Source organism: Nocardioides pinisoli, assembly GCF_024199985.1.
GTDB lineage: Bacteria > Actinomycetota > Actinomycetes > Propionibacteriales > Nocardioidaceae > Nocardioides > Nocardioides pinisoli.
Genome location: NZ_JANARS010000003.1, coordinates 450052 through 490470, shown reverse-complemented (window position 1 = coordinate 490470; position 40419 = coordinate 450052). Strand labels below are relative to the sequence as shown.

Sequence of the window (40419 nt, the reverse complement as noted above, 5' to 3'; positions counted from 1 at the left end):
GGCCTCCTATGCCTGTGGATAGGTCGAGCAGGCCACTCCTGCCCGACAACCCACGTACATGCATGTGAGAGGCCCCGGCCTGCAACCCCCTCAGTCCGAGGCGGTCACGTCATACCGTCTGAGGCTCCGACCCGCCGGGTCGACGAGAACGGCGGCCGACCCGGCGGGATGCACCCGCGGGTCGACCGCCGTCCTCCGGTCCGTGTGGACTCAGTCCTCCGAGGGAGCCGAGCCCTCCTTGCCCTTGATCAGGTCCATGACGGTCGAGTCGGCGAGGGTGGTCACGTCACCGACCTCACGGTGCTCGGCGACGTCCTTGAGCAGGCGGCGCATGATCTTGCCGGAGCGGGTCTTGGGCAGCTCGGGCACGACCATGATCTGGCGCGGCTTGGCGATCGCGCCGATCTCCTTCGCGACGTGCCTGCGCAGCTCCTCGACGATGTCCTCGCCGCCGTCGCCGGCGGCGTCGCGCAGGATGACGAAGGCGCACACGGCCTGGCCGGTGGTCTCGTCCGCCGCACCGACGACCGCCGCCTCGGCGACCTTCGGGTGCGACACGAGCGCCGACTCGATCTCGGTCGTCGACAGCCGGTGGCCCGACACGTTCATCACGTCGTCGACGCGGCCGAGCAACCAGATGTCACCGTCCTCGTCGAGCTTCGCGCCGTCGCCGGCGAAGTAGAGGCCCGGCCAGCGCGACCAGTAGGTGTCCTTGAAGCGCTCGTCGTCGCCCCAGAGCGTGCGGAGCATGGCGGGCCACGGCTCCTTCAGCACGAGGTAGCCGCCGTTGCCGTTGCCGACGGGCTTCGCGTCGTCGTCGACCACGTCGGCGGCGATGCCGGGGAGCGCCTTCATCGCGGAGCCGGGCTTGCCGGCGGTGACGCCGGGCAGCGGGCTGATCATGATCTGGCCGGTCTCGGTCTGCCACCAGGTGTCGACGACCGGGCAGCGGTCGCCGCCGATGACCTCGCGGTACCAGACGTAGGCCTCCGGGTTGATCGGCTCACCGACCGACCCGAGCAGCCGCAGCGACGACATGTCGTAGCCGTCGGGGATCTCGCGGCCCTGCTTCATGAAGGTCCGGATGGCCGTGGGCGCGGTGTAGAAGATCGTCACCTTGTAGTCCTGGACGATCTGCCACCAGCGGCCCTTCTCGGGCGTGCCCTCGTACATCACCTGCGTCGCGCCGTTGGCGAGCGGGCCGTAGACCATGTAGGAGTGCCCGGTCACCCAGCCGACATCGGCGGTGCACCAGTAGACGTCGGTCTCCGGCTTGAGGTCGAAGACCTCCCAGTGCGTGAACGACGTCCCGGTGAGGTAGCCGCCCGTGGTGTGCAGGATGCCCTTCGGCTTGCCTGTGGTGCCGGAGGTGTACATGACGTAGAGCGGGTGCTCGGAGTCGTGCATCTCCGGCTCGTGCTCGGTGGACGCGGCGTCGACGACGTCGTGCCACCACACGTCGCGGCCACCCTCTTCCCGGCCGTGCCAGTCGACGTCCTGGCCCGTGCGGCGTACGACGAGCACGTTGCGGACCAGGTCTCCGGTCTTCTCCACGGCCTCGTCGACGGCCGGCTTGAGCGCGGACGGCGCACCACGTCGGTAGCCGCCGTCGGAGGTGATCACGACGTGGGCCTCGCAGTCGGTGATGCGCGAGGCGAGGGCGTCGGCTGAGAAGCCGCCGAACACGACCGTGTGGGGTGCGCCGAGGCGGGCGCAGGCGAGCATCGCGACGACGACCTCGGGGATCATCGGCATGTAGATGGCGACGCGGTCGCCCTTCTTCACGCCGAGCTCGGTCAGCGCGTTGGCGGCGCGGGACACCTCGTCCTTGAGCTGGGCGTAGGTGATGTCGCGGGTGTCGTCGGCGGGCTCGCCGACCCAGTGCAGCGCGACCTTGTCGCCGTTGCCGGCCGCGACGTGGCGGTCGACGCAGTTGACCGACGCGTTGAGCGTGCCGCCGACGAACCACTTCGCGAAGGGCGGGTTGGTCCAGTCGAGGACCTGGTCCCACTTCCGGCCCCAGTCGAGCCGCTCGGCCGCCTCGGCCCAGAAGGCCTCTCGGTCGGCGTCGGCACGGGCGTAGGCCTCCTCCTTCACGTTGGCGTTCGCGGCGAGGTCGGCCGGGGGCTCGAAGCGGCGCTCCTCGCGGGACAGGTTCGACAGGGTCTGCTCGGACAAGGCTCTCTCCTCGTGCGGGACACGTGCGGGACACGGCGGGGTGGCGTGCTCGGGATCTCGTGGTGTGGATCACGGGGTGGCCCCCTCGCCGAACCTACTCCGGCTCGGCGAGGGGGTCACGGGTGCTGCGGTCGGCCTCAGTGCTGGACGGCCTGCTCGGCGCCGGCGCCGGTGAGGGCGCGGACCTCGAGCTCGGTGAAGCGGTCCTCGGCTGCGGGGTCCCTCGACGTGATCGTGCCGAGGTAGCCCAGCAGGAACCCGAGCGGGATCGAGATGATGCCGGGGTTGTTGAGCGGGAAGATCGCCCAGTCCGAGTCGGGGAAGAGCGACGTCGGCAGACTCGACACGACCGGCGAGAAGAACACCAGCCCGACGGCGGCGATGAGGCCGCCGTAGATGCTCCACGTGGCGCCGCGAGTGTTGAAGCGCCGCCAGAACATGTTGTAGATGATCGCCGGCAGGTTGGCCGACGCGGCGACCGCGAAGGCCAGCGCCACGAGGAACGCGATGTTGAGGCGCTGGGCCGGGATCGACAGGGCGATGGCGACCGCGCCGATGACGAACGCGGCGATCCGGGCGACCTTCACCTCGTCCTTCTCGGTGATGGTCCCCTCCTTCTTGATCACGCCCTTGTAGAGGTCGTGGGCCACCGAGGAGGAGCTCGCCAGGGTGAGCCCGGCGACCACGGCGAGGATGGTGGCGAAGGCCACCGCCGCGATCAGCGCGAGCAGGACGGCGCCGCCCGTGGATCCCTCACCACCACCGACGGCCTCGGCGAGGAGCGGGGAGGCCAGGTTCTGGTTGCCGCCCACCGCCGGGTCGACCTGGTCGCGGTCGAGCAGGGCCGCGGCGCCGAAGCCGAGGACCAGCGTCATCAGGTAGAACGCGCCGATGAGGCCGATGGCCCAGAGCACCGACTTCCGCGCGTCCTGCGCGGTCGGCACCGTGTAGAAGCGGATCAGGATGTGCGGCAGGCCGGCCGTGCCGAGCACCAGGGCCAGGCCGAGCGACAGGAAGTCGATCTTCGACGTCAGGCTGGCGCCGTACTGCAGGCCGGGCGCGAGGAACTCCTCGCCCTTGCCGGAGTTCTCCGCGGCCGCGCCGAGGAGGGAGGAGAGGTTGAAGTTGAACTCGGCGAGCACGAGCACCACGATCAGCGCCGAGCCGATCATCAGCAGCACGGCCTTGACGATCTGCACGTAGGTCGTGCCCTTCATGCCGCCGACGACGACGTAGAAGATCATCAGGGCGCCGACGCCGACGATGGTGAGGTTCTTCAACGCCTCGCTGTTCACGCCGAGGAGCAGCGCGACGAGCGAGCCCGCGCCGACCATCTGGGCGAGCAGGTAGAAGATCGAGACGACCACGGTCGAGATCGACGCAGCCGTGCGCACCGGGCGCTGCGACATCCGGAAGGCGAGCTGGTCGGCCATCGTGTAGCGCCCGGCGTTGCGGAGCATCTCCGCCACCAGCAGCAGCGCGACGAGCCACGCCACGAGGAAGCCGATCGAGTAGAGGAAGCCGTCGTAGCCGTAGAGCGCGATCGCTCCGGAGATGCCGAGGAACGACGCGGCGGACATGTAGTCGCCGCCGATGGCGAGACCGTTCTGGAAGCCCGAGAACGAGCGTCCGCCGGAGTAGAAGTCGGCGGCGGTCTTGGTCTGGCGGCTCGCCCAGAAGGTGATGCCGACCGTCGCGGCGACGACGAGCAGGAACAGGCTGGTGGTGAGGACCTGGGTGTCCATCAGACGTCGTCTCCCTTGCGGTACTCCGCGTCGAGCTGGCGGGCCAGCGGGTCGAGCTTGGCGGCGGAGAAGCGGGCATACATCCAGGCGAGGCCGAACGTCGTCACGAACTGGAGCAGGCCGAAGATCAGGGCCACGTTGATGTTGCCCACGACCTGCGTCGACATGAAGTCGCCGGCCCAGTTGGAGAGGATGACGTACAGCAGGTACCAGGCGAGGAACGCGACGGTCGCCGGGAACACGAAGCCGCGGTAGCGGCGCCGCAGCTCGGCGAACTCGGGTGTCGCGTGCAACCGGTCGTAGATGGGGTCGTGGCGCGCGGCCTGCTCTTGCTCTGTCACGGATCCGTCCTTCCGAGCATGGGGCTGTCACAGGGTGTGACCGCCGTCACCGTGACACCGCTCGCTCGGCTCGCGGGAGTGGTGCGCGTCACCCGGTCGTCCGATGGGCGCCGTGGGTCGCCCAGCGGTCGGTGTCGTACGACGAACGGTCCGGGGTCGTGACGACCCCCGGCCGAACGGCCGGCCTGGGCGAGCCCGACCCGCCCGCTGAAGCCTCCTGGGAGCTGCGTGGCGGCACCGTGATCCACGGCGAGTCGTCGTTGGGGCGGCGATGCCGTAGGCTCTGTGGTGTTGAAGGGACGCACCCGTGCGTCCTGGCCGCGCACGTGGTGCGGCTCGTATCTTGTTTCTCCTGGTTTTCGGTTCGCTGGACATCAGCACGAATGGATGTCTTCAGCGGCCCGGTGGCACGTCGTCGCCGGAGCGAACAAAGGAAAAGAACATGGCTCAGGGCACCGTCAAGTGGTTCAACGCTGACAAGGGCTTCGGCTTCATCGCGCAGGACGGCGGCGGCGAGGACGTCTTCGTCCACTTCTCCGCGATCCAGACCAACGGCTACAAGTCGCTCGACGAGAACCAGAAGGTCGAGTTCGACGTGACCGCCGGCCCCAAGGGCCCGCAGGCCGAGAACGTCCGCGCCGTCTGACGCAGGCACTTCCCGAGGAACCCCGACCGCCCAGCGGTCGGGGCTCCTCGCGCGTCCGGGCCCGGCGGCCGGGATCCGGGCGGTCGTGAGGCCGTGAGGAGAAGTTGACGACTCTGCCACCGCACCGGCAGGTCGGGCGTCACACCGGAGGCCGACGCTCGTCGTCATGAGCACCCCCGCCATCAACACCCGCCGCACGCGTCGCTGGATCGAGGACTGGCGCCCGGAGGACGCCGACTTCTGGGAGGGAGGAGGTCGCTCGGTCGCCCGCCGCAACCTGGTCTGGTCGATCTTCGCCGAGCACGTCGGCTTCTCGGTCTGGCTGATCTGGAGCGTCTCGTCGGCGTTCCTGCTGGCGCAGGGCTTCGCCTTCTCGCCCCAGCAGCTGTTCCTCCTGGTCGCCCTGCCCAACCTGGTCGGCTCCCTGCTGCGGCTGCCCTACACGTTCGCCGTGCCGCGGTTCGGTGGGCGCAACTGGACGATCGTCAGCGGCGCGATGCTGCTCGTGCCGACGCTGCTGTTCGCCCGGGCCGTGCAGGACCCGACGACGCCCTACTGGGTCTTCTGCCTGATCGCCGCGACCGCGGGCGTCGGTGGCGGCAACTTCGCCTCGTCGATGGCCAACATCAACTTCTTCTACCCCTCCGACAAGAAGGGCGCGGCGCTCGGGCTCAACGCGGCCGGCGGCAACCTCGGCGTCTCGCTGATCCAGCTGCTGCTGCCCGTCATGGTGGGCGGCGCCGGCATCTTCGGCCTCGTGCAGGCCTCGGACAGCGGCATCCACCTCGAGCGGGCGGCGTACGCCTATGCCGGGCTCGCGCTGCTGGCGACCGCCGCCGCGTGGCTCTGGATGGACAACCTGGCCACCGTGACCTCCTCGCCGCGCGAGCAGCTGCAGGTGGTGCGGCAGCGCCAGACGTGGCTGCTGTCGCTGCTCTACATCGGCACCTTCGGCTCCTTCATCGGCTACTCCGCCGCGATGCCGCTGCTGATCCGGCTCAACTTCTGGGTGCCGGAGCCGGCGCCGCTCGGCACCGGGATCTACTTCGCCTTCTACGCCTTCCTCGGTGCGGGTGTCGGCTCCCTCACCCGGCCGTTCGGCGGCTGGATGGCCGACCGCTGGGGCGGCGCCCGGGTCACCCTCGCCTCGTTCGTCGCCATGGTCGTCTTCACCCTCGGCGTGCTCTGGACGGTCAACCAGCTGACGCCCAACCCGGGTGCCGACCCGGCCGTCGCGACCGCGAACGCCGCGTGGTTCCCGCTGTTCCTCGGCTTCTTCCTCTGCATCTTCGCCGCCACCGGCATCGGCAACGGGTCGGTCTACAAGATGATCCCCGCGCTCTGGAAGGCGTCGGCGGAGCGCGCGACCGCGCCGGGCACGCCCGAGCGCGCCGCCGCGCTGACCACCGCCACCCGGCAGTCGTCGTCCGCGCTCGGCGTGATCGGTGCGGTCGGCGCGGTGGGCGGCTTCCTGGTGCCGCTCGCCTTCGCGGCCCCGTGGGTCGACGACCCGCTGGCCGCGACGCGTGCGGCCTTCACGGTCTTCACCGCCTACTACGTCGGCTGCGCGGCACTCACCTGGGCGCTCTACCTGCGCCGCCCGGTGCGGGCGCACGGGCTCGCCGCCGCGGAGATCTGAGGAGCGCCGTGGCGACCGAGACCCACTGCCCCTACTGCTCGCTGCAGTGCGGGATGCGCCTGGCGGGACGGCGTACGCCCGAGGTGTCGGCGTGGGAGGAGTTCCCCGTCAACCAGGGCGCGCTCTGTCGCAAGGGGTGGGCCGCGGCCGGGTTGTACGGCGGCCGCGAGCGGCTCACGTCGCCCCTCGTCCGCGACCGGGGGACCGGCGAGTGGTCGGCGGTCTCGTGGGACGACGCGCTCGACCGGGTCGCCGACGGCATCCGTGCCGCCCAGGCGTCCGGCGGGCCGGACCGGGTCGCGGTCTTCGGCGGCGGCGGGCTCACCAACGAGAAGGCCTACGCCCTCGGCAAGCTCGCCCGCGTCGCGCTCGGCACCTCGCAGATCGACTACAACGGCCGGTGGTGCATGAGCTCGGCAGCCTCGGCCGGCATCCGCGCCTTCGGCCTCGACCGCGGGCTGCCCTTCCCGCTGGTCGACGTCGAGGAGACCGACGTGCTGGTGCTGGTCGGCTCCAACCTGGCCGAGACGATGCCGCCGGCCGCCCGCCACCTCGACCGGCTGCGCGAGCGCGGCGGGAAGGTGGTCGTCATCGATCCGCGACGTACGCCGACCGCGGACCGCGCCGACCTCCACCTCCAACCCGTGCCGGGCACCGACCTCGCGCTCGCGCTGGGGCTGCTGCACCTGCTCGCCGCCGCCGGCGCGGTCGACCCGGCCTACCTCGCCGAGCGCACCACCGGCTGGGAGGACGTGCGGGACTCGGTCGCCTCCTGGTGGCCCGAGCGGGTCGAACGAGTGACGGGGATCGAGGCCCACGAGCTGCGGGCCCTCGCGGCGATGCTGGGGCGGTCGCCGAGGGTCATGGTGCTCACCGCACGGGGGGCCGAGCAGCACTCCACCGGCTCCGACACCGTGCTGGCCTGGATCAACGTCGCGCTGGCGCTCGGCATGGTGGGCAGGCGCGGCGCGGGCTACGGCTGCCTGACCGGGCAGGGCAACGGTCAGGGCGGGCGCGAGCACGGCCAGAAGGCCGACCAGCTGCCCGGCTACCGGCGCATCGACGACCCCGCCGCCCGCGCGCACGTCGCCGGCGTGTGGGGGGTCGAGCCCGACTCGCTGCCCGGCCCCGGCAGGTCGGCGTACGAGCTCCTCGACGCGCTCGGCACGCCGGACGGACCGTCGGCGCTGCTGGTGCTCGGGTCCAACATCGTCGTCAGCGCACCCCGGGCGACCCACGTGACGTCACGGCTGGAGGCGCTCGACCTCCTCGTGGTGTGCGACATCGTCATGTCGGAGACCGCGGCGCTCGCCGACGTCGTGCTGCCGGTGACGCAGTGGGCCGAGGAGACCGGGACGATGACCAACCTCGAGGGCCGCGTCGTCCTGCGCCAGCGTGCCGTCACCCCGCCGTCGGGCGTGCGGTCGGACCTCGAGGTGATCGCCGGGCTCGCCGAGCGCCTCGGGTCGGCGGCGTCGTTCCCGACCGACCCGGAGGAGGTCTTCGCCGAGCTCGGCCGCGCCTCCGCGGGCGGGCCGGCCGACTACTCCGCGATCACCTACGACCGGATCCGCGACGAGAAGGGCGTCTTCTGGGGCGGTGAGCGGCTCTTCGCCGACGCCTTCGCCCACCCCGACGGCCGGGCTCGGATGCACGCGGTGGAGCACCGCGGCGCCGCGGAGCAGCCGTGCGCCGACTACCCGGTGCACCTCACGACCGGACGGGTGCTCGCGCAGTACCAGTCCGGCGCCCAGACCCGCCGGGTCCGCTCCCTGCCGGACGACGGCCCCTTCGTCGAGCTGCACCCGCTCCTCGCCGGGCGCATCGGGGTCGGGCAGGGAGACGTCGTGCGGGTGGCGACGCGACGCGGCGAGATGACCGCACCGGCGAAGGTGGTGCCGACGATCCGGCCCGACACGGTCTTCGTGCCGTTCCACTGGGTCGGCGCCAACCGGCTCACCAACGACGCCCTCGACCCCGCCTCCCGGATGCCGGAGTTCAAGGTGTGCGCGGCCTCGGTGGTCGCCCATGCCTGAGCGCCCCCAGCGGATCGTCGTCGTGGGCGGCGGGATGGCGGCGATCCGCCTCGCCGAGCACCTCGCCGGTGACGACCGGCTCGCCGTCACGGTCCTCGCCGACGAGCCGCACGCCCCCTACAACCGGATCCTGCTCTCGGCGGTGCTCGAGGGCACCCACTCGGCGGACGCGCTCACGCTGCGCTCGGAGGAGTGGTGCGCATCGAACGGGATCGACCTGCGCCTGGGGGCGCGGGTCCTCGAGATCGACCGGGACACCCGGGAGGTCGTGCTGGTCGACGGGCAACGGGTCGCGTTCGACCGCCTGGTCCTGGCCTGCGGCTCGATCCCCACCCTGCCGCCGATCCGCGGACTGGTCCGCCGCGACGGCTCGCTGCACCCGAAGGTCCATGCCTTCCGGTCCCTGGCCGACTGCCGGCGCCTCGAGGCGGCCGTGCGTCCGGGGCAACGTGCCGTCGTCGTCGGCGGCGGCCTGCTCGGCCTGCAGGTCGCCCGAGCCCTCGGGGTGCGCGGGTTGCTGACCGAGGTCGTCGAGGGCGCTGACCACCTGCTCGCCAGCCAGGTCGGTCCCGGCGCCGGAGGCGTCCTCGCCCGCGACCTCCGCCGGCTGGGCACCGAGGTCTACACCGGGGCGCGTGCGGTCCGGCTCACCGACGACGGGCTGCAGCTCGACAACGGCTACGTCCTGCCCACCGACCTCGTCGTCCTGACCGCCGGCGGCCGCCCGTCGACCGCGCTCGCCCGCCGCGCCGGGCTGATGGTCCGCCGCGGGGTGGTGGTCGACCACACGCTCACGAGCGTCACCGACGACCGGGTGCACGCCATCGGCGACTGCGCCGAGCACCGGCGCCGCACGACCGGGTTCGTCGCGCCCGCGTGGGAGCAGGCGGAGGTGCTCGCCCGGGTGCTGCGCGGGGAGGAGGCGTCGTACGACGGCAGCCGCAGCGTCGCGCGCCTGCGGGCGACCGGCCTCGAGGTCGCCGTGCTCGGCGACCCCGAGCGCGCGGCGGGGGAGGTCGTGGAGGTGACCAACCCCCTGACCGGGTCGCACCGCCGCCTCGTCGTCCACGGTGGCCGGATCGTGGCGGCGGCCCTCGTCGGCGACCTGTCGCGCGTCGGCCTGATCACCCAGCTCTACGACCGCGGCACCCTGCTCGGCCCCGACGAGCCCGGCCAGCTGCTCCTGCCCGAGGCGCCGGACGCGCCGGCGCCGCTGCCGGACGAGGCGGAGGTCTGCGCGTGCGCGGGCGTGACCGCGGGCGAGGTCCGGGCCTGCGGGTCGGTGGGGGAGTGCGTCGACCGGACCCGGGCGACCACGGGCTGCGGCGGGTGCGCGGACGTCGTACGCCGCCTCGTCGAGGGCAGCCCCACGCCGGTCGCGGTCGGCTGACAACTTCTCCGGCGGTCGCCTCGTCCTACTTCGACGTACCGGAGGAGGACGGATGCTCGTGCGCGTGGCGCTGGGGGCCGCGACGGTGGTCGTCGGCTTCCTCGGTGGCGTCCAGCTGCACCAGGTCGTCGCCGCGTCCGACCCGCCGCCGGCCATGGTCGCCGTCGACCCGAGGGCCCACGAGGACGAGGTCGTGTTCGAGGACTGCCCGCCGCAGGCGACGGCGCCGCCCTATCCCGAGAACGCCCGCGGCATGACCTACGGGTCCGGCGCTGCCGTCGACGAGGACGACCCGGGCCCCGACCTGGTCGCTGCCTACGGGACCAACGGCCGGTGCGGCTTCGTCCGCGCGGCCGACCGGGACGGAGACCGCCCGCGCGACCCGCAGGAGGCGGCTGACCACATGGCCGACCTCGATCCCGACGGCTACGACATCCCCCTCTACGCGCAGGACGGCGTGACCGTGATCGGCCGGTTCCACATCGGCGGCGGCCCGGCCTTGACCTCACCTGCACCTGAGCCGTCACGATCGATCCCATGACCGAGGTGCAGGAATTCAGGATCACGCTCACCGTCGACGACTTCGACGCCGCCGTACGCCTCTACCGCGACGCCCTCGGGCTGCCCGAGGTCGCCGACTGGAGCAGCGAGCAGGGGCGCGTGCTGCTGCTCGACGCGGGCCGCGCGACGCTCGAGCTCTTCGACGAGGCGCAGGCCGCGACGGTCGACGCCCTCGAGGTGGGGGAGCGGGTGTCGGGCAAGGTGCGGTTCGCGCTGCGGGTGCCGGACGCCGACGCGGCGGCGGAGTCGCTGGTGGCCGCGGGTGCCACGGCGGTCGCGCCGGGCGTCGACACCCCGTGGGGCGACCGCAACGCGCGCGTCGCCGCGCCCGACGGGATGCAGCTGACCCTGTTCACGCCGGGGGAGTCCTGACCATCCACATGGTCGGGTCGGGCAGCGGACCGAAGCCGAAGCCCGCGTAGACCTCGTGTGCGTCCTGGGTCGCGAGCAGGGTGCGCCGGATGCCCATCTCGTCGACGCGCTCGGCCACCGTGGCGACCAGCCGCCTGCCGATGCCGCGACCCCGGTGGTCGCGGTCGACGTAGACGTCGCAGAGCCAGGCGAAGTTGGCGTGGTCGGTGACGACCCGGGCGTACGCCACCTGCCGCCCCTCACCGTCGAAGGCGCCGACGTTGAGGGAGTGCTCCGCGGCCGTCCCGACCGCCTCGCGGGTGCGCCCGAGGGCCCAGTAGGCGTCCGTGCTGAGCCACTCGTGGACGAGGTCGAGGTCCATGTCGGTGAGGTCGGTGCGGATCTCGTAGGTCACGTGAGCATCCTCCTCGATCGGGCGGGACCGGCCCCGGGCGGCTGACCTCCCGAGCCCCCGCCGGGGTAGTCCACCGGGATTCGGTCGCGAAACGATCGGAACGACGACCGTTTCCCGGTGGACTACCCCGGCGGATCGGGCGCGGACGGCGCCGTCCTCGCCGCCCACCGGCGAAATTGCGGGAGAACTATGGGTCCCGATCCCGCGACCCCGTCCTAGATTGGGCGAATGATTCTCGGGTCGCACCGCGCGGCCGCCGACCTCTGCTCGCTCGAGCCGGGGACACACCTGTGCGCTCTCGAGCCCGACGGAGCGCAGCTCGACCGGGTCGCGGCCACCTTCGTCGGACAGGGGCTGGCAGCCGGCGACCAGCTCCTCTACGTCGCCTCCGCCGAGCAGGTCGACGGGCTCGTGCGGCGGCTGTCGGAGTCCCTCGACGCGCGGCTCGCGGTGAGCACCGGACAGCTGGTGACCAGCTCGTTCGAGCTGGCCTACGGGTCGTCGAGCCCTGACGGCGTGGACACGATGGCCGACGGGTTCCGGCTCGCCGCGCACCAGGCGCAGAAGCGGGGCTTCCCCGGACTCCGCGTGGCCGCCCGGATGGACGAGATCGCCGAGCTGCTCGGCTCGATCGACGAGGTGACGTCCTGGGAGCGGACCGCCACCGACCTCCAGCGTGAGCTGCGGGTCAGCTCGGCGTGCCTCTACGACACGAGTCGGATGGCGCCCGGCGACGCTGCCGTGGTCGCCCGCGAGCACGACGGACTCGCGCCCGCGATCGACGTCGCCCCGATCGCGACCTTCCTCGCGGTCGACGAGCCCTGGGGCGTGCGGGTGCGGGGCGAGGTCGACCTGTCCAACCGCCACCTGCTGCACCGGCTCGTGCTCTCGCGCGCCACCGTGACGCCCCGGCTGCGCGTCGACCTCGACCGGGTGACGTTCGCCGACGTGGCCACGGTCGCCGGCCTCCGCTCGATCGCCGCCGCCCTGCCCGAGGGCGGCCACCTCGTGCTGGCGCGCGTGCCCTGCGTCGTACGCCGGATCCTGGAGGCGACGGGGCTCCGCGACGACCGGCTGGAGCTCGAACCGTGACAGCCGCCGCGACGCACACGACGCTGCTCTACGACGGCGACCGTCACTACGCCTCGGCGACCGGCCGCTTCCTGCGCGAGGGCCTCGAGGCAGGTCACCGCACCCTCGTCATGGCTCCCCCCTCGCGGGTGGAGGCGATCCGGCGCGAGCTCGGCCGGGACGCCGACGAGGTCGCCGTGGTCGACGACGCCGTGGCCTACGGGCCGCAGTGGAACGCCTACCGTGTGGTGCTCGACTTCGTGGCCGCGGCTCCCGGTGTGCGGTCGCGGGTGGTCGCGGAGCAGCCCCTGGCGACGCGGACGCCCGTCGAGCTCGTCGACTACCGCAGGCTCGAGTCGGCCGCCAACCTCGTCTTCGCCGACCACCCGGTCGACCTGCTCTGCCCCTACGACGCGGGCCTGCCCGACCACCTGGTCGACATCGCCCTCGACGCCCACGACGGTGTGCTCGGCGACGGGTGCGTCGCGCCCAACGCCCGCTTCCGCGACCCGCTCGCGGTCCTCGCCGACCTGTCGGCCGTGGTGCCGCCGCCGGCCGGTGCCGCCACGCTCGACTGCTCCCACCACTCCGACCTGAGCCTGGTCCGGGGCCTGGTGCGCTCGCGTTCGGCGGGTCGGGGCCTCGATCCCGGCGTGGTCGCCGACCTGGAGCTGGCGGTCACCGAGGCGCTGACCAACGCCCTCGTGCACGGCTCGGCCCCCGTCCTGGTGCACGTCTACGACGAGGACCGGACGTGGGTGTGGCACGTCCAGGACGGCGGCGGGTTGCCCGTCAGCCCGCTCGCGGGGCTGCTGCCGCCTGCCGAGCCCACCGACCACGGCTACGGGCTGTGGCTGGCGCGCCAGCTCGTCGCGGCCGTCGACGTCGGCTCCGACGACTCGGGCACGCACGTGCGGCTGCACGTGCGCGTCTAGCGCGCCGGCACCTGCGCGGGGCGCGGACTCCCCCTGGGGGTGGACGCCGAGGGCCGCGGGTACGGCAGGCTCTGCGGCGTGAGCACGTCGACGGAGCGGCACGAGGCCGCGCGCACCCTGGCCCTCGTCTGGGTGGCCCTCGTCCTCGGCGTCCTGGCTGTGGGCTGGGTGCTGACCGGGCCGCTGGCCCCGGTGGTCGACCCGTGGGACGACAGCGTCGTGGTGTGGCTGGAGGAGCGCCGCACGCCCGGCCTCGACACGGCGGCGGCCGTGGGGAGCGCGATCGCCGACACGATCGTCGGGGTGGCCCTGGCAGCGCTGGTCGGTGTCGCCGCGTCGCGGTGGCAGCGCTCCTGGCGACCGCTCGTCCACTTCACCGTGCTCGTCGGGGGCTACCTCGCCCTCTACGTCGTCGTCACCCACCTGGTCCCGCGTGACCGCCCGCCGGTGGAGATCCTCGACCCCGGGCTGGTGCCCGACCACAGCTTCCCGTCCGGGCACGTCGCGACCGCGATCGTCGTCTACGGCGGCATCGTGCTGTGGGTGTCGGCGGTCGCGCCGCAGTGGCGGCGGTGGGTCTGGCCGCTCCTCCTCGCGCCGCTGGTCGTGGCGCCGTCGCGGCTCTACCAGGGTGCCCACCACCCGACCGACGTGATCACCAGCCTGGTCTTCGCCACGGTCTGGCTCCTGGTGGTCACCCGCGTGCTGCTGCCCCGGACGGTCGACGACCGCGGTCAGGCACGCAGTGCGATGGTGGAGGGATGACCTCCCCGATCGTCGTCGTCACCGGTGCCAACGGACTCGTGGGCAGCCACGTCGTGTCCGCCCTCCACGAGCGCGGGGCGACCGTGCGAGCCGTCGTACGCCGGGTGGGCACCGCGCCGCGGCTGCCGCGCGTCGAGGAGCACGTCGGCGACTTCGCCGACCCCGCCTTCGCGGCCGGCGCCGTGGCCGGTGCCGACGCCCTCGTCACGACCGTCCACCCCCTCGGCAGCGGCCGGGACGACCAGCGTCGCGTCGGGCTCGACGGCACGATGACGGTCGCCGAGGCAGCCGTGGACGCCGGCGTCCCTCTCCTGGTCCACGTGTCGACCGCCGGCGTCTACGACCGCAGCCCGCAGGTGGGCGACGTCGACGAGTCCGCGGCGCTGGTGTCCGACGACGCGTCGGCCTACGGCGTCGTCAAGCGCGACGTCGACGCGGCCCTGGAACGCCTCGAGGGCGCCACGCGGGTGCTGCTGCGCCCGCCGGCGATCCTCGGTCCCGGGCCGACGTCGGTCTGGAACACCGTGCGGCCCCGGGAGATCCGCGACGACGAGGGCGAGCGGCACGCCAACCCCGACCAGGCCTTCGCGTGGGTGCACGTCGACGACCTCGCGAGCATCGCGGCCGACCTCGCCGTCGGCGCCATCGGGACCGCAGACGACCCGGAGGAGGGCCCGGTCGCGGGCGGGTGCACGCCGGTCAACGTGGCCAGCGGTCCGGCGACCCAGCGCGACTACCTCGGCACGGTCTCCGAGGCGCTCGGCCTGGAGCCGACCTGGGAGGATGGACCGGCCTGGACCGGGCAGATCGTCGCCGACCGCGCCCGGCGCTGGGGCTGGACGCCGCGGGTGGACCTGCCGACCGCGCTCGACGAGCTCGCGGCGGGGCTGCGGGGCTGACCTCCGCCCCACCTACACGGCCAGCGTGACGAGCGCGACGGCCGGCAGGACCGACGACGCCACGGTGCCGCGGACGCTGCCGCCGCGCGGACGCCAGTAGCCGAGCAGGTCGGCGACGCCCATCGCGAGCGACGACAGCAGCATGTAGGCGAGCACGGTGACGACCACCGCCGTGCCGACCGTCTCGTCGCCGCGGTTGACGATCCACAGCCCGACGAGCGCTCCGACGCCGGCGAGCGCGTTGCGCGCGCCGATGCAGAACGACCAGAGGTGGACGTGCGCGATGCCGTGCGGCTCGATGCCGAGGAAGCGCTGCACCCGCGGCCGGTCGACGAGGAACGCCTCGAACGGGGACACGGCGATCAGCACGAGCGCCGCGACGGCGGTGCAGACCTGCGCGAGGACGTCCATCTCAGGCCGCCGGACGGGCCTCGACGAGCGAGATCGTCGAGATGGTCGGCACGATGCGGGTCAGGGTGAGCCCGGCACGGTCGAGCAGGGCGGCGTACTCCTGCGCGGTCCGCTCCCGACCTCCGACGAAGAGCAGCATGTCGAGGTCGAGGGTCTTGGCGAAGTCGGGTCCGCCGCCCGGGGGGACGACGCTCTCCATCAGCAGCAGCCTCGCCCCTGCGGGCATGTCGCGGCGGACCGTGGTCAGGAGGGCGAGCGCCTGCTCGTCGTCGAGGTCGTGCACCACGCGGCGCATCACGTAGAGGTCGCCGTCGTCGGGCACGCGGTCGAAGAACAACCCGCCCTCGAGGCGGCAGCGCGACAGCACCCCGGCCTCGCGCAGCAGCTCCTCGGCCGCGGGGAGCAGCGCGTCCAGCTCGAGCAGCACCCCCTCGGCACCCGGCGCGGCGCCGAGCATCGACGCGAGCAGGCGGCCGTGGCCGCCGCCGACGTCCACGATGCGCCGGAAGGGCGTGAAGTCGTAGGCCGCCTCGACCGTCGGCCAGTCGAGCGCGGTGAGACGCGACATCGCCTCGTTGAAGGTGGCGGCGTAGTCCTGGTCGCGCTCCAGCAGCTCCCACATCGACACCCCGTGCACGGCCTCGGCCTGGGCCGAGCCGGTGGCGACCGCCTCGGGCAGCCTGCCCCACACCGACTGGTAGCGCGGGTCGCCGATCATCAGCACCACCGCCCGCATCGAGTCGGGCGCGTCCGACGTCAGCGGGCGGCCGAGGGAGGTCAGCGCGAACCGGTCGTCGTCCTGGCGCAGCAGGCCGTGGCCGGCGGCGGCCCGCAGCAGCCGGAAGGTCGCGTCCGGGTGGGTGCCGAGCTCGGCAGCCACGTCGGCAGCGGTGCGCGGGCCGCCGGCCAGGGCGTCGGCCACCCCGAGCTTGGCGACGGCGTACATCGTGCTGGCCTCGATGAGGCCCGACACCATCTCGAGCACGCCGATGGGCGGGGGCACCATCCGACGCGTCAGGCCCTGCACCGTCGTGCGGACGGATGTGGCCGCGCGGGCGACCCGGACGGGAGGAAGTCTGCTCATGGGTGGCCCCCTATGATTCGTCAGGGATACTGACCATAATGGTCAGTGGGGCTGACTACGTCAAGAGGAACGATGGACCTCGCCACGCTCATGTTCGTCTCCTACCGCGCCATGGACGAGCGCGTGCGGCAGGCGATGCAGGACGCCGGCTACGACGTCACGGTGGCCCAGTCCCGGATCGCCCAGCGCATCGCCGACGAGGGGACCCGCCTCACCGAGCTCGCCGACCGGGCCCAGGTCACCAAGCAGACCGCCAGCCTCCTCGTCGCCGCGCTGGAGCGGGAGGGCCTCGTCGAGCGGGTGCCCGACCCCGCCGACGGGCGGGCGCGGCTGATCCGGCTCTCCGAGCGGGGGCGCGAGGCGGGCGAGCGTGCCAGGGAGGTCGTCATGGGGGTCGAGCGCGAGTGGGCCGAGCACCTCGGACCGGAGCTCACCGACCAGCTGCGCGAGGCGCTGGTCCGGCTGCGCGAGGTCACCGACCCCTACGCCTGAGCTGCGGCCGAGCGGGCGCGGCGTGACCCGCCCCGCGGTTACTCGTTGGTACCTGTGACCCCGTCGCAGGAGAGATGCCATGCCCACGCTGCCGCACCGACCCACCGCCCGACTCGTCGTCCGCCGTCTGGCCGTCGCCGTCACCGGCCTGCTCACGGCCGCGACCGCCCCCCTCGTCGGGGCCCCGGCCTCCGCCGCCGGCGCGGTCACCACGACCGACGGCTGCCTGCAGAGCGTCCCCGACCCGGGCACGACCGCCCCGGTCGACATCTGCTTCACGCTCTTCCGGCCCGCCGGCGCCACCCAGGACCGTCCGGTGCCGATGGTGCTGCACAGCCACGGCTGGGGCGGCAGTCGTACGACGGACCCCGCCGCGTTCGCCTACCTGACCGACGCCGGCTTCGGCGTGCTCAGCTTCGACCAGCGCGGCTTCGGCGAGAGCGGCGGCAGGGCCCACATCGAGAACCCCGACGTCGAGGGCACGGACGTCCGGAGGATCGTCGACCTCGTCGCCGCGCAGCCCTGGGTGGCGAAGCAGCGCCCGGGCGACCCCGTGCTCGGCGCGATCGGCGGTTCCTACGGTGGCGGCTACCAGTTCGTCGGCGCGCTGAGCGAGGTCCGCGACCGCGGCACGACCCGCTTCGACGCGCTGGTGCCCGAGATCACCTGGTTCAGCCTGACCGAGAGCCTGTTCCCGCAGGGCGTGCCCCGCACGGAGTGGGCGACGGCGCTGACCGCGGCGGCGCTGCCGACCGACGCGCTCCCGCCGCGCGTGGTCCAGGGCTTCGCCGAGGCGGCCGCGACGGGCAACGTGCCGACCCACCTCCACGAGTTCCTCGACCGCAACGGCCCCGAGTGGCACGTGCGCCAGGGTCGCCGCCTCGACGTCCCGGTGCTCTTCGGCCAGGGCGCGACCGACAACCTCTTCCCGCTCGACCAGGGCCTGAAGAACTTCGGCCGGCTGCTGACCGACAAGGCTCGGTCGCGCAGCATCTTCGTCGGCTACAACGGCGGCCACACGCTGCCGGCCGTGCTGCCGGCCGGCAGCAACCTCGACATCCCGCTGGCCACCACCGACGCCTGCTCCCCGACCCTCGGCAGCCCGTCGTTCGCGGACCTGGGGCTGCGGTTCCTCCAGCAGAACCTCCAGGGCGCCAGGACGGGTCTGACCGGCTTCGGCCGCTACCACCTGACCACCGCCGCCGGCGACCGCTGCGTCAGCGTCCCCGCGGTCGGTCCCACCACCTCCGTCGAGCTCGGCGAGGTCGTCGGCACGGTCGGTGCCGGGGCGCCGCTCGCCTACCCGATCGCGCAGGGTCCGCTGACCATCGCCGGGTCGCCGAGCCTCGACGCGAGGCTCACGACGCTCGGCCTCGACAACCGCGCCTTCCTCGGGCTGTCGGTCGGCACCAGCCCGCTCGACGCCAAGATCGTCCAGAACAACATGCTGCCCATCCGCGAGAACGGCATCGCGATCGACAAGCCGCGTCGCGGGGTCGAGCTGCCCTCCGTCGCCGTCGACGTGCCCGCCGGGCAGACCCTCTTCCTCACCGTCGCGCCGATCTCCGACATGTCGGTCGGCTTCGGCAGCCGCGTGGTCGGGGCGATGCGGATGAAGGACGTGGTGGTCCACCTGCCGGTGCGGGGCTGACCGGGCGCCACCGCGGGCCTTATGGTCGGGGACGTCCCGTGTCCCGGAGGGAGGCGCCGTGCCCCGTCGAGTGGTGCTTCCCCCGCCACGCCCGGTCGTCCGTCCGCTGCGCGAGCCCGGCTCCGCGCGCTGGAGCATCCGCAGGCTGTCCCACCACCGGGTGCGGGTGACGATCGACCACCGCCCGCTGGCGGGCATCACCCCGGCGATGCTGTTGTGGTGGTTCTGCCACATCAATGACGACATGACGTACGCCGGGCAGAGGATGCCGGGCTACCTCGCCTGGCACCCGCTCGACCACATCCGCTGGGAGCTGGCGCGCCCGGCGCCGGGCGGTGGTGCGGGCGAGGGTGCGCGCTACCGGATCGTCGAGGCGTTCGGACGCAACGAGGACTTCGTCGTGGACTCCGTGGAACGGGTCGAGAAGCTCGACGAGACCGGCATCCGGCTCGTGCGTCGCGTCCTCGGCGTCCAGGTCTTCCAGCTCGAGCACACGTGGTCCGCCGGCGAGCAGGGCGTCCACTACGTCAGCGTCATGGACCTCGGCGCCCTCGCTCGAGCCGCCGCGCCGGTCAACCGATTCCTGACCTCCCGCGTCTTCCCGCCGGATATGGCCGAGGCCTGGGTGCGGCACAACGTCGAGGAGGTCGGTGTCCTCGAGCACCTCCTCCCCGACGTGCTGCGGCAGCGCCCGGACGTGGCAGCCAGCATCGGTCCCGCCTAGAAGTCGTTGGTCCCGCGGAGCCGTCGCGGCCGGCCGTCGGGGTCGTAGGCGTAGCGGTAGGCGGGCCGGGCCCACAGCGTCGTACGACGTGGCAGCCGGGGTGGGTCGTGCACCTCGATGCGGCTGCCGGGCGCGCCGACCCGCGAGGACCACAGCGCCACGGGGTCGTCGAGGTCCGCGAGCCGTGGGTCGTCCCCGGCCAGGCCGAGGTGCTCGGCCCACAGCGACGTGCGCAGGTCGCGCGGCAGCGCGCCGTCCGGGTCGACGACCGCGCAGGTGAGCTCGGAGTCGTGCGTCCACGAGCGCATGTTGAGGTTGTCGGAGCCGATCGTCATCCACTCGTCGTCGACGATGCAGACCTTGGCGTGCACGTAGATCGGGGTGCCCTCGGCGTTGTGGAGGTCGAACATCGCGAACCGGTCGCCCCCGGCCTCCTTCAGCCGCTCCCACGCGATGCGCTGCCCGTGCTTCATCGGCGGACCCCCGACCCTGCTGTCCTCCTCGGGGAACCGGGGCACCACGGCGATCACCTGCAGCCCGGGCTCGCGGCGGAGCGCGTCGGCCAGCGTCGTGGCCACCACGTCGGACCAGAAGTACTGGTCCTCGACGTAGACGAGCCGGCGCGCCCGGCTGAAGGCGCGTGAGTAGGCGCGGGCGATCGAGCGCTCGCCGTCCGGTGCGAAGGGGTAGCGCGGCCGCTTGAACGGGTAGGTCCGCAGGATCTGCACCTGGTGGCCGCCCGCCTCCGGGGGCGGGCCCCAGCGCTCGGGCAGCTCCTCGGCGTGCCGTGGCATCCGCGCGATGCGGTGCGCGACGGCCCGGTAGGGGTTGCGGTGGTCGAGCGGGGTGTCGTCGTCCCACCGCTCGGTGAAGGTGTCGAGCACGTGCGCCACCGCGGGCCCCCGGATCTCGGCCATCGCGTCGTGCCACGGCGGTGCGTCGCCGTAGCGCTCGTCGAGCGGCGGGGCCTGCGGGTCGCCCGCGTGCCCGGCGTCGTCGCGCCGGCCGTGGCACAGGTCGATGCCGCCGACGAAGGCGACGTCCTCCTCGGGCCGGCCCTTGCGGCGTACGACGAGGAGCTTCTGGTGGTGCGAGCCGCCCTTGCGCACCCGCTCGTCGAGCAGCGCCTCGCCGCCGCACTCGTTGATGATCCGGCCGAGGTGGCTGTTCTCCTCGCTGTTGAGCCGGCCCGGGTGCGAGCGCCACATCAGCGCCCGCACCTCGACGTCACGCGCCGCGGCGTCGCGGAGCAGCTCGGCGACGGTCGGCCCGCCCTCGGTGAGCCGCTCGTCGGAGTCGCCGCGCCAGTCGGTGAAGAAGATGCGGTCGCCGGCCCCCGTCGCCTCGACGAGCTCGACGAGGCGCGCGAAGTAGGCAGCACCGTGCACGCGGGGGACCACCAGGTTGCCGGAGGTCCAGGGGCGCTCCGTCTCCGGCAGGAACCACTCGCTCACCCCCTCAGGTTCCCAGCACGCGGCATTCCAGTCACTCGTTCCTGTCTCCGTGCGAGGCTCGGGGGGTGCCTGCCCGTGCCCTCTCTTCCGACACGCTGGCCGCCTGGCTGGTGAAGGCCAGCGGTGCGGCACCCTCGACCCGCGAGCACGTGCGGGCGGGATTCGCGGGCGTGGAGACCTGGTGCGCCCGGCCGACCTACCGCACCGACCTCGTCGCCGCCGGCCAGCCGGTGCTGCTCTGGGTGAGCGGCTCGGAGCCCGGGATGCCCGCCGGCATCCACGCGCACGGCCGGACCACGGGACCGGCGCGCGACGGCGTGATGCCGATGGTCCTCGCCCCGCTCGCCGCCCCGCTGCTGCGCTCGGAGCTCGTCGGGCACCCGGAGCTCGCCACGCTGGAGGTGCTGCGGATGCCGGCCGGCAGCAACCCGTCGTACGTCACCCCGGAGCAGCTCGACGTGCTCGTCGGCATGTGCGAGGAGCTGGCCCGGCCCGTGTGAGGCCGTGCCACCCAGTTTTCACGCCCGAAACATTGGCGAACGCCTCCGACAACATCCGCTTCCTACCGTCTTCGGCATGGCTACAGGCAAGCGTCAACGGATCGTCGTCGTCGGGCACGGCATGGTGGGCCACCGGTTCGCCCAGGCCGCCGTCGAGCGCGGCCTCACCGAGACCCACGACGTCCTCGTGATCGGCGAGGAGCCACGCGCTGCCTACGACCGGGTGGCCCTCACGAGCTGGTTCGGCGCAGGCTCCGACGCGCTGTCGCTGCTGCCCGGTGGGGAGTACGACGACCCGCGCGTGCGGCTGGTCCTCGACAGCGTCGTGACCGAGGTCGACCGCGCCGCGCGCACCGTCACCGTCGTGTCGCCGCCGTCGGCCGCCGAAGACCTGCTCGCGAACCCGGGCGCCGTCACCGTCCACGAGTACGACGTGCTCGTGCTCGCCACCGGTGCGGCCCCGTTCGTCCCGCCGGTCGAGGGGCGCGGCAAGGACGGCTGCTTCGTCTACCGCACCATCGAGGACCTCGAGGCGATCCAGGCGGCCAGCGCCACGGCGACCAGCGGTGTCGTCATCGGCGGCGGCCTGCTCGGGCTCGAGGCGGCCAACGCGCTCGTCCAGCTCGGCCTCCAGACCCACGTCGTCGAGATGGCCCCGCGGCTGATGCCCGTCCAGCTCGACGACGCCGCCGGGGTGACGCTCGTGCGGCACGTCGAGCGCCTCGGCGTCACCGTGCACACCGGTGTCGTGACGGAGGAGATCGTGGGTGGCTCGTCGGTCAGCGGCCTCCGGATGCGACAGGCCGGCACCGAGGAGGGCGCGCCGACGGGGGTGGTCGACGCGCAGGTCGTGGTCTTCTCCGCCGGCATCCGCCCCCGTGACGCCCTGGCTCGCGAGTGCGACCTCCCGGTCGCGCCGCGCGGGGGTGTGCTCGTCGACGAGCAGTGCCGCACCGCCGACCCCCACGTCTTCGCCATCGGGGAGTGCGCCGCCCCGGGAGGCACGATGTACGGCCTCGTCGCGCCGGGCTACGCCATGGCCGAGGTCGTCGTCGACGCGCTCCTCGACGGCCCGGGCACGTTCACCGGCGCGGACATGTCGACCAAGCTCAAGCTGCTCGGTGTCGACGTCGCGAGCTTCGGCGACGCGTTCGCGACGACCGACGGCGCGCTCGAGCTGACCTACGCCGACGCGGTCACCGGCGTCTACAAGAAGCTCGTCGTGAGCGAGGACGGCACGCGGCTGCTCGGCGGGATCCTGGTCGGCGACGCGTCGGCGTACGGCATCCTGCGGCCGATGGTGAGCAGCGGGCTCGCCCTTCCCGCCAACCCCGAGCAGCTGATCCTCCCGGTCGGCAGCGGTGCCGGCGTGCAGATCGGCATGCCCGACGAGGCGCAGGTCTGCTCGTGCAACGACGTGACCAAGGCCGACATCCTCCACGCGGTGTCGGAGCAGGGCTGCGAGACCGTGGCGGACGTCAAGCAGTGCACGCGCGCCGGCTCGACCTGCGGGTCCTGCGTGGCCACCGTGAAGAACATCATCGAGGATCACTTCGCCAGCGTGGGCAAGGTCGTCGACAAGGGGCTCTGCGAGCACTTCCGGCTCACCCGGCAGGAGCTCTTCGACGTCGTCGCGGTCCACGGCTACCGGCGCTTCGACGACATCGTCGCGGCGCACGGGACCGGTCGCGGCTGCGACGTGTGCAAGCCGGCGATCGCCAGCATCCTGGCCAGCCAGACCAGCACCCACATCCTCGAGCCGGCGACCGCGGAGCTGCAGGACACCAACGACAAGTACCTCGGCAACATCCAGCGCAACGGCACCTACTCGGTCGTGCCGCGCATCCCGGGCGGCGAGATCACGCCCGACAAGCTGATCGTGATCGGTGAGGTGGCCAGGGACTACGGGCTCTACACCAAGATCACCGGCGGCCAGCGGATCGACCTCTTCGGCGCCCGGATGGAGCAGCTGCCCGCGATCTGGCGGCGTCTCGTCGACGCCGGCTTCGAGTCCGGCCACGCCTACGGCAAGTCGCTGCGCACGGTGAAGTCGTGCGTCGGGTCGACCTGGTGCCGCTTCGGGGTGCAGGACTCCGTGGGGCTCGCGATCGCGCTCGAGCTGCGCTACCGCGGCCTGCGCAGCCCCCACAAGCTCAAGGGCGGCGTGAGCGGCTGCGCCCGCGAGTGCGCGGAAGCGCGCGGGAAGGACTTCGGCGTCATCGCGACGGAGAAGGGGTGGAACCTCTACGTCGGGGGCAACGGCGGCGCGACGCCGGCCCACGCGCGGCTTCTCGCGGGCGACCTGGACACCGCGACGCTGGTGTCCTACCTCGACCGCTTCCTCATGTACTACGTCCGCACCGCCGACCGGCTCCAGCGCACCTCGACCTGGATCGAGCAGCTCGAGGGCGGGCTCGACCGGGTGCGCGAGGTCGTCGTCGACGACTCGCTCGGGCTCGGCGCGGAGCTCGAGGCCGAGATGGCGCGCCACGTCGGCGGCTACGAGGACGAGTGGCGCGCGACGCTGGAGGACCCGACGAAGCTCGAGCGCTTCGTCACCTTCGTCAACGCGCCCGACACCCCCGACCCGTCGATCGCCTTCACGACCGAGCGCGACCAGATCCAGCCGATCGCCCCGGCCCTGATCCCGGTGGGAGCACCCGCATGAGCACCGTCGCCGTGTCCCTGACCCCCGTCTGTGCCGTCGAGGCGGTCCCGCTCGAGGGTGGGGTCGCCGCGCTGGTCGACGGCTCGGCCGTGGCGGTGTTCCGCACCTTCGACGGCTCGCTGTTCGCGCTCTCCAACGTCGACCCCTTCAGCGGCGCGTCGGTGCTCTCGCGGGGGATCGTCGGCTCGCGCGGCGACGCACCGGTGGTCAGCTCGCCGATGTACAAGCAGGCCTTCGACCTCCGCACCGGCGCGTGCCTCGACGACGCGGCGGTGCGGGTGGCGTCCTACGGCGTGACGGTCGTCGACGGCGTCGTGCACGTCGGGTCGGCGCGGCCGGCCGGGGAGGTCGCGTGAGCCTTCCTCTCTCGGGATTCCGGATCGGGGTCACGGCCGCGCGGAAGGCCGAGGAGCAGGTGGCCCTGCTGGAGCGTCGCGGCGCCACGGTCGAGTGGGCGGCGGCGCTGTCGCTCGAGCCCAACCACGTCGACCTCTCCGAGCTGCTCGCGGCGACCAAGGAGGTCGTCCTCGGGCCGGTCGACCTCTTCCTGGCCACGACCGGCATCGGCATGAAGACCTGGCTCTCGGCCGCCGCCGACGCCGGGCTCTACGACGACCTCGTCGCCGCCCTCGGCTCCGCCGAGATCCTGGCCCGCGGGCCGAAGAGCGTCGGCGTGCTGCGCGCCCACGGCCTGCGCGAGCTCTGGGCGCCGGAGTCGGAGTGCTTCGAGGACGTCCTCGCCCACCTCCGTGGCCGCGACCTGACCGGCAAGCGGATCGTCGTCCAGGAGCACGGCCAGTCGCTGTCGATGGCTGCGCACGCGCTGCGCCGCCAGGGCGCGTCCGTGGTGACGGTGCCGATCTACCGCGTGGCGTCGGCCGACGACCCGGCGCCGATGTTCGGGCTGATCGACCGGATCGCCGACCGGGAGCTCGACGCGGTCACCTTCACGTCCGCTCCGGCGGTCGCGGCCCTGATGGAGGCGGCGTACTCCGTCGGCCGGCGCGACGACCTGATCAGCGCCTTCCAGTCCGACGTCGTCGCCTCCTGCGTCGGCCCGGTCACCGCGGCCGCCTTCGAGATGTGGGGCGTGCCGACGATCTTCCCCGACCGCTCCCGCCTGGCCGGGATGGTCAAGCAGCTGGAGACCGAGCTGCCGACGCGGCGGGACGGGATCGACGTACGCCTCGCGGACGGGCGGACGCTCATCGTGCACACCGACTCGCTCCTGCTCGACGGGGTGCCGGTCGAGCTGTCACCCGCACCCCTGTCGGTGCTCCTCGCGCTGCTGGTCAACCCGGGTCACGTGGTGTCCCGCCGCGCGCTGCTCGCCGCCCTCCCGTCGGGGCAGGCCGGCTCGGAGCACGCGGTCGAGATGGCCGTCGCACGGCTCCGGGCGGCGATCGGGACGAAGGCCGTGCTCACGGTCGTGAAGCGCGGCTACCGGCTCGCCGTGGAGTGAGCGCCGGGTGTGGTCCTGACCGGTCTTGCGGACCCTCCGCCCGCGTCCCACGATGGTGACGAGTCGGGGGAGGTGCGCGGTGGCCGGTGACCGTGTGGTGGCGCCCAGCGCCGAGGAGGTGCTGGCCCTGAAGGGCAGGTCGGTGGGCCCCTCCGACTGGCTCGTGGTCGAGCAGGACCGGGTGGACGGCTACGCGCGTGCCGCCGACGACTGGCACTGGGCGCACAACGACGTCGAGCGCGCGTCGCGAGGACCGTTCGGCGGTCCGATCGGGCACGCGCACCTGACCCTGGCCCTGGTGCCGCACCTCTTCGCGTCCCTGGTGGGCTTCGCCGAGGGCGAGGACGCGATGTTCTACGGCTACAACCGGGTGCGGTTCCCCACCGCCGTGCCCGTCGGCTCCGCCATCCGGATGCGAGCGGACGTCGTCGACGTGGTCGACCTCGGCGGTGGGGAGCAGCTGACCGTCGACCTCACCATCGAGATCGACGGCGTAGAGCGGCCGGCGTGCGTCGCCCAGGCGCTCTTCCGGCACTACCCGGTGAAGGCGCCCGACTGAGCGGCGCGCGGGCTTACGCTCGGACGGTGAGCGACGCGCTGGACGACGGGCCGTTCTTCCACGGCACCAAGGCCGACCTGCAGCCGGGGGACCTGCTGACCGCGGGCTTCCGGTCCAACTACCGGCCCGAGGTGGTGATGAACCACGTCTACTTCACCGCGGTCAAGGACGGCGCCGGGCTGGCCGCCGAGCTCGCGGCGGGCCACGGCGAGCCGCGCGTCTACGAGGTCGAGCCGACCGGTGCCTTCGAGGACGACCCCAACGTGACCGACAAGAAGTTCCCCGGCAACCCGACGCGGTCCTACCGCAGCAGCGAGCCGATCAGGGTCGTGCGCGAGGTGGACGACTGGCCACGGCTGGCGCCGGAGGCCCTGCAGGCGTGGCGCGACCGGCTGGCGGTCCTGCTCTCGGACGAGCGCGGCGAGATCATCAACTGACCGCACCGACGGGTCGACACCTGGTGAGCACCATGCATGCAGTTCGCGGCTCGCACATCCCGGCTGAGCGTGGCGTCGGCAATCGGATTCGCGAACTGCCTTCATGGTGCTTGCCGACCGACGTTCAGCGCTGCAGCTCGACGGCCTCCGGCGTGTGGAGGCGCACCATGAAGCGCCCGGCGTGGGCGGGGACCGTGGCGCGGGTCAGGCGGGAGACGACGACCATCGTGCAGAACGACGCCGGCACCGACCAGGCGGCGGGCTGGCTGAGCAGTGCGGAGGCCCACCCCGCGGACGGTGAGGTGGCGAGCGTCCAGGCCACGGCGAAGCCGGACCCCAGGCCGCCGACGAGCAGCCCGGCCACGGCACCGACGGGGGTCAGGCCGCGCCACCAGATGCCGAGCATCAGCAGCGGCGCAAAGGTCGAGGCGGTCACCGCGAAGGCCAGGCCGACGGTGCGCGCGACGGCGACGTCCTGGGCGGGCAGCGACATCAGCAGGGGTACGACGACCGCGATGGCCGCCGCGACCCGGAAGGCCGCCACCCCGCCGAGCCGGCGCGACCCCCACCGCCGGCCGGTCACGTCCTGCGACAGCACCCCGGCCACCGCGATCGTCAGCCCTGAGCTGGTGGAGAGGAAGGCGGCGAACGCCCCGGCGGTGACGAGGCCGGTGAGCACCGCGCCCAGCGCTCCACCCACCATCAGCGACGGCAGCTCGAGCACGAGCACGTCCGACCGGCCGTCGACCAACGACGGCGCGTAGATGCGGCCCAGGGCGGCGTACACCGGCGGCAGGACGTAGAAGATGCCCAGCAGCCCAAGCACCGCCAGCGTCGTACGACGTGCCGCGCGGCCGTCGGGGTTGGTGTAGAACCGCACGACCACGTGCGGCAGGCCCATCGTGCCGAGGAAGGTCGCGATGATCAGCGAGTACGTCGTGTACAGCCCGATCCCGCCGCCGGGCGAGGCCAGCGGGATCGACCACGACGCCGGGGCGGCGGCTGCGGGATCGGCGGCGCCGTCGGCCATCCAGACCGCCAGCAGCACGAAGACCGGGATGAGGAGAGCGGTGAGCTTGAGCCAGTACTGGAAGGCCTGCACGAAGGTGATCGACCGCATCCCGCCCGGGCTCACCGACGCCAGCACCACCACGGCGACGACCAGCGAGCCCGCCCACGTCGGCGCGCCGATCGTGGAGCGCAGCGTCACCCCCGCGCCCTGGAACTGCGGCAGCAGGTAGAGCCAGCCGATGCCGACGACGAGCACCGAGCAGAGCTTGCGCACGCCGCGAGACCCCAGCCGCGCCTCGGCGAAGTCGGGCAGCGTGTAGGCCCCCGAGCGGCGCAGCGGGGCGGCGACCAGCACCAGCAGGACCAGGTAGCCCGCGGTCCAGCCGATCGGGTACCAGAGCATCTCCGCGCCGAAGGTCAGCAGCAGCCCGGCGACACCGAGGAACGACGCGGCCGAGAGGTACTCCCCGCCGATCGCGCTCGCGTTGAGCCGTGGCCGCACCGTCCGCGAGGCGACGAAGAAGTCGCTCGTCGTGCGCGAGATCCGCAGCCCCCACGTGCCGATGACCAGGGTCGCGAGCGAGACCAGCGTGACGGCGACGACGCCCGGGACGACGTCCGTGCTCACGGCTCGTCCTCCGGGTCGGCGGACCCGACCGAGCCCACCAGGTCGGCGAAGTCGCGCTCGTGGTCCTCGGCGCGCCGGATGTAGAACCACCCGAGCAGGACCAGCCACGGGTAGGCAAGCACCCCGAGCAGCAGCCACGCCAGCGGCATCTGCCCGACCCGCGCGTCACCGAGCGACGGGAACAGGTGGAAGAGCAGCGGCAGCAGCCCGAGCGTGAGCCCGAGCGCGGCGAGCACCCGCAGCGCGAGGAAGAGCTGCTCGCGCAGCAGCGAGCGCATGAAGACCTCGCCCAGCGCGGTCTCCGCGTCGATCTCCCGCGTGCCGACGGGGCGTACGACGTCCGCGCGACGCCGCGGCGGTCCGGTCACCCGGACGCGGGGAGGCGGCTGGTCGCTCACGGCGCCTCGCTCATGTCGCGCATCACGTCTCGCGGCGGGTGAGCACCGACCGCAGCTCGCGGGTGTGGCGGCGGCTCACCGGGAGCTCGGTGCCGGCGATGACGACGCTGACCCGGCCGCCCTCGCTGCGCACCTCCTCGACGTGGGGGAGCGCGACCAGCACGGAGCGGTGGATCCGGACGAAGCCGGCCGGCGCCCACTGCTCGGCGAGCGAGGACAGGGGAGTCCGCACGAGGTGGGAGCCGTCGGCGGTGTGGAGCCGCGCGTAGTCGCCCTGCGCCTCGACGTGGGTGATCTCCGAGCGGCTGATGAAGCGGGTGACGCCACCCCGCTCGACGGGGATCTGCACGTCGCCGGACGGTGCGGGGCCGCCGGCCTCGACGACGCGGCGTACGGCCTCGGCGAGGCGCTCCTCGCGCACCGGCTTGAGGACGTAGTCGACGGCGCGGAGCTCGAAGGCGGCGACGGCGTGCTCCTCGTGGGCGGTCACGAAGACCACCGGCGGCGGCGACTTGAAGCGCGAGAGGACCTGGGCGAGGTCGAGCCCGGTGAGGCCGGGCATCTGGATGTCGAGGAAGACCGCGTCGACCTCCTCGGCCTGCAGCACCCGCAGCGCCTCGGTCGCGGAGTCGCTGCTCCGCACCTCCCCGATGCGCGGGTCGCGGCCGAGCAGGAACGTCAGCTCGTCGAGGGCGGGACGCTCGTCGTCGATGACGAGGACCTTCAGACCGGTCATTTCGGGGTCCCTGTTCGAAGCGGAACGGAGTGAGCACTCGAATCGGGTGATCTCATACCTGGACCCCCGGGGCGAACTTGGGCACCCGGACGATGACCTTCGTGCCGGCGCCGGGTGCGGTCTCGACCACCAGACCGTAGTCGTCGCCGTAGGCGTTGCGCAGCCGGGCGTCCACGTTGCCGAGCCCGACGGAGTCCATCGACGCGTCGCCGGCCAGCGCCTGCCGCACGCGCTCGGGGTCCTCGCCGGAACCGTCGTCCTCGACCTCGAGGACGCACTCCTGGTCGAGGTCGCGCGCGACGATCGAGAGCCGGCCGACGCCGTCGACCTTGTCGCCGCTGGCCTCGAGCCCGTGGCGTACGGCGTTCTCGACGAGCGGCTGGATGCAGAGGAACGGCACTGCGACGGGCAGCACCTCCGGGGCGACCTGCAGCGTGACCTGCAGCCGGTCGCCGAAACGCGCCTGCTCGAGCAGCAGGTAGCGCTCGACGGAGCGCAGCTCCTCGGCCAGCGTCGTGTACTCGCCGTGGCGGCGGAAGGAGTAGCGGGTGAAGTCGGCGAACTCCAGCAGCAGCTCGCGGGCCCGGTCGGGGTCGGTGCGCACGAAGCTGGCGATCGCGCCGAGGGAGTTGTAGATGAAGTGGGGGCTGATCTGCGCGCGGAGGGCACGCACCTCGGCCTCCATCAGCCGGGTGCGGGAGAGGTCGAGCTCTGCGAGCTCGAGCTGGCCGCTGACCCAGGACGCCACCTCGTCGGCCGCACGGACGAGCCCACCGGTGGTGTGCGGGGCGCCGACGACGAGGGCACCGACCAGGGTCTCGTCCACGACGAGCGGGCTGACGATCGCCTGCCGGACCTGGCACCCGCCGTCGTCGCAGACGAGCGTGCGCTCGTCGACGATCATGGTGCGTCCGGTCTGCGCGACCTGGCCGATCGTGCCGGCGAGCTGCGAGCGGTGGTGGCCGCCGAGGCCGTCCCACGCCAGCAGGCCGCTGGTGTCACCCAGGCCGGCGGCGGGGGTGCCGAGAAGCGCGCGCAGGTGGCGTACCGACCGCTCCGCGCTCGCGGTGGTGAGTCCCTCCCGCAGCGCCGGGCTGGCGAGGGACGCGTTGTGCAGGGCGCGGAAGGCGGCACGGTCGGCCTCGCCGCCCAGCGACGTACGCCGCCATCTCCACGCCATGCGCGGAGACTAACCCCGATCCGGGTGGCTCAGCGCTCGCAGCGGCGCTCCCGCTCGGCGCGGCAGCGGTCGCGGCCGGCATCGCCGTCGGCGTGGTCACGACCCTTGCCGCCGACCAGGTCGTCGCGGCCGGTGCCGCCGTCGAGCTGGTCGTCACCGCCGCGGCCCTCGATCTCGTCGTGGCCCGGCCCGCCGTGGAGGGCGCCGTCCCCGTCCGAGTCGTGGAGGACGTCCGCGCCGGGTCCGCCGTGCATCCGGCTCGATGCGTCGCAGTCGAAGGAGTAGTCCTCGAAGTAGCGGCCGGGACGGTTGGCCAGGTAGTCGTCCCCGCCCCTGCCGTCGAGCTTGGCGAAGCAGGCCGAGGAGCCGAAGGTGTTGTCCTCGTCGTCACCCAGGATCCGCACGGAGGGCGCCACCAGCGTGACGTCCTCCAGCCCGGTGACGGTGGCTGACCGGCCGTCGAGGAGCCAGCGGTCGTGGAGGAGGTTGACCGCCAGCCGGCCTTCCGGCTGGGCCGCGACCAGCTGGTCCCGTCCGCGTCCTCCGTCGAACCTGCTGCCGGTCGCCACGACGTCCGAGGGCTCGACGACGACCATGTCCCTCCCGCTGCCGGCATCGACCGTGAGGACGACAGGAGCCTGCCCGGGCCGGGACACGCACACCAGGTCGTCACCGCCGAGCGCCTCGATCGTGGTCGCCGTGCCGCTGACGATCACGTCGCGGCCCTCCGTGCCCGTGACCGTCGTCCCGGTCCCCACGACGGTGGCGGGCCGGCTCAGGCACGTCTCGGCGGCCGCGGTCGCGGTCTGGGCGGGGGTGAGCAGGGTGAGGCCGAGCAGGGCCGCGGCGGTCAGGGTCGTCGTACGCACGTGGTGCTCCTCGAGAAGGGGGTGAGAAGGGTGGTGTCGGGTGGTCAGCGCTCGCAGCGCCGCTCGCGCTCGGCGGCGCAGCGGTCGCGCCCCTGCGACCCGTCGGCCGTGTCACGGCCCCGGCCGCCGAGCAGGGTGTCGCCAGCGCCGCGGCCGAGCAGCGTGTCCTTGCCCGCGCCGCCCCGGACGTCGTCGCGGCCGTCGCCCCCGTCGAGCTCGTCGTTGCCGGCACCGCCGAGGATCTTGTCGTCGCCGCCGCGGCCGAGGACCCGGTCGTTGCCGGAGCCACCGACGAGGCGGTCGTCGCCGCCGGAGGAGCGAAGGACGTCCTGCCCGGCGCCGCCGTTCATCGTGGCCGAGCCCGGGCACCGGAACTCGTAGGCCTCGAAGAGGGAGTCGTAGCTCCAGTAGAGCGCGTCGTCACCTGCTCCGCCGCGCAGCGTGGCGTCACAGCCGCTCCAGTAGAGGTCGTTGTCGTCGGCGTCGCCCGTCAGCGTGACGGTGGGCGCCATCAACCAGGCGTCCTCGACGCCGGGCGCGGCCGCCTCGATGCCGAGCACGGTGAGCCGGTCGCCGGGCAGGTCGATGGCGAGCGCGCCGGTCTTGCTCGCGACCACCAGGCCGTCGCGGCCGGCGCCGGTGTCGACGCGGCTGCCCGGGGCGAGCGCCGCGTCGGCGAGCGAGACGTTGTCGTCGCCGCCGCCCGTGCTCACCTGGAGCTCGGGCGCGCCTCCCTCGGCGTCGACGGTGAGGGAGTCGGCACCCTCGGTGCCGCGGTAGGTCAGCGTCGCGGCGCCGATGGTGACGGTCGAGAAGTCGAACCCGCTGAATGCCGTGGTGGCTGCCGGGCCGGCGAAGCTGCCGGCTGCCATGTCGAGGGCGACGTCGGTCGCCCCGGCCTCGAGCCACAGGCCGTCCTCGCCGCCGCCGCCGTCGAGGACGGCGTCGGAGCCCACCTCGGGGGAGGCGACGTGGGCCTGGTCGTCACCGTCACCCAGGCGTACGACGTCGTGGTTGGTGCTGCCCGTCGCGCCGGTGAACACGTCGTCGCCGCTGCCGCCGGTGTCGATCGTGTCGCGCTCGGTGTCGATCCACGGGTCGGTGTCCTCGCCGCCGAAGACGGTGTCGCTCGCCTTGCCGCCGACGAAGGTGTCGGCGCCGGGGCCGAGGACGGTCGTGACGTAGTTGCCGCCCGGGGTGGCCGTCGTGTCGACGACGTCGTCGCCGCTGCCGGCGTCGATGGGGAAGACGTTGGAGCCGGCCCGCGTCGGCGCGACGCAGATCAGGTCGTCGCCGCCGAGGGCGTCCACCACCCCTGCGGTGGCCGTGACGATCACGTCACGACCCTCGGTGCCGGTGATCTTGTCGCCGGTGCCGACGATCGTGGCGGCCTCGCCCCGGCAGGTCTCGCCGGCGGCGGCCGCCGGGGAGGCCCAGGTGGCCGGAGCGAGGAGGGCCAGGCCGAGGAGGCCGGCGGTCGTCAGGGTCGTCGTACGACGCATGGTGTCTCTCCCGAGAAGGTGGGGTGGGTCGGTCGTGGGACGGACGCACAGCCCCGGAAGTTGTCGCAGGTCAGCGTTCGCAGCGACGCTCGCGCTCGGCGACGCAGCGGTCGCGGCCCATGCCGCCGTCGGCCTTGTCCCTGCCCCGGCCACCCAGCAGCACGTCGTTGCCGGCACGGCCCTGGAGCACGTCGTTGCCGGCGTCGCCGCGCAACTTGTCCTTGCCGGCCCCGCCGCGCAGGCTGTCCTGGCCAGCACCGCCGGCCATCGTCGAAGTCCTCTTGAGCGAGAGGGCGTCGCAGTCGTAGGAGAACTCGTCCCACCACGGGTCACCCCCGACCGCGCTGAGTCGGTCGGCCTTGGCACCGCCGCGGAGGGTGCCCCGGCAGGCGTTGAAGGAGAGCTCGTTGGCCGAGCTGTCGCCCAGGGCTGTCACCTCGGGGGCCATCAGGAAGGCGTTCTCGACGTTGTCCACCGCGGAGATCACCGCGTCCGGGGTCCCGACCCAGTAGCTCGGGTCACCGAAGAACCGCGCGCTGCGCCACCTGCCCGTGGCCAGGTCGAGCCGCATCGTGCCGTTGGGGCTGGCGGCGACCAGCAGGTCCCGGCCCCGGCCGGTGTCGACGCGGGTGTCCGTCGTGGGCGCGTCGGCGAAGAGGACCTCGTCGTCCCCGCCGTAGGTCTTCACCGAGACAGCGGGGTTCGAGGAGGTCCGGTCGAGGCGCAGCGTCACGACGTCGTCGCCGGGCGTCCCCGTGTAGGAGACCGAGCTCGGACCCTCCGCTCCCGACCCACCGGGCCACGTCGTGGAGATGTCGGCCGTCTCGAAGGAGACGAGGGTGGTGGTCAGGTTCCCTGACCGCACGGTGCCCCCGGCGATGTCGACCGAGGACGCAGCGTCGCTGGTGAAGTCGACGGCGACCTGGTCGGTTCCCTCGCCCCCGTCGACGCTGGAGGCGGGCGCCATGGACCGGCTCGCGATCGTGGCCGTGTCGTCACCCGGGCCGAGCTCGACCACGTCGACCACGGGGTCCACGCCCGGCCGCCAGCCCGCGGCGACGGTGACCCGGTCGGCTCCCTCCCCGGTGCGGACGACGTCGGTGTCGGCGTCGACCCCGCCGGACTCGGCGGGCCCGGCGGTCACTGTCTCGTCGGCCGCACCGCCCTCGAGGGCGTCGGCCCCGGCCCCGAGGTCGACGGTGGCGTCGTACGCCGCCCCCAGGGCCGTGGTGTCGACGACGTCGTCGCCGCTGCCGGCCCTGACGCCGAGGACGTTGACGTTCCCGCCCCCGGTGACGCAGACCAGGTCGTCGCCGCCGAGCGCGTCGACAGTGGTCGCCGTGCCGCTCACGATGATGTCGCGCCCCTCGGTGCCGGTCAGGGTCGGGCCCGTCCCGACCAGGGTCGCGGCCTCGCCGCGGCAGGTCTCTGCGACCGCCGTCGCCGACGTGGTGGGCACGAGCACGGCCAGGCCGAGCATCGTCGCAGCGGTCAGTGTCGTCGTGCGACGCATGGTGTCTCCCCCGAGAGCGGTGGTGGTGGTCGCCGATGAGATGCCACGGGCGGCCGGAAGGTTGTGGTTCAGCGGAAGTCGATGAGCAGCATGTCGGTGTCGGTGCCGTCGCTCACGACGGGACCGTCCGACTCCGTGCCGCCGTCCTCGGCGGGTGGCTCGTCGCGGTCCACCACCACCGCGCGGTAGCAGCGCGTCACGTAGGGGATCTGCATGCCGTCCATGCCCCGGCCGTAGTCGTCGTAGAAGGCGAGCACCTCGGCGAGGTGGCGCTCGCGCTCCTCGTCGCCCATCACCGCGAAGCTCGACCGCGAGCGCGCCATGTCGAGGATGGTCTCGCGGTTGACCTCCTGCCAGTGCTTGAAGCTCGCCTCCTCCATGAAGCCGAAGAGGTCGCTGTGCACGAGGTGCTCGGAGGACGAGGTGTCGAGGTCCTGGCGGCCCAGGATGTCGCCCATCCGGCGCACCCACGGGATGCGTTCGTCGCGGCTGTTCCACACCAGCGCGACGTGGCCGCCGGGCTTCAGCACCCGGGCGATCTCCGCCAGCGCGGCCTCGTGGTCGAACCAGTGGAACGCCTGCGCGACTACCACCACGTCGACCGACCGGTCATTGGCGGGGATCGCCTCGGCCGTCGCGACCTTCGCGCTCACCTCCGGCACCCGCTCGTGCAGCACCGCGAGCATCGCCTCGTCGGGCTCGGTCGCGAAGACCGCGTGGCCCTGGTCGACCAGGCCGCGGGTGAGCTTGCCGGTGCCGGCAGCGAGCTCGAGGACGACCTTGGCCTCGCCGCCGGCGAGCCACGCGACGGCCTCGGCGGGGTAGGTCGGCCGGCCGCGGTCGTAGGCGTCGGCGACGGACCCGAAGGACCGCGCGCGGTCGGCGGTGGCTGGGCAGGTGGCGGGCTCGTCGCTCATCGCGCTCACCGTATCCCGCGAGCGGGCGCGACGGCCGTCGCGGCTACCGTCCTCCCATGACCGACCCGCTCGCCTGGCTCACCGACCTCGAAGGGGTCCGTTCGGCCTACGCCGGCACCCGCGACGGGATCGACGTGATGCTGCGCGACCGCGGCCTGCGGCGTACGTCTCCCGAGCTGACCGCGGAGTCGCTACTCCGCGGCGCCCACGCGAGCGCCGTGCTGGAGGGGTCGTCCTCGACGCTGGAGCAGGTGCGGGCGGGGGAGGGCGACGAGATCGCGGCCGACGCCGTCCGGCTGTCGGCCTCCATGTTGGCGCTCGCGCCGCTGCTCAAGACCGCGCCGTTGCAGGCCATCGCCCGTCTGCACGCCGTCGTCGGCGCCTCGGCGGTCGCCCACGACGAGCTCGGGCGCCCGCGCGACGCCGCCTCGGCCGACCGGTTGCGCGGGGTGTCGGAGCTGCTGCTCTCGGGCACGGAGGCCCCGGCCCTCCTCGTCGCCGCGGTCGCGCACGCCGACGTGGCGACCGCCGCCCCCTTCGCCTCGCACAACGGCATCGTGGCCCGCGCGCTCGAGCGGTTGGTGCTGGTCTCGCGCGCGGTCGACACCAAGTCGCTCGTCGTGCCCGAGGCCGGGCACCTGGCCCTCCGGTCGGCGTACGAGTCCAACCTGCGCGCCTACCGCGAGGGCGGGCCGAGCGGCGTGCACGCCTGGGCGCTCTACGGAGCCGAGGCCTTCAGCGCGGGCGCCGAGGCGTCTCCGCTGCGCGGGTAGCCGCGAGGACCACCGTCCGCACGTGCGAGCGGCACCCGCTCACGAGGATCGGGTGCCGCCGCTGACACGTGACGCCGTGGCTACCAAGCGTGCTCTTCTCAATCGCTGCGTCGGGCAGATCCCGATCGGCCAGCACCCCATCGGATGGGTGGATCGCCGCGTGGGTACCCAGGTCACGTGCTGCTGTGGAGTTCTACCTCAGTTCTATCCCGGCCCCCCGGCACCTTCAAGGCTTGACTTTGGGGGCCGTCGATGGGTCCCGCTCAGGCGCCGGCGATCCGCTTGCGACGGCTCGACCAGAGGAGTCCGCCCGCCGCGACGGCGCCACCGACGGCCAGGGCGGCGAGGGTCGGCCGAGCCGCGGGCACCACGAGCCGGCGACGCAGCGCCACCGGTCGCACGAACAGCAGCACCGGCCACTCCCTGGCGGTCGCGATCCGCCGCAGCTCCCGGTCGGGGTTGACCGCGAAGGGGTGACCGACGACCTCGAGCATGTGCACGTCGGTCACCGAGTCGCTGTAGGCGTAGCACTCGTCGAGGTCGTAGCCCACGGTCGCGGCGAGGTGCTCGATCGCGCGGGCCTTCTCCTCGGCGTAGGCGTAGTAGTCGATGTTGCCGGTGTACTTCCCGTCCGCGATCTCCATCCGGGTGGCGATCACCCGGTCCGCGCCGAGCATCTCGCCGATCGGCTCGACCACCTCGACCCCTGAGGCCGAGACGATGACGATGTCGCGACCGGCCGCGCGGTGCTCCTCGATCAGGGTCACCGCCTCGTCGTAGACGAGGGGCTCGACGATCGTGGTGAGGGTCTCGTGGACGATGTCGCGCACCGTGGCGACGTCCCAGCCGGCGCACAGCTGCGACATGAAGTCGCGCATCTTGTCCATCTGGTCGTGGTCGGCGCCGCCGGTGAAGAAGACGAACTGCGCGTACGCCGAGCGCAGCATCGCCCGCCTGGAGATGAGCCCACCCGCCTGGAACTCGCGGCTGAAGGCCAGCGTGCTCGACTTCGCGATGATCGTCTTGTCGAGGTCGAAGAAGGCCGCTTGGGGGCGGGGCATGCGGCCATCGTAGGGGGCCGGGCGGGCGGCGTCCGGTGCCTCGCGCGCGCCTCGTGGCCCCACGGCTGCGCCACGACCCGTCCACAGGCGGCGCCGGGAGCCCGCCGTCCACAGGCCGCGCCCGGGTGGGCTGTCGGGCGTCGGTGTCCGCGTCGACGCTCGGGGCATGCCCGTCCTCCTCATCACCCGGTCCCCGTCCGTCCACGACTCGGTCGTCCCCCTCTGTGCGGCGGCGGGGGTCGGGGCGGAGGTCTGCGCCGAGCCGTCCCTGTCCCTGGCCGCCTGGCGCGAGGCCGACCTCGTGCTGGTCGGCGACGACCTCGCCGCGTCGCTGGCGGCGCTGGCCCCGTCGCGCCGCGCGGGCGTCCACGTCGTCGGGGTCGGTGTCGGTGACGCCGCCTTCCGCCACGCCGTCGAGCTGGGGGCGGCCTCGGTGGTCGACCTGCCCGCCGCCGCGGGCTGGCTGTCCGACGAGCTCGCCGACGTCGGCGAGCGGGCGTCGCCGGGACGCCTCGTCGGCGTCGTGGGTGGGGCCGGTGGCGCCGGTGCCACGACGCTCGCGTGCGCGCTCGCGCAGTGGCACGCGGCGCGGAGACCGACGCTGCTCGTCGACGGCGACCCGCTCGGGCCGGGCCTCGACCGCCTGCTCGGCATGGAGGACCTGGCGGGCGTGCGGTGGGAGGCCCTGGCCGAGACCGCGGGTCGGCTCGGCGCGCGGGCGCTGCGGGAGGGCGTTCCGCGACGCGACCACCTGGGCGTCCTCACGTGGTCGGGACTGCGCCGCCGGCTCGACCCGGCGGCGGCTCGCCGGGTCCTCCCGGCCGCCGTGCTCGGCCACGACCTCGTGGTCCTCGACCTGGCTCGTCAGAGCGGGTCGGCGCTGGTCGAGCTCGCCGACCGGTGCGACGACCTGCTGGTGGTGACCCCGGCGACGGTGCCGGGGCTGGCGGCGGCCTCGCGCCTGGTCGCCGACCTCGGCCGTGACGGCCGGGCCGGGCTGGTGCTGCGTCCGGGCGGACTCAGCGACGCCGACGCCCGACGCGTCACGGGCCTTCCCGTCGTGGCCGCGGTGGCCGACCAGCGAGGCGTGGCTGCGTCCGTCGACCGTGGCCTCGGCCCCCTGGCCGGACGCGGCCCGCTCGCCCGCGCCGCCCGCGACCTCCTGGCGGACGCGGCATGAGCACCCCCGTCCCCACCGGTGTGCTCGACGACGTACGCCGCCGACTGGCGGGCTCGGCTGGCGAGCTCACCCCGCACCGGGTGGCCGAGGCGCTGCGTGCCTCCGGCGCCCCGGTCGGCGACGCGACGGTGCTCGCGGTCCACGACCTGCTCCGCCGCGACGTGCTCGGCGCCGGTCCCCTGGAGGACCTGCTGCGGCTGCCCGACGTGACCGACGTGCTGGTCAACGGCCCCGAGGAGGTCTGGATCGATCGCGGTGCCGGGCTCGAGCGCGCCCCCGTGTCGTTCCCCGACGACGCGGCGGTGCGCCGTCTCGCCCAACGGCTGGCTGCCTCGGCCGGGCGACGCCTCGACGACGCCACCCCGCACGCCGACGTACGCCTCCCCGACGGCACGCGGTTCCACGCCGTGCTGGCACCGGTGGCCCGGTCCGGCACGGTGCTGTCGCTGCGCGTGCCGCGAGGGCGGGTCTGGACCCTTCCCGAGCTGGTCACGGCGGGCGCGGTGCCGCCCGACGGGGCGTTCCTGCTGGAGGAGGTCGTCGACTCGCGGTGCGCCTTCCTCGTCACCGGTGGCACCGGCACCGGCAAGACCTCGGTGCTCTCGGCGCTCCTGTCGCTGGTCGACCCGGGCGAGCGCATCGTCCTGGTCGAGGACGCCAGCGAGCTCCGGCCCGACCACCCGCACGTCGTCGCGCTCGAGGGCCGACCGGCCAACATCGAGGGCGCCGGCGAGATCTCGCTGCAGCTGCTCGTGCGGCAGGCACTGCGGATGCGACCCGACCGGCTCGTGGTCGGCGAGGTGCGCGGCGCCGAGGTGGTCGACCTCCTGGCGGCGCTCAACACCGGTCACGGCGGCGGGTGCGGGACGCTCCACGCCAACTCGGCCGCCGACGTGCCGGCGCGGGTGGAGGCGCTGTCCCTCGCCGCGGGACTGCCCCGGTCGGCGGCGCACAGCCAGCTCGCCGCCGCGCTCGACGTCGTCATCCACCTCGGCCGCGGACGGGACGGGCGCCGCCGCGTGCTCGAGCTCGGGGTGCCCGAGCGCGACGCGTCCGGGCACGTCGCCCTCCGCACGGCCGCGACGTTCGAGACCGACCGCGTCGTGCGCGGCCCTGCCGCCGGCGTCCTCGCCGCCCGGCTCGGGTCGGTGGCGTGGTGACCGGATGGCTGGCGGCCCTGGTGCTCGGCGCCGCCGTGGCCGTCGTGGTGCCAGGTGGGACGCCCGCCCCGGGGCGGCCGGCGCGAGGTCACGGGCTGTCGCCGCCGCGGCGGTGGGCGCTTCCCGTGCCGATCGTGGCCCGTCGGAGGCGCGACGCTGCCGACCAGGCGGCCGTGCTGGAGGTGTGTGACCTGCTGGCCGCCGACCTCGCCGCGGGGCGTCCGCCCGAGGCCGCCCTCGCGGCCGGCGCCGAGCGGTGGCCGCCGCTGCTCCCGGTCCTGGAGGCGATGCGGCTGGGCGCCGACGTCCCCGAGGCGATGCGCCGGCTGGCGGTCGAGAGGCGCGGTGCGGCAGACCTCCGCTGGGTCGCCGGGGCGTGGCAGGTGGCACACCACTCCGGCCACGGGCTCGCCGCTGCCCTGCAGCGCACCGCCGCCGGGCTGCGCGCCCGGCGGCGCACGCGGCGCCTGGTCGACTCCGAGCTGGCGTCGGCCCGCTCGACCGCCCGGCTCGTCGCCTGCCTGCCCGTCGCCGTGCTGCTGATGGGCTCGGGCGCCGGCTCCGACCCGTGGTCCTTCCTCTTGGCGACACCCCTCGGGTGGGCCTGCGGCCTCGTCGGACTGGCCCTCGTCGGTCTCGGTCTGTGGTGGATCGAGCGGATCGCTGACCGGGCGGCGGCACCGTGACCTGGCTGGCCGTGGCGTGCGCGTCGCTGGCGGTCGCAGCCCTGCTGCCCTCGGTCCCGCGCGTCCCGCGCCGCCGCTCGTCCTCCGGGGCCTCCGTCCGGCCCCTGGCGGTGGGCGGCGTCGCGATCGGCGCTTGGCTCGTCGTGGGCGGGGCCGTCGGCGTGCTGGCGGCGGCCGTCGCGGGGGTCGTCGCGCACCGCCTGCTCGCAGCGGTCGAGGCTCCCTCCGCCCGCCGCGAGCGGCAGGAGGTGGAGCGCACGCTCCCGCACCTCGTGGACCTCTTCGCCGCCACCCTGCGGGCCGGCTCCGAACCCGTCTCAGGCCTCGCCCAGGTCTGCGCCGCGCTCCCCGGGCCGGCCGCTGACCGGCTGGTGCCGGTCGTGGAGCAGTC

At 73.6% G+C, this 40419-nt stretch carries 40 protein-coding genes (1 of these 40 only partly in view); 24 read left to right on the top strand and 16 right to left on the bottom strand.

What is annotated here, in order from left to right:
- Positions 1 to 210 precede the first annotated feature (210 nt).
- From acs to NCI01_RS09450, 3 genes are all read right to left on the bottom strand, one after another.
- Positions 211 to 2178 carry an acetate--CoA ligase gene (acs, locus tag NCI01_RS09460; protein WP_254181227.1) on the bottom strand — a complete coding sequence of 656 codons (1968 nt, stop codon included), beginning with the start codon at positions 2176 to 2178 and terminating at the stop codon, positions 211 to 213.
- Between the two features lie 137 nt (positions 2179 to 2315).
- The gene (locus NCI01_RS09455; RefSeq protein ID WP_254181226.1) at positions 2316 to 3923 is read right to left on the bottom strand and encodes a monocarboxylic acid transporter; all 1608 of its coding nucleotides are present in this window, start codon (positions 3921 to 3923) and stop codon (positions 2316 to 2318) included.
- Positions 3923 to 4264, bottom strand: a complete 342-nt coding sequence (locus tag NCI01_RS09450) for a DUF485 domain-containing protein (protein WP_254181225.1) — start codon at positions 4262 to 4264, stop codon at positions 3923 to 3925. Before NCI01_RS09450 ends, NCI01_RS09455 begins: the two co-directional genes overlap by 1 nt.
- Before the next feature lie 442 nt (positions 4265 to 4706).
- Here NCI01_RS09450 and NCI01_RS09445 point away from each other — a divergent pair, with 442 nt between their 5' ends.
- The 6 genes from NCI01_RS09445 (at position 4707) to NCI01_RS09420 (ending at position 10908) form a co-directional block, all read left to right on the top strand.
- A complete protein-coding gene (locus tag NCI01_RS09445) occupies positions 4707 to 4910 on the top strand; it encodes a cold-shock protein (protein ID WP_172257709.1) in 204 nt (67 codons plus the stop codon).
- A 166-nt stretch (positions 4911 to 5076) separates the two neighbouring features.
- Positions 5077 to 6549, top strand: coding sequence for an MFS transporter (locus NCI01_RS09440; RefSeq protein ID WP_254181224.1), 1473 nt, complete (start codon positions 5077 to 5079; stop codon positions 6547 to 6549).
- 8 nt (positions 6550 to 6557) lie between these two features.
- A complete protein-coding gene (locus tag NCI01_RS09435) occupies positions 6558 to 8585 on the top strand; it encodes a molybdopterin oxidoreductase family protein (RefSeq protein ID WP_308213205.1) in 2028 nt (675 codons plus the stop codon).
- Positions 8578 to 9975 carry an FAD-dependent oxidoreductase gene (locus NCI01_RS09430; RefSeq protein ID WP_254181223.1) on the top strand — a complete coding sequence of 466 codons (1398 nt, stop codon included), beginning with the start codon at positions 8578 to 8580 and terminating at the stop codon, positions 9973 to 9975. The genes NCI01_RS09435 and NCI01_RS09430 overlap by 8 nt, the downstream gene beginning before the upstream one ends.
- A 52-nt stretch (positions 9976 to 10027) precedes the next feature.
- Entirely contained in the window at positions 10028 to 10516 is a 489-nt protein-coding gene (locus NCI01_RS09425) for a hypothetical protein (protein WP_254181222.1), read from the top strand.
- Complete coding sequence (locus tag NCI01_RS09420; RefSeq protein WP_254181221.1) at positions 10513 to 10908, top strand: VOC family protein; 396 nt, start codon at positions 10513 to 10515, stop codon at positions 10906 to 10908. The genes NCI01_RS09425 and NCI01_RS09420 overlap by 4 nt, the downstream gene beginning before the upstream one ends.
- Here the strand turns inward: NCI01_RS09420 and NCI01_RS09415 are convergent.
- Positions 10889 to 11302, bottom strand: coding sequence for a GNAT family N-acetyltransferase (locus NCI01_RS09415; protein ID WP_254181220.1), 414 nt, complete (start codon positions 11300 to 11302; stop codon positions 10889 to 10891). The two genes, NCI01_RS09420 and NCI01_RS09415, sit on opposite strands and share 20 nt — an antisense overlap.
- 228 nt (positions 11303 to 11530) lie before the next feature.
- On the opposite strand from NCI01_RS09415, the gene NCI01_RS09410 reads away from it, so the two are divergent.
- The 4 genes from NCI01_RS09410 (at position 11531) to NCI01_RS09395 (ending at position 14972) form a co-directional block, all read left to right on the top strand.
- Positions 11531 to 12394, top strand: a complete 864-nt coding sequence (locus NCI01_RS09410) for an MEDS domain-containing protein (RefSeq protein WP_254181219.1) — start codon at positions 11531 to 11533, stop codon at positions 12392 to 12394.
- Positions 12391 to 13308, top strand: a complete 918-nt coding sequence (locus NCI01_RS09405; protein WP_254181218.1) for an anti-sigma factor RsbA family regulatory protein — start codon at positions 12391 to 12393, stop codon at positions 13306 to 13308. The genes NCI01_RS09410 and NCI01_RS09405 overlap by 4 nt, the downstream gene beginning before the upstream one ends.
- Before the next feature lie 78 nt (positions 13309 to 13386).
- Positions 13387 to 14073, top strand: coding sequence for a phosphatase PAP2 family protein (locus NCI01_RS09400; RefSeq protein WP_254181217.1), 687 nt, complete (start codon positions 13387 to 13389; stop codon positions 14071 to 14073).
- Positions 14070 to 14972, top strand: coding sequence for an NAD-dependent epimerase/dehydratase family protein (locus NCI01_RS09395; protein WP_254181216.1), 903 nt, complete (start codon positions 14070 to 14072; stop codon positions 14970 to 14972). Before NCI01_RS09400 ends, NCI01_RS09395 begins: the two co-directional genes overlap by 4 nt.
- A gap of 12 nt (positions 14973 to 14984) precedes the next feature.
- On the opposite strand, the gene NCI01_RS09390 is transcribed toward NCI01_RS09395, so the two are convergent.
- Positions 14985 to 15383, bottom strand: coding sequence for a DUF1304 family protein (locus tag NCI01_RS09390; protein ID WP_254181215.1), 399 nt, complete (start codon positions 15381 to 15383; stop codon positions 14985 to 14987).
- A 1-nt stretch (position 15384) separates the two neighbouring features.
- Positions 15385 to 16467, bottom strand: a complete 1083-nt coding sequence (locus tag NCI01_RS09385) for a methyltransferase (RefSeq protein WP_254181214.1) — start codon at positions 16465 to 16467, stop codon at positions 15385 to 15387.
- A gap of 72 nt (positions 16468 to 16539) precedes the next feature.
- Here NCI01_RS09385 and NCI01_RS09380 point away from each other — a divergent pair, with 72 nt between their 5' ends.
- The 3 genes from NCI01_RS09380 to NCI01_RS09370 all read left to right on the top strand — a co-directional run bounded on the left by NCI01_RS09380 (position 16540) and on the right by NCI01_RS09370 (position 19334).
- Entirely contained in the window at positions 16540 to 16959 is a 420-nt protein-coding gene (locus tag NCI01_RS09380; RefSeq protein ID WP_254181213.1) for a MarR family winged helix-turn-helix transcriptional regulator, read from the top strand.
- A gap of 79 nt (positions 16960 to 17038) precedes the next feature.
- A complete protein-coding gene (locus NCI01_RS09375; protein ID WP_254181212.1) occupies positions 17039 to 18610 on the top strand; it encodes an alpha/beta hydrolase in 1572 nt (523 codons plus the stop codon).
- 58 nt (positions 18611 to 18668) lie between these two features.
- Positions 18669 to 19334 carry a hypothetical protein gene (locus NCI01_RS09370; protein ID WP_254181211.1) on the top strand — a complete coding sequence of 222 codons (666 nt, stop codon included), beginning with the start codon at positions 18669 to 18671 and terminating at the stop codon, positions 19332 to 19334.
- Here NCI01_RS09370 and NCI01_RS09365 read toward each other — a convergent pair.
- Entirely contained in the window at positions 19331 to 20788 is a 1458-nt protein-coding gene (locus tag NCI01_RS09365) for a phospholipase D-like domain-containing protein (protein ID WP_254181210.1), read from the bottom strand. The genes NCI01_RS09370 and NCI01_RS09365 overlap by 4 nt on opposite strands.
- A 65-nt stretch (positions 20789 to 20853) precedes the next feature.
- Here NCI01_RS09365 and NCI01_RS09360 point away from each other — a divergent pair, with 65 nt between their 5' ends.
- The 6 genes from NCI01_RS09360 to arr all read left to right on the top strand — a co-directional run bounded on the left by NCI01_RS09360 (position 20854) and on the right by arr (position 26414).
- Positions 20854 to 21288, top strand: coding sequence for a hypothetical protein (locus NCI01_RS09360; RefSeq protein ID WP_254181209.1), 435 nt, complete (start codon positions 20854 to 20856; stop codon positions 21286 to 21288).
- Between the two features lie 76 nt (positions 21289 to 21364).
- Entirely contained in the window at positions 21365 to 23956 is a 2592-nt protein-coding gene (gene nirB / locus NCI01_RS09355) for a nitrite reductase large subunit NirB (protein ID WP_254181208.1), read from the top strand.
- A complete protein-coding gene (nirD, locus tag NCI01_RS09350) occupies positions 23953 to 24312 on the top strand; it encodes a nitrite reductase small subunit NirD (protein WP_254181207.1) in 360 nt (119 codons plus the stop codon). Before nirB ends, nirD begins: the two co-directional genes overlap by 4 nt.
- Positions 24309 to 25418 carry a uroporphyrinogen-III synthase gene (locus NCI01_RS09345; RefSeq protein ID WP_254181206.1) on the top strand — a complete coding sequence of 370 codons (1110 nt, stop codon included), beginning with the start codon at positions 24309 to 24311 and terminating at the stop codon, positions 25416 to 25418. Before nirD ends, NCI01_RS09345 begins: the two co-directional genes overlap by 4 nt.
- Positions 25419 to 25497: 79 nt before the next feature.
- A complete protein-coding gene (locus NCI01_RS09340) occupies positions 25498 to 25977 on the top strand; it encodes a MaoC family dehydratase (RefSeq protein ID WP_254181205.1) in 480 nt (159 codons plus the stop codon).
- Positions 25978 to 26003: 26 nt separating this feature from the next.
- Complete coding sequence (gene arr, locus NCI01_RS09335) at positions 26004 to 26414, top strand: NAD(+)--rifampin ADP-ribosyltransferase (protein ID WP_254181204.1); 411 nt, start codon at positions 26004 to 26006, stop codon at positions 26412 to 26414.
- A gap of 124 nt (positions 26415 to 26538) precedes the next feature.
- On the opposite strand, the gene NCI01_RS09330 is transcribed toward arr, so the two are convergent.
- The 8 genes from NCI01_RS09330 to NCI01_RS09295 all read right to left on the bottom strand — a co-directional run bounded on the left by NCI01_RS09330 (position 26539) and on the right by NCI01_RS09295 (position 35168).
- On the bottom strand, positions 26539 to 28053 hold the full coding sequence (locus tag NCI01_RS09330; protein WP_254181203.1) for a sodium/solute symporter: 1515 nt from the start codon (positions 28051 to 28053) through the stop codon (positions 26539 to 26541).
- Complete coding sequence (locus tag NCI01_RS09325; protein ID WP_254181202.1) at positions 28050 to 28451, bottom strand: hypothetical protein; 402 nt, start codon at positions 28449 to 28451, stop codon at positions 28050 to 28052. The genes NCI01_RS09330 and NCI01_RS09325 overlap by 4 nt, the downstream gene beginning before the upstream one ends.
- A gap of 22 nt (positions 28452 to 28473) precedes the next feature.
- Positions 28474 to 29187: a LytR/AlgR family response regulator transcription factor gene (locus tag NCI01_RS09320; RefSeq protein ID WP_254181201.1), complete on the bottom strand. Its 714-nt coding sequence runs from the start codon at positions 29185 to 29187 to the stop codon at positions 28474 to 28476.
- Between the two features lie 52 nt (positions 29188 to 29239).
- The gene (locus NCI01_RS09315; protein ID WP_254181200.1) at positions 29240 to 30367 is read right to left on the bottom strand and encodes a sensor histidine kinase; all 1128 of its coding nucleotides are present in this window, start codon (positions 30365 to 30367) and stop codon (positions 29240 to 29242) included.
- 29 nt (positions 30368 to 30396) lie between these two features.
- Complete coding sequence (locus tag NCI01_RS22710) at positions 30397 to 31236, bottom strand: calcium-binding protein (RefSeq protein ID WP_254181199.1); 840 nt, start codon at positions 31234 to 31236, stop codon at positions 30397 to 30399.
- Positions 31237 to 31280: 44 nt separating this feature from the next.
- Entirely contained in the window at positions 31281 to 32738 is a 1458-nt protein-coding gene (locus NCI01_RS09305; protein ID WP_254181198.1) for a calcium-binding protein, read from the bottom strand.
- A 70-nt stretch (positions 32739 to 32808) separates the two neighbouring features.
- Complete coding sequence (locus NCI01_RS09300) at positions 32809 to 34251, bottom strand: calcium-binding protein (RefSeq protein WP_254181197.1); 1443 nt, start codon at positions 34249 to 34251, stop codon at positions 32809 to 32811.
- A gap of 68 nt (positions 34252 to 34319) precedes the next feature.
- Positions 34320 to 35168: a class I SAM-dependent methyltransferase gene (locus NCI01_RS09295; RefSeq protein ID WP_254181196.1), complete on the bottom strand. Its 849-nt coding sequence runs from the start codon at positions 35166 to 35168 to the stop codon at positions 34320 to 34322.
- Between the two features lie 56 nt (positions 35169 to 35224).
- Here NCI01_RS09295 and NCI01_RS09290 point away from each other — a divergent pair, with 56 nt between their 5' ends.
- On the top strand, positions 35225 to 35941 hold the full coding sequence (locus NCI01_RS09290; RefSeq protein WP_254181195.1) for a Fic family protein: 717 nt from the start codon (positions 35225 to 35227) through the stop codon (positions 35939 to 35941).
- A gap of 263 nt (positions 35942 to 36204) precedes the next feature.
- On the opposite strand, the gene NCI01_RS09285 is transcribed toward NCI01_RS09290, so the two are convergent.
- Entirely contained in the window at positions 36205 to 37002 is a 798-nt protein-coding gene (locus NCI01_RS09285) for an HAD family hydrolase (protein ID WP_254181194.1), read from the bottom strand.
- Between the two features lie 166 nt (positions 37003 to 37168).
- On the opposite strand from NCI01_RS09285, the gene ssd reads away from it, so the two are divergent.
- The 4 genes in view from ssd to NCI01_RS09265 are tightly spaced (each overlapping or abutting the next) and all read left to right on the top strand, a layout consistent with a single transcriptional unit that may run on beyond the window.
- On the top strand, positions 37169 to 38182 hold the full coding sequence (gene ssd / locus NCI01_RS09280) for a septum site-determining protein Ssd (RefSeq protein ID WP_254181193.1): 1014 nt from the start codon (positions 37169 to 37171) through the stop codon (positions 38180 to 38182).
- The gene (locus NCI01_RS09275) at positions 38179 to 39342 is read left to right on the top strand and encodes a TadA family conjugal transfer-associated ATPase (protein WP_254181192.1); all 1164 of its coding nucleotides are present in this window, start codon (positions 38179 to 38181) and stop codon (positions 39340 to 39342) included. The genes ssd and NCI01_RS09275 overlap by 4 nt, the downstream gene beginning before the upstream one ends.
- Complete coding sequence (locus NCI01_RS09270) at positions 39336 to 40028, top strand: type II secretion system F family protein (RefSeq protein WP_254181191.1); 693 nt, start codon at positions 39336 to 39338, stop codon at positions 40026 to 40028. Before NCI01_RS09275 ends, NCI01_RS09270 begins: the two co-directional genes overlap by 7 nt.
- A protein-coding gene (locus NCI01_RS09265) for a type II secretion system F family protein (protein WP_254181190.1) crosses the window boundary here: on the top strand, positions 40025 to 40419 show its 5' portion. The gene runs 292 nt beyond the window's last position; the window shows 395 of its 687 coding nt (coding positions 1-395); it begins with the start codon at positions 40025 to 40027; its stop codon lies off the right edge, out of view. Before NCI01_RS09270 ends, NCI01_RS09265 begins: the two co-directional genes overlap by 4 nt.

Coding starts and splice junctions, on each gene's coding strand:
- NCI01_RS09420 (WP_254181221.1), top strand. CDS start 10,513: ATGACCGAGGTGCAGGAATTCAGGATCACGCTCACCGTCGACGACTTC.
- nirB (WP_254181208.1), top strand. CDS start 21,365: ATGGCTACAGGCAAGCGTCAACGGATCGTCGTCGTCGGGCACGGCATG.
- NCI01_RS09440 (WP_254181224.1), top strand. CDS start 5,077: ATGAGCACCCCCGCCATCAACACCCGCCGCACGCGTCGCTGGATCGAG.
- NCI01_RS09375 (WP_254181212.1), top strand. CDS start 17,039: ATGCCCACGCTGCCGCACCGACCCACCGCCCGACTCGTCGTCCGCCGT.
- NCI01_RS09390 (WP_254181215.1), bottom strand. CDS start 15,383: ATGGACGTCCTCGCGCAGGTCTGCACCGCCGTCGCGGCGCTCGTGCTG.
- NCI01_RS09410 (WP_254181219.1), top strand. CDS start 11,531: ATGATTCTCGGGTCGCACCGCGCGGCCGCCGACCTCTGCTCGCTCGAG.
- NCI01_RS09380 (WP_254181213.1), top strand. CDS start 16,540: ATGGACCTCGCCACGCTCATGTTCGTCTCCTACCGCGCCATGGACGAG.
- NCI01_RS09455 (WP_254181226.1), bottom strand. CDS start 3,923: ATGGACACCCAGGTCCTCACCACCAGCCTGTTCCTGCTCGTCGTCGCC.
- NCI01_RS09305 (WP_254181198.1), bottom strand. CDS start 32,738: ATGCGTCGTACGACGACCCTGACGACCGCCGGCCTCCTCGGCCTGGCC.
- nirD (WP_254181207.1), top strand. CDS start 23,953: ATGAGCACCGTCGCCGTGTCCCTGACCCCCGTCTGTGCCGTCGAGGCG.
- NCI01_RS09430 (WP_254181223.1), top strand. CDS start 8,578: ATGCCTGAGCGCCCCCAGCGGATCGTCGTCGTGGGCGGCGGGATGGCG.
- NCI01_RS09300 (WP_254181197.1), bottom strand. CDS start 34,251: ATGCGTCGCACGACGACACTGACCGCTGCGACGATGCTCGGCCTGGCC.
- NCI01_RS09425 (WP_254181222.1), top strand. CDS start 10,028: ATGCTCGTGCGCGTGGCGCTGGGGGCCGCGACGGTGGTCGTCGGCTTC.
- NCI01_RS09285 (WP_254181194.1), bottom strand. CDS start 37,002: ATGCCCCGCCCCCAAGCGGCCTTCTTCGACCTCGACAAGACGATCATC.
- NCI01_RS09275 (WP_254181192.1), top strand. CDS start 38,179: ATGAGCACCCCCGTCCCCACCGGTGTGCTCGACGACGTACGCCGCCGA.
- NCI01_RS09445 (WP_172257709.1), top strand. CDS start 4,707: ATGGCTCAGGGCACCGTCAAGTGGTTCAACGCTGACAAGGGCTTCGGC.
- ssd (WP_254181193.1), top strand. CDS start 37,169: ATGCCCGTCCTCCTCATCACCCGGTCCCCGTCCGTCCACGACTCGGTC.
- NCI01_RS09295 (WP_254181196.1), bottom strand. CDS start 35,168: ATGAGCGACGAGCCCGCCACCTGCCCAGCCACCGCCGACCGCGCGCGG.
- NCI01_RS09290 (WP_254181195.1), top strand. CDS start 35,225: ATGACCGACCCGCTCGCCTGGCTCACCGACCTCGAAGGGGTCCGTTCG.
- NCI01_RS09395 (WP_254181216.1), top strand. CDS start 14,070: ATGACCTCCCCGATCGTCGTCGTCACCGGTGCCAACGGACTCGTGGGC.
- NCI01_RS09385 (WP_254181214.1), bottom strand. CDS start 16,467: ATGAGCAGACTTCCTCCCGTCCGGGTCGCCCGCGCGGCCACATCCGTC.
- NCI01_RS09320 (WP_254181201.1), bottom strand. CDS start 29,187: ATGACCGGTCTGAAGGTCCTCGTCATCGACGACGAGCGTCCCGCCCTC.
- NCI01_RS09315 (WP_254181200.1), bottom strand. CDS start 30,367: ATGGCGTGGAGATGGCGGCGTACGTCGCTGGGCGGCGAGGCCGACCGT.